General features: G+C 39.3%; 47 protein-coding genes, 15 tRNA genes and 1 rRNA gene (2 of these 63 cut by a window edge). 10 read left to right on the top strand and 53 right to left on the bottom strand.

All coding sequences use genetic code 11. The features are described from left to right. The 14 genes from bsdcttw_RS02575 to rho form a co-directional block, all read right to left on the bottom strand. Window positions 1–780: the 5' portion of an SPFH domain-containing protein gene (locus tag bsdcttw_RS02575; RefSeq protein ID WP_185257868.1), read on the bottom strand. The gene continues 144 nt to the left of window position 1, outside the view; 780 of the gene's 924 nt are visible here — the first part of the coding sequence; its start codon is at window positions 778–780; the stop codon falls past the left edge of the window. After that, window positions 781–1221: an NfeD family protein gene (locus tag bsdcttw_RS02570; protein WP_185257867.1), complete on the bottom strand. Its 441-nt coding sequence runs from the start codon at window positions 1219–1221 to the stop codon at window positions 781–783. A 100-nt stretch (window positions 1222–1321) separates the two neighbouring features. Further along, window positions 1322–2122 (bottom strand): TrmH family RNA methyltransferase, encoded by an 801-nt coding sequence (locus tag bsdcttw_RS02565; protein WP_185257866.1) that lies wholly within the window; start codon window positions 2120–2122, stop codon window positions 1322–1324. 53 nt (window positions 2123–2175) lie between these two features. Beyond that, the gene (locus bsdcttw_RS02560) at window positions 2176–2985 is read right to left on the bottom strand and encodes a gluzincin family metallopeptidase (protein ID WP_225903772.1); all 810 of its coding nucleotides are present in this window, start codon (window positions 2983–2985) and stop codon (window positions 2176–2178) included. Window positions 2986–3068: 83 nt separating this feature from the next. Continuing rightward, a complete protein-coding gene (locus bsdcttw_RS24965) occupies window positions 3069–4067 on the bottom strand; it encodes a response regulator transcription factor (protein ID WP_225903771.1) in 999 nt (332 codons plus the stop codon). Window positions 4068–4151: 84 nt separating this feature from the next. Beyond that, window positions 4152–5744, bottom strand: coding sequence for a methionine--tRNA ligase (metG, locus tag bsdcttw_RS02550; protein ID WP_185257865.1), 1593 nt, complete (start codon window positions 5742–5744; stop codon window positions 4152–4154). A gap of 487 nt (window positions 5745–6231) precedes the next feature. Then, window positions 6232–7539: a DUF6273 domain-containing protein gene (locus bsdcttw_RS02545; RefSeq protein WP_207726481.1), complete on the bottom strand. Its 1308-nt coding sequence runs from the start codon at window positions 7537–7539 to the stop codon at window positions 6232–6234. 360 nt (window positions 7540–7899) lie between these two features. Next, window positions 7900–8274 (bottom strand): hypothetical protein, encoded by a 375-nt coding sequence (locus bsdcttw_RS02540; protein WP_185257863.1) that lies wholly within the window; start codon window positions 8272–8274, stop codon window positions 7900–7902. A 2-nt stretch (window positions 8275–8276) separates the two neighbouring features. Continuing rightward, a complete protein-coding gene (locus bsdcttw_RS02535; protein ID WP_185257862.1) occupies window positions 8277–8705 on the bottom strand; it encodes a MarR family winged helix-turn-helix transcriptional regulator in 429 nt (142 codons plus the stop codon). Window positions 8706–8944: 239 nt separating this feature from the next. Further along, the gene (gene prfA, locus bsdcttw_RS02530) at window positions 8945–10018 is read right to left on the bottom strand and encodes a peptide chain release factor 1 (RefSeq protein ID WP_185259667.1); all 1074 of its coding nucleotides are present in this window, start codon (window positions 10016–10018) and stop codon (window positions 8945–8947) included. Window positions 10019–10067: 49 nt separating this feature from the next. Then, window positions 10068–10922 (bottom strand): peptide chain release factor N(5)-glutamine methyltransferase, encoded by an 855-nt coding sequence (gene prmC / locus bsdcttw_RS02525; protein WP_225903770.1) that lies wholly within the window; start codon window positions 10920–10922, stop codon window positions 10068–10070. A 6-nt stretch (window positions 10923–10928) separates the two neighbouring features. Further along, entirely contained in the window at window positions 10929–12263 is a 1335-nt protein-coding gene (locus tag bsdcttw_RS02520; protein ID WP_185257861.1) for a DUF1385 domain-containing protein, read from the bottom strand. 195 nt (window positions 12264–12458) lie between these two features. Next, window positions 12459–12668 carry a 50S ribosomal protein L31 gene (rpmE, locus tag bsdcttw_RS02515; protein WP_185257860.1) on the bottom strand — a complete coding sequence of 70 codons (210 nt, stop codon included), beginning with the start codon at window positions 12666–12668 and terminating at the stop codon, window positions 12459–12461. Window positions 12669–12783: 115 nt separating this feature from the next. Next, window positions 12784–14379 (bottom strand): transcription termination factor Rho, encoded by a 1596-nt coding sequence (rho, locus tag bsdcttw_RS02510; protein ID WP_185257859.1) that lies wholly within the window; start codon window positions 14377–14379, stop codon window positions 12784–12786. A 280-nt stretch (window positions 14380–14659) separates the two neighbouring features. Here rho and bsdcttw_RS02505 point away from each other — a divergent pair, with 280 nt between their 5' ends. From bsdcttw_RS02505 to bsdcttw_RS02495, 3 genes are all read left to right on the top strand, one after another. After that, window positions 14660–15817 carry an NAD(P)-dependent malic enzyme gene (locus bsdcttw_RS02505; protein WP_185257858.1) on the top strand — a complete coding sequence of 386 codons (1158 nt, stop codon included), beginning with the start codon at window positions 14660–14662 and terminating at the stop codon, window positions 15815–15817. 35 nt (window positions 15818–15852) lie between these two features. Further along, window positions 15853–16872 (top strand): TIGR01212 family radical SAM protein, encoded by a 1020-nt coding sequence (locus bsdcttw_RS02500; protein WP_185259665.1) that lies wholly within the window; start codon window positions 15853–15855, stop codon window positions 16870–16872. Window positions 16873–16974: 102 nt separating this feature from the next. Then, window positions 16975–17496 carry a DUF4364 family protein gene (locus bsdcttw_RS02495; protein ID WP_185257857.1) on the top strand — a complete coding sequence of 174 codons (522 nt, stop codon included), beginning with the start codon at window positions 16975–16977 and terminating at the stop codon, window positions 17494–17496. A gap of 126 nt (window positions 17497–17622) precedes the next feature. Here the strand turns inward: bsdcttw_RS02495 and yihA are convergent, their stop codons facing one another. The 7 genes from yihA to bsdcttw_RS02460 form a co-directional block, all read right to left on the bottom strand. Beyond that, a complete protein-coding gene (gene yihA, locus bsdcttw_RS02490; protein WP_185257856.1) occupies window positions 17623–18255 on the bottom strand; it encodes a ribosome biogenesis GTP-binding protein YihA/YsxC in 633 nt (210 codons plus the stop codon). 25 nt (window positions 18256–18280) lie between these two features. After that, complete coding sequence (lon, locus tag bsdcttw_RS02485) at window positions 18281–20593, bottom strand: endopeptidase La (RefSeq protein WP_185257855.1); 2313 nt, start codon at window positions 20591–20593, stop codon at window positions 18281–18283. A gap of 83 nt (window positions 20594–20676) precedes the next feature. Beyond that, window positions 20677–21972, bottom strand: a complete 1296-nt coding sequence (gene clpX / locus bsdcttw_RS02480; RefSeq protein ID WP_185257854.1) for an ATP-dependent Clp protease ATP-binding subunit ClpX — start codon at window positions 21970–21972, stop codon at window positions 20677–20679. 31 nt (window positions 21973–22003) lie between these two features. Continuing rightward, the gene (gene clpP / locus bsdcttw_RS02475; RefSeq protein ID WP_185257853.1) at window positions 22004–22585 is read right to left on the bottom strand and encodes an ATP-dependent Clp endopeptidase proteolytic subunit ClpP; all 582 of its coding nucleotides are present in this window, start codon (window positions 22583–22585) and stop codon (window positions 22004–22006) included. Window positions 22586–22617: 32 nt separating this feature from the next. Further along, window positions 22618–23907 carry a trigger factor gene (tig, locus tag bsdcttw_RS02470; RefSeq protein WP_185257852.1) on the bottom strand — a complete coding sequence of 430 codons (1290 nt, stop codon included), beginning with the start codon at window positions 23905–23907 and terminating at the stop codon, window positions 22618–22620. A gap of 178 nt (window positions 23908–24085) precedes the next feature. After that, window positions 24086–25432, bottom strand: a complete 1347-nt coding sequence (gene glmM, locus bsdcttw_RS02465) for a phosphoglucosamine mutase (protein WP_185257851.1) — start codon at window positions 25430–25432, stop codon at window positions 24086–24088. A 391-nt stretch (window positions 25433–25823) separates the two neighbouring features. Next, window positions 25824–26048, bottom strand: coding sequence for an alpha/beta-type small acid-soluble spore protein (locus bsdcttw_RS02460; RefSeq protein WP_185257850.1), 225 nt, complete (start codon window positions 26046–26048; stop codon window positions 25824–25826). Window positions 26049–26424: 376 nt separating this feature from the next. Between bsdcttw_RS02460 and bsdcttw_RS02455 the strand changes: the two genes are divergently transcribed. Next, window positions 26425–27735 carry an alanine/glycine:cation symporter family protein gene (locus tag bsdcttw_RS02455; protein ID WP_185257849.1) on the top strand — a complete coding sequence of 437 codons (1311 nt, stop codon included), beginning with the start codon at window positions 26425–26427 and terminating at the stop codon, window positions 27733–27735. Here the strand turns inward: bsdcttw_RS02455 and bsdcttw_RS02450 are convergent. Continuing rightward, on the bottom strand, window positions 27719–28261 hold the full coding sequence (locus tag bsdcttw_RS02450) for a DJ-1 family glyoxalase III (protein ID WP_185257848.1): 543 nt from the start codon (window positions 28259–28261) through the stop codon (window positions 27719–27721). The two genes, bsdcttw_RS02455 and bsdcttw_RS02450, sit on opposite strands and share 17 nt — an antisense overlap. Before the next feature lie 275 nt (window positions 28262–28536). Here bsdcttw_RS02450 and bsdcttw_RS02445 point away from each other — a divergent pair, with 275 nt between their 5' ends. Both bsdcttw_RS02445 and bsdcttw_RS02440 read left to right on the top strand, forming a co-directional pair. Continuing rightward, on the top strand, window positions 28537–29589 hold the full coding sequence (locus tag bsdcttw_RS02445) for a D-alanine--D-alanine ligase family protein (protein WP_185257847.1): 1053 nt from the start codon (window positions 28537–28539) through the stop codon (window positions 29587–29589). 185 nt (window positions 29590–29774) lie between these two features. Further along, complete coding sequence (locus bsdcttw_RS02440) at window positions 29775–30617, top strand: CPBP family intramembrane glutamic endopeptidase (RefSeq protein WP_185257846.1); 843 nt, start codon at window positions 29775–29777, stop codon at window positions 30615–30617. A gap of 104 nt (window positions 30618–30721) precedes the next feature. On the opposite strand, the gene bsdcttw_RS02435 is transcribed toward bsdcttw_RS02440, so the two are convergent. From bsdcttw_RS02435 to bsdcttw_RS02415, 5 genes are all read right to left on the bottom strand, one after another. Continuing rightward, the gene (locus bsdcttw_RS02435; protein WP_185257845.1) at window positions 30722–31702 is read right to left on the bottom strand and encodes an ABC transporter permease; all 981 of its coding nucleotides are present in this window, start codon (window positions 31700–31702) and stop codon (window positions 30722–30724) included. A 1-nt stretch (window position 31703) separates the two neighbouring features. After that, entirely contained in the window at window positions 31704–32810 is a 1107-nt protein-coding gene (locus bsdcttw_RS02430) for an ABC transporter permease (protein ID WP_185257844.1), read from the bottom strand. Further along, the gene (locus bsdcttw_RS02425) at window positions 32788–34341 is read right to left on the bottom strand and encodes an ABC transporter ATP-binding protein (RefSeq protein WP_185257843.1); all 1554 of its coding nucleotides are present in this window, start codon (window positions 34339–34341) and stop codon (window positions 32788–32790) included. Before bsdcttw_RS02425 ends, bsdcttw_RS02430 begins: the two co-directional genes overlap by 23 nt. A gap of 101 nt (window positions 34342–34442) precedes the next feature. Beyond that, entirely contained in the window at window positions 34443–35663 is a 1221-nt protein-coding gene (locus bsdcttw_RS02420) for a BMP family ABC transporter substrate-binding protein (protein WP_185257842.1), read from the bottom strand. Window positions 35664–35917: 254 nt separating this feature from the next. Next, window positions 35918–37216 (bottom strand): PLP-dependent aminotransferase family protein, encoded by a 1299-nt coding sequence (locus bsdcttw_RS02415; protein WP_185257841.1) that lies wholly within the window; start codon window positions 37214–37216, stop codon window positions 35918–35920. 371 nt (window positions 37217–37587) lie between these two features. On the opposite strand from bsdcttw_RS02415, the gene bsdcttw_RS02410 reads away from it, so the two are divergent. Together bsdcttw_RS02410 and bsdcttw_RS02405 are read left to right on the top strand one after the other, a co-directional pair. Further along, window positions 37588–38931: a glycosyltransferase family 2 protein gene (locus tag bsdcttw_RS02410; RefSeq protein WP_185257840.1), complete on the top strand. Its 1344-nt coding sequence runs from the start codon at window positions 37588–37590 to the stop codon at window positions 38929–38931. A gap of 120 nt (window positions 38932–39051) precedes the next feature. Then, entirely contained in the window at window positions 39052–40227 is a 1176-nt protein-coding gene (locus bsdcttw_RS02405) for an ISL3 family transposase (RefSeq protein WP_185255255.1), read from the top strand. A gap of 230 nt (window positions 40228–40457) precedes the next feature. Here the strand turns inward: bsdcttw_RS02405 and bsdcttw_RS02400 are convergent. From bsdcttw_RS02400 to bsdcttw_RS02325, 16 genes are all read right to left on the bottom strand, one after another. Next, window positions 40458–40537, bottom strand: a tRNA-Leu gene (locus tag bsdcttw_RS02400). A gap of 17 nt (window positions 40538–40554) precedes the next feature. Next, window positions 40555–40627, bottom strand: a tRNA-Lys gene (locus bsdcttw_RS02395). 54 nt (window positions 40628–40681) lie between these two features. Next, a tRNA-Gln gene (locus tag bsdcttw_RS02390) sits at window positions 40682–40753 on the bottom strand. Between the two features lie 16 nt (window positions 40754–40769). Further along, a tRNA-His gene (locus bsdcttw_RS02385) sits at window positions 40770–40843 on the bottom strand. 90 nt (window positions 40844–40933) lie between these two features. Continuing rightward, window positions 40934–41007, bottom strand: a tRNA-Arg gene (locus tag bsdcttw_RS02380). A 25-nt stretch (window positions 41008–41032) separates the two neighbouring features. Continuing rightward, a tRNA-Gly gene (locus bsdcttw_RS02375) sits at window positions 41033–41103 on the bottom strand. 32 nt (window positions 41104–41135) lie between these two features. Then, window positions 41136–41210 (bottom strand) — tRNA-Pro (locus bsdcttw_RS02370). A gap of 254 nt (window positions 41211–41464) precedes the next feature. Continuing rightward, window positions 41465–41947 carry a metallophosphoesterase gene (locus tag bsdcttw_RS02365; protein WP_185257839.1) on the bottom strand — a complete coding sequence of 161 codons (483 nt, stop codon included), beginning with the start codon at window positions 41945–41947 and terminating at the stop codon, window positions 41465–41467. Between the two features lie 41 nt (window positions 41948–41988). Beyond that, complete coding sequence (locus tag bsdcttw_RS02360; protein ID WP_185257838.1) at window positions 41989–42582, bottom strand: XTP/dITP diphosphatase; 594 nt, start codon at window positions 42580–42582, stop codon at window positions 41989–41991. A gap of 186 nt (window positions 42583–42768) precedes the next feature. Next, complete coding sequence (locus tag bsdcttw_RS02355; RefSeq protein ID WP_185257837.1) at window positions 42769–43980, bottom strand: N-acetylmuramoyl-L-alanine amidase family protein; 1212 nt, start codon at window positions 43978–43980, stop codon at window positions 42769–42771. A gap of 161 nt (window positions 43981–44141) precedes the next feature. Then, on the bottom strand, window positions 44142–45839 hold the full coding sequence (locus bsdcttw_RS02350; protein ID WP_207726480.1) for an ABC transporter ATP-binding protein: 1698 nt from the start codon (window positions 45837–45839) through the stop codon (window positions 44142–44144). Window positions 45840–45896: 57 nt separating this feature from the next. After that, window positions 45897–46580 (bottom strand): MerR family transcriptional regulator, encoded by a 684-nt coding sequence (locus tag bsdcttw_RS02345; protein WP_185257835.1) that lies wholly within the window; start codon window positions 46578–46580, stop codon window positions 45897–45899. Window positions 46581–46892: 312 nt separating this feature from the next. Continuing rightward, the gene (locus bsdcttw_RS02340; RefSeq protein WP_185257834.1) at window positions 46893–48062 is read right to left on the bottom strand and encodes a THUMP domain-containing class I SAM-dependent RNA methyltransferase; all 1170 of its coding nucleotides are present in this window, start codon (window positions 48060–48062) and stop codon (window positions 46893–46895) included. A 115-nt stretch (window positions 48063–48177) separates the two neighbouring features. Continuing rightward, window positions 48178–48480, bottom strand: a complete 303-nt coding sequence (locus bsdcttw_RS02335; RefSeq protein ID WP_185257833.1) for a rhodanese-like domain-containing protein — start codon at window positions 48478–48480, stop codon at window positions 48178–48180. A gap of 191 nt (window positions 48481–48671) precedes the next feature. After that, window positions 48672–48845: a hypothetical protein gene (locus bsdcttw_RS02330; RefSeq protein WP_185257832.1), complete on the bottom strand. Its 174-nt coding sequence runs from the start codon at window positions 48843–48845 to the stop codon at window positions 48672–48674. A gap of 690 nt (window positions 48846–49535) precedes the next feature. Continuing rightward, the gene (locus bsdcttw_RS02325) at window positions 49536–50096 is read right to left on the bottom strand and encodes a tyrosine-type recombinase/integrase (RefSeq protein ID WP_185257831.1); all 561 of its coding nucleotides are present in this window, start codon (window positions 50094–50096) and stop codon (window positions 49536–49538) included. 316 nt (window positions 50097–50412) lie between these two features. On the opposite strand from bsdcttw_RS02325, the gene bsdcttw_RS02320 reads away from it, so the two are divergent. After that, a complete protein-coding gene (locus bsdcttw_RS02320; protein WP_185257830.1) occupies window positions 50413–52419 on the top strand; it encodes a methyl-accepting chemotaxis protein in 2007 nt (668 codons plus the stop codon). Between the two features lie 21 nt (window positions 52420–52440). Then, a complete protein-coding gene (locus bsdcttw_RS02315; RefSeq protein ID WP_185257829.1) occupies window positions 52441–53364 on the top strand; it encodes a sensor domain-containing diguanylate cyclase in 924 nt (307 codons plus the stop codon). A gap of 73 nt (window positions 53365–53437) precedes the next feature. On the opposite strand, the gene bsdcttw_RS02310 is transcribed toward bsdcttw_RS02315, so the two are convergent. The 10 genes from bsdcttw_RS02310 to bsdcttw_RS02265 all read right to left on the bottom strand — a co-directional run. Further along, window positions 53438–53938 carry a DUF1700 domain-containing protein gene (locus tag bsdcttw_RS02310; RefSeq protein ID WP_185257828.1) on the bottom strand — a complete coding sequence of 167 codons (501 nt, stop codon included), beginning with the start codon at window positions 53936–53938 and terminating at the stop codon, window positions 53438–53440. Between the two features lie 217 nt (window positions 53939–54155). Beyond that, window positions 54156–54229: transfer RNA gene (locus bsdcttw_RS02305), tRNA-Arg, on the bottom strand. Window positions 54230–54246: 17 nt separating this feature from the next. Next, a tRNA-Leu gene (locus bsdcttw_RS02300) sits at window positions 54247–54332 on the bottom strand. Window positions 54333–54366: 34 nt separating this feature from the next. Then, window positions 54367–54439, bottom strand: a tRNA-Val gene (locus bsdcttw_RS02295). A gap of 51 nt (window positions 54440–54490) precedes the next feature. Next, a tRNA-Asp gene (locus tag bsdcttw_RS02290) sits at window positions 54491–54564 on the bottom strand. A 64-nt stretch (window positions 54565–54628) separates the two neighbouring features. Then, window positions 54629–54702: transfer RNA gene (locus bsdcttw_RS02285), tRNA-Ile, on the bottom strand. A gap of 3 nt (window positions 54703–54705) precedes the next feature. Beyond that, window positions 54706–54778: transfer RNA gene (locus tag bsdcttw_RS02280), tRNA-Thr, on the bottom strand. Window positions 54779–54811: 33 nt separating this feature from the next. After that, window positions 54812–54883: transfer RNA gene (locus tag bsdcttw_RS02275), tRNA-Glu, on the bottom strand. Between the two features lie 85 nt (window positions 54884–54968). Further along, window positions 54969–55040 (bottom strand) — tRNA-Asn (locus tag bsdcttw_RS02270). Between the two features lie 89 nt (window positions 55041–55129). After that, window positions 55130–57671: ribosomal RNA gene (locus tag bsdcttw_RS02265) — 23S ribosomal RNA — on the bottom strand (it continues 373 nt past the right edge of the window).

Raw genomic sequence — 57671 nt, 5'->3', positions numbered from 1 at the left:
TGTACTGGGGTTGGCTTCGTTTAGGAAACGAATACTGTCGGCATTTGCTCTTTGTACCGCAAGTGTTGCTTCTGCCTGACCTTCTGCTTCCCTTATGGTTGCTTCCTTCACGGCTTCCGCACGAAGGATGGCTGCTGCCTTTGCTGCTTCCGCTTCCAGGATAGTGGACTGCTTCTTTCCTTCTGCTACAAGAATCTGTGAAGTCTTCTCACCTTCTGCACGGAGTATTGCTTCTCTTCGTTCACGTTCTGCTTTCATCTGCTTTTCCATGGCATCCTGAATAGCAGCAGGAGGAATGATATTCTTTAACTCTACGCGGTTTACCTTGATTCCCCAAGGATCGGTTGCCACGTCAAGGGATACTCTCATCTTGGTATTAATTATCTCTCTGGAGGTTAAGGTTTGGTCAAGCTCCAGATCACCAATAATATTACGAAGAGTAGTCGCCGTCAGGTTCTCTATAGCAAGTATGGGTCTTTCCACTCCATAGGCAAATAACTTCGGGTCTGTTATCTGAAAGAATACGACGGTATCAATCTTCATGGTTACGTTATCCTTTGTAATAACAGGCTGAGGCGCAAAGTCTACTACCTGCTCTTTTAAAAGGACTCTTTTTGCAACTTTGTCAACAAAAGGCACCATAAAATGTATACCTACATTCCAAGTTGCCTGATATCCGCCAAGCCTTTCCACTACATAGGAATGTGCTTGGGGAACAATACGTACACAGGATGCTAAAACAATTAATATAACTACTAATAAACCAATAATTACAGGCATTTAAATTCCCTCACTTTCTTCTTCTACGATTAATTTTACACCGGAAATATTTCTAATTATTACTTTCTTTCCCTCTTTGATAATCTCAGAATCTTCGTAAGCTCTGGCTGTCCATTCCAGTCCGTTGACCAATACGACTCCGGTACCGTTGAAATTATCAATTGTTTCAAGAACTTTTCCAGTGCTGCCTTCCAGGCTTTCATAGTTTGTCTTTAGTCTCTTACCATTAAAATATTTTATTGCTACAGGTCTTGTAAAGTAGAGCAGTACAAAGGAAACAATAAGAAAAGCCACAATCTGTAACATTAGATTATCTGTAAACAGAGAGAGTATAAAGGCTATAAATGCTCCTCCTGCAAACCATATAGATGCCAGCCCTAATGTAAATATTTCTATCAATAATAGAATTATGATTGCAGCCAGCCAGTAAATGGAATCCACGGAACAATTCCCCCTTCCGTAAGTTTAGTATCTTTATTTTACTTCATATTTCCTGAAATAACAACCTTCTGCTTACAGATTTTAGAATTCTAAGTCTTTTCTAATCTGTCTCTAACTTATGGCGTTTTTGGCGGTATATTTCATACATCAGCAGTGCAGCAGCAACTCCGGCATTTAAGGATTCTACTTTTCCTTCCATGGGAATTATGATATTGTAGGACGAAAGTTCTGCTGCTGCTTCACTTAAGCCTCTTGCTTCATTGCCGATAAGAATAGCTGATTTCTCCGGATAGGAAAAAGAGTCATATTCCACAGCTGCTTTTAAATGGGCAGCGTAGACAGAAATTCCTGCCGCTTTTATTTCTTGTATGGCCTTATAAAAATCCGGTACATATACAAAGGGCATCCTGTAAATCCCCCCCATCGTGGACCGAATTACCTTGGGATTATAGATATCCACCGAGGACTGGCTGAGAATTATACCATTCACACCGGCTCCTTCCGCAGTCCTAATTATAGTTCCAAGGTTTCCTGGGTCACGAAGATCCTCTAAAAGCAGGAGAGTAACAGAAGGTTTATGAATGAAATCCGAAAGTTCATACTCTTTTCGCCTCACCACTGCCAATACGCCTTGAGGAGTTAAGGTATCACTGGCTGCCTTCATTACCTGTTCTGTTACCACTTCATGGGGTACCCCAGTAAAATAATTCTGGTTTTCTTCAAGCTTTTCTTTATAAAGAGCTTCCGTTACATAAGCCTTGATAAGATGTCCTCCATCCCTTGCCTCTTCAAACATCTTAATGCCTTCCACTACAAAAGCATTTTGCTCCTGGCGCTCTTTTGCCTTCGTCTGAAGTTGTATTAAATTTTTAATTTGGGGGTTCGATGTACTGCTAATCATAAGTTTATTTCTCCTCTATTGCTTCTAACTGTTCTGCCTTTTTGGGCTGCCTTTTACTGGTAATAATTCATTAAATACTGCACCCAGTCCTGATATATCTCCTTTTCAGATTTGCCAAGGGCTTTTTCCCAATCTTCCGTTTTTATAAGCTTCTTAACTCTGTCCCAGCCATATTCCTGCTTCAAATATTCAATATAAGTAGAAGAAAATGTATATCCTCCTACATTTGAGAATTTCACGGGATTTCCAGTTCTTGTAGCCTTTAAATCAGGAATTTTCATTTGCTTTAGATATGCTTTATAAAAGGGTTCTCCATTAGCAAGATACAATGCCATTCCTTCCGTAAGCCACAGGCGTATATCAGGGTTAATGGTACTAATGTAGGCATGAACCATTTCATGAAGTACAGCTTGTTTGTTCTCCTCATAAGTATGTACTTTTCCCGGATTGGCTGGAGAGGTTAATATCACCTTTGTTCTGATATTATCTCCGATATACCAGTCCAAATGCAGGAATAGCGCTAAATATCCATACTTTTTGCATTGCATCGTTTTCTGGTTATCATAAACATAGATATTTATCTTCTGACCCGGCTTTATGTCCAAGGTCTTAATAAGTTCCGGCGCTTTCGCTTCTGTCAATAAAAAGACATCCTTTGCAGCATCTTTCTGTCTTTCATAATACACCTTGACGTAACTGCCATTGTAGCATCTCATATGTGGTTCTTTTAACTGTAAGGCTGGTATAAAATTGATGAATAAAAGCAAGCAGAGAAAGATAAAAAAGATTCCTGCCACTAGTATAATTCTTCGAATAACCTGTCTTTTGGAGTTTTTCTTTTGAGGTTCTGATATTTTGCTCATTTATGGTATTTCCTTTCCGATTTGTTAGATTCACAGTATCAGAAAGGTATTTTCCTGCAAAGTAACCAGGGTCACTTATTATCCTAAGTACCTATATGACCGGAGTCATATTTATTAAAATATCGGTTCAGCATAAGGGCCAGGGCTGTTCTATCCTTGATTCCGGTCTTTTCGTATATGGCACTGACATAATTTTTTACAGTTCCGCCGGACAGAAAGAGCTGCTTTGCAATATGTGCATTGGTATACCCCAAAGCCAAGAGCCTGCATATCTCTATCTCTCTATCCGTCATGGATTGGAGGGAGCTCTCTTCTGCTTCTTCCCTCTTATTTAATTCCGCCTTAAAGGGAAGTGCTGTTCTCCCTTCTCTCTCGTTTTTTTTTGTCTCTGCCGTAATTATTGCCTCTAATTTGACTCCTTCCTCCGTTTTCATTTCTGGAAGGTTAATATCTGCGGTATTTCCCTTAACAGCTTGTGGTAAATCAGCTTTTGCTTCTCCGGACGAGGGGTATATATTGCCGATATATTTTCTGCAATGACTGACTAATATTTGTATTATTACCGCACAGCAAAAGTATTCCATTAGCCTGGGTAAAGCGCCATATAACATAATCGCTTTAAGTCCTGTAAATGGCTCTATTAAAGGCTGCATAAGCCAAAAGCCGGTTATCAGATGTGATAACAAAATAGCTGCCACGGTAGAACCATAGCAAAAATACAGTACATTTTTCTCCAGATATAATGCAGCAACAATGGTAGGTAAGATAAATAATAAAACCACCTGAAAAGTTAGAAAGATATAATAGATTCCCGTTACTGCTGCCAGGGAGGCTATCAAGATATATTTTACCCAGGCTTTTTCTATATGCAGAACCTCCACCATGAGGACAGGCAGCAATAAGGGAACAAGGGTAGCGGCTATTGCTCCGATTACGATACTCTCTGAAATATCAAAAATCTTCAGCCAGCACAGCATTGCTATAACCAGTTCAAAATACAGAATGATTCTAGCTGCCCGTGATACCTTTTCGTTTGTTTCATATTCATTCTGTCTGATAAGAACTTCATAATCGGACTTCATCTTCCACCTCAAAAATCAGTCTTTCTAACTTAAGAATCTATCCTATTCTAACGTATCTTTTACCAGGCTGCAAGTTCTTTTGGCTCAAGAATTATCTATCCGCGTAAATAGAATTTCACTCTCGGGAAGCTGGAAGCCCGGCAAGACATATTGTATCTCCCAGGTACTCTTAAGCTTCAGCCATTCAAGTATCTTTTCAGAAGAAAAAGGAAGGAAGGGAGCAAGGAGAACTCCAAGGTTTGCTATAAGCTGGACGCAGTTATACAAGGTATCCTCACACTCTGAATTATTCTCTGTTCTCGTAAGCCAAGGAGCCTTACTATCAAAGTATTTATTAGAGAACCTCACAAGTTCAAAGATTTTTTCCAACGCCTCCTTTAGTTCTCCTCCTTCTATAAGATTTCCAGCAATGATAAAAGACTCTTTCATCTTCTCTTCTATCACTTTATCCAGATTTCCTTTCGTTACCCTTCCTCCATAATATTTGTGTAGAAATACCAAGGTCCTATTTACAAAATTCCCATAGGCACCTGCCAATTCACTGTTACAGCTCTTGGCAAATTCATAAAGAGAAAAGTCCGTGTCTCTCTTCTCCGGCCCATTCGCAATCATAAAATAACGTATTGCATCCGGGTTGTATTTGCCGATGATATCCTTCACCCAAATAGCGTGATTCTTACTGGTGGAAATCTTTCTGCCATCCAAGGTCAGGTACTCGTTGGATATAATCTCATCGGGCAAATGATAATCATCTCCCTGCGCAATAAGCAATGACGGGAGAATTATGGTGTGAAAAGGTATATTATCCTTCGCATGAATATAATAATGCCTTGCTCCCTTGCCCCATATTGCTTTAAAGTCTTCTCCTCTTACTCTTGCAGCTTCTTTACTCATGGAAAGGTATCCAAGAACATTTTCCGCCCAAATATATATCTTTTTGCTTTCATAACCAGGATAAGGAACTCCTATTCCCCAATCCAAGTCCCTGGTTAAGGCCCTGTCCCGCAGACCTTCTGACAGATAGCGCTTTGTCAGCTGAACTGCATTCTTTCTCCAGTTAGGATGAGAATGAACCAGCTGCTCCAACTGTTCCTTTAATCCCGTAACCCTAAGGTAAAGGTGCTTGCTTTCCCGAAACTCCGGTGTATTGCCGCACAGCATGCACTTTGGCTCCAACAGATGCTCTGTGTCCAAGACTGAACCGCAGCTGTCACACTGGTCTCCTCTGGCTTCTTTTTTACACACCGGACATATTCCCTCAACATAACGATCCGGTAAAAATTGACCACAATGGCTGCAAAAGCTCTGGGGAGAGGATTTCTCATAAACATACTCTGAAGTGTAGAGCTTCTCATGAAATTCTCTAACAAAATCCCGGTGCAGTTTTTCTGATGTCTTTCCATATAAATCATAAGAAAATCCAAGCCATTCAAAACACCGGCAGAATTCCTCATGGTAGCTGTCACTGATTTCACCCGGTGTCTTATCCTCCTGCCTGGCTCTTATGGTAACCGGTGTTCCATGACAGTCACTGCCGGATACATAATACACATCATTTCCGATTGCTCTGTGATATCTTGCTATGACATCTCCCGGTAATAATCCTGCTATATGTCCTATATGAAGGGAGCCGTTGGCATAAGGCCAGGCACCTCCTACTAAAATCTTCTGTTTCATTACAAAACCTCACTTTCTTAATTTGATTTGGTAACCATCTTTTCTCAAAAGGAAAGCTAATCCTATCTGCCAAAACAGCTGTTAAAAGATTTTCATCTAAATCTTTTCCCTGTTCATGTAGCTTAGCTTAATATGATATTCTCAAACAAAAAAGCTCTCACCCCCGAAAATTATATTTTCGAGGACGAGAGCGAAAAGCTTCGTGTTACCACCTCAAATTCGCTCATGCCTCACAGCAGGAGCCTTGTCAGCTGCGGAATAAAGACAAACTAATCGACAGCCCGGCACTATAACGGGTGCTCCCGTCGCAGCCTTGTGCCTGATAAATCAAGCCTTCGGTACGCAGTTCCAAGACCATTTTCAAAAACAGCTTTCATATCCCCTCTCACCATTCAGGACTCTCTGTGACTTCCACTGCTTTTTACTTTTCTTTTCATTACCTTTATTTTGTGAATTTTGAACATTATAAATCAACTGGAGTTCCTTGTCAATTAGGTAGTAGACTTATATATGGATAAATATTTTCTCCGGTTTTTTGTCTGGGTTTTATCTGAACCATTGATAAGTCAACCCGAATAGCCGGTCTGATGGCGTCATAACGTCTTCCAATGAAATAATTCTCCGTAATAGCACCCGTTGTAAAAACATAATCTGCATACTTTTGATGAAATCCCGGGGAGCGAAGCCACCAGCAAGTATTACCGTTATCTTTATTGATATAACCACCATTCTTACGGGCGTAGGCTGTGCACTGCAGCATTCTAGCTTTAGAGGTTTCCATATTGGCAGGAAATCCATAAGCAGGATTCATAACATCCTGCACACTTGGCAGAAATACTTTATCTATCGTATTCCCACCACCTTTGGTACCCCATTCTATGTTGTCAGGAGTATCAATATTACTGTCAAGAATAGCTTTTCTTTCCTGATTGGTAAATGCCATGTCAAGAAAAGAAGTATTCAGCCAATTTCTCAGTGTAGAAGTCTCCCAAGTAAAATCCTCAAAGGTTTCATGAATGTTCTTGCAGATTAACCCGTACTCCGCTAATAATAGAACAGAGTTATCCTCCACTTCAAGAACCCTCCAAAGAATCGGCTCTTTGCCGTTGCTGATTCTATTGTCCTGCTCAAATCTCCCAAAGTTAACGCGGCTTCCCTGCCAGTCATCCTCTTCTTTAAAATTATCTGCCTGAACCGGATTCTGAATGGGAATATCTCCTTTATCAAAGTCAGAAACCGTAACAATGACTTCTTTCACGGTAATGCTACCGGATACATTCGCGGTAACAGTGATTGTAGCCCTGCCTTTGGAGACACCACTTATGATACCGTCAACACCATCATTCACTACTGTGGCAACATCTGTATTGTCAGATATATAAGATACTCCGCTTAGAACACCTTTATCCAGCTTAGTTTTCAGCTTCTTGGTGGTTCCTTCCATTACTTCTAATTCAGATGAACTAACAGTTACCGTTCCAGCTAATACTGTAATCTGTGTATGAAAAGACATCTCTTTACCCGCTAAAGAAAAAGAGGTGATAATATTAGTTTCACCTTCCCGATTGGCTACTACATACCCTTTTCTTACTTCTGCTATAGAATCATCTTCTGATCTGTAAGAAATATTCTCCGGTATCTCTTCTCCTGCATCAATATTAATGCTGTCTGTATTCCCGGAGTATATTGTGAGTTTATCGGTGACATTAACCATTGCAGTGTCTCTTAACGCCATCATCTGATTATTCACTGAAGTGTCCGTGTCCATTTTACCATTCACTTTGGAATCACTCATATTTATGACCTCCTCCTTATTCTGCGCGCGGTTATCCTCATTCTTATTGATGTTGTATTTTAAGATAAATCCCACACAGAGAATTACCGCTATACTTGCAATACTTGCTCCCTTTACTAATTTTACATTCATTGAAATACGTTATAAAGACCTTTCTTTCTTTTTCTGATAAAGCACAAAAGCCATTATTATCTTTATATATCATTTCCATAAATGCATTTCTTAACCTTTTAAACTATTAGTCATATTACCAGTCTAGCAGCTAAGTCTGCCGACTAACCTTTTACTGTTCATTTATGTATAGATTTTAAGGTATATACCTAGATATCCTTGTATAAAATAAGACTCATTCAATACCAATTAAATTATAAGAAATAGTACTAAAAATAAAATACTTACGCATGAAAAACCTATCGTTTTCCAATACCTATAATAGCAACCTTCTAGTATGGCATAAATTGCAAATATAGTAAGTGTAAAAACCGCTTCTTTAAAGTGAAATGTATGGGTAACATAAGAGTACAACCCTGACAATAAAAAGAGGACTCCAAAACTGAACATGCAAAGCACTTTTGCTTTAAATTGGCTATCCTTTCTATCAGGGGGTAATTCCTGATGCTGTCTGGCTGCTAGCTCCATCCCATTTTTTCTGATCAGGAAAATACCATTACTAATTACTTCAAAGGCACCAAAGGCTACGAAAAACGCTCTAAATATTTCATATTTCCATGACATAATCAATTCTCCTTCATAAGATTTTCTGTTACTTTATTTAAAAGCAACATAAGTGTTTCCATTTCTTTTTCAGTAAACCCTTGAAGGGCTGCTTTATTGCATTTATTAGCTTCTTCCTCAATAATATCCGTAATCTTTCGACCTCTATCCGTGATACTGATTCTATATGCCCTTCGATCGTTCTCTAAATGCGCTTTTTGAACCATTTCTTTCTTGACCAATCGCTCTATAACCAATCCAACCGTAACAATATCTGAATGCAATCTGTTAGCAATTTCTACTTGCGTAAGGTTATTAACCACTGATAAAAGTTTTAGCAGTGACCATTGCGCTGTTGTTATATCATATTTTTTAATTGCAGTATCAAGCCTTCTTTTAATGAGTTTTGCATTAATATTAAGTACATAACCAAATGAATCCTGAATCTCCATATATCCTCCTAAATACTAAGTACACTTATTATAAGTGTACTTAGTATACAATTTAAAAAAACATATGTCAATCAAAATCTACTCGTTTTCTTCAAGTCTATAATAGCCTTATTCCTAATAAATAAAATTTCATCTTCAACGAAAAAAGACCTATATCAGTTATTTAGTCTGATATAGGCCTTTCTAGGTATTTTCATTCATGTTTGCCAACTTTGCGGCTAGGTTAGCCAACCAAGCTTTTACTGTTCATTCATGTTTGCCAACTTTGCTGCCTGATCGGCGGCAATTAGGCTGTCGATTACTTCTTCTAAATCTCCGTCCATGATATTATCAAGCTGGTGGAGAGTAAGCTTAATGCGGTGGTCTGTGACACGGCCCTGGGGGAAGTTGTAGGTACGAATCTTTTCAGAACGGTCACCTGTTCCAACCTGGCTTCTTCTGGCTTCAGCTTCAGCATTATGAGCCTTTTCCAGTTCCATCTCATAGAGCTTGCTTCGCAGTACTTTTAAAGCTTTATCCCTGTTCTTCAACTGGGATTTTTCATCCTGACAGGAGATTACGATACCTGTTGGAATATGAGTAAGACGTACTGCCGAGTCAGTGGTGTTAACGCACTGTCCGCCGTTTCCGGAGGAACGGAATACATCGAATTTACAGTCATTTAAATCAAGATATACATCTACTTCTTCTGCTTCCGGCATAATAGCTACTGTTGAAGTTGAGGTATGGATTCTTCCGCCGGATTCTGTTACAGGGATACGCTGTACACGATGTACACCACTCTCGTATTTCATCTTGGAATAAACGCCTTTGCCGTTAATCATGAATACAACTTCCTTAAATCCGCCAAGTCCGTTTTCATTGACATTCATCATGTCTATTTTCCAGTTCTGAGTTTCTGAGTATTTGGAATACATACGGAATAATTCTGCCGCAAATAAAGCTGCTTCATCTCCGCCGGCACCACCTCTGATTTCAACAATTACGTTCTTTTCATCGTTAGGATCTTTGGGAAGAAGAAGTATCTTTAATTCTTTCTCTATTACTTCAACTTTTTCTTTACATTCACTTAATTCTTCCTTGGCAAGCTCCCTTAACTCTTCATCGCTTTCTTCTTCAAGCATTGCAAGGCTATCTTCGATAGCTGCCTTTGTTTCTTTGTATTCTGTATATTTTTCTACGATAGGAGCTAAGTCGTTCTGCTCCTTCATAAGCTTACGAAAACGAGCCTGGTCGTTTACTACATTTGGGTCATTTAATTCATCTGTTAATTCCTGATAGCGTATAAGTAAATCCTCTAATTTATCAAACATTCTGGTTTCTTCCTTTCTTATATCTCTTTTTTGTTCTATGCCAGAGACGCTAAGTAAAGGGTTCCCCTTTCTTTTCATTCCATCTTCCTGTAACTACTCTGTCAAGTCCTGCTAAATCCTTAATTATACAGATATTGCTCATTCCTGCTTCTGTCAGCAATTCCATCACTGCCTTTCCCTGGTCATACCCGATTTCAAAAAAGACATACCCTCCCGGGTTTAAGTGGTCTTTTAGTCCTTTGCATATTTCCCGGTAAAAGTATAAGCCGTCTTCTTTTCCGTCAAGAGCAATGGTTGGTTCATACTCCTTTACCTCTTCCATTAAGGTAGGGATAATATTTGTTGGTATATAAGGTGGATTCGATACTATTATATCATATGTTTTATCTATCTGTGAATAGATATCACTTTTAATAAATTCTGCTGTTACTCCCAGCTTTTTTGCATTTTCACGGGATACTAAAAGAGCTGTTTCAGATATATCCGCACCTAATCCAGACCTTGCGCCTCCAAGCTTTAAGAGAGAGAGCAGTATACAACCGGAACCGCTGCATATATCCAGAATCTCTTTGTCCTTACTTACCTTTAATGCCTCCATTACAAGAATTTCCGTATCCTGCCTCGGTATGAGAACTCCTTCTTTCACTTGAAAGTTAAGTCCCATAAATTCTTGTTCACCAGTAATATATTGAAGTGGTATATGTTTGCTTCTCTTTCCGATTAAGTCCATATAGGCATCTAAATCATCCTGAAAAATTTCCTTTAGAGGATTAGCCAAATAGGCTGCCCGGTTTAATTCAAAGCAAAAAGCCAGCAAAAGCCAGGCATCATATTCCCCATTGTCTATGTTATTATCTTTAAGTACTTTTTTTCCTTTTTGTAAAGCATCCTGTAAGGTTATCATTTTTATCTATTCTTTCTCTGCTGCTTCATCCGTTATTGCAACAAAATCATCCACTGCTCTTAATATCTCATCATCTTCTTCAAATATATCCATAGCCTTTAAAGGCTCTCTTCTTGTAGATGCTGCTGCCAACTCTCTGGCTGCTTTATTTGAAGCGTTATTCTGCTTCGTATCCTCTGTATGGCCATTAATATTCGCAGCTCTATCATTCCTCTTATTGCTTTGTTTTCCAGAAGATTGATTGGTCTTATTGCCTGCGGTTTTTTTATTTTGATTCTGTTGACTGCTATTCTTTTTATTACCGGTTTGTTTATTTTCACTTGCTCTATTTGAGTTCTGCTTATTGGTCTGCTTTTCTTTTCCACCAGTAGAGCTGACATTTTTACTGTCAACCTGGGTGTTCACTTCTTCTGCTTCTGTTTCTTTACCAAGGAAAGTTCTCCAGTCAAATACTGCCTCAACGGATTTGATAGCTACTTCAATCATGTCATCATCCGGTTCTCTGGTAGTCATGCCCTGAAGCCACATACCGGGTTTACTTAAGATTCTGACAATTGCAGAATCATTTTTTCCGGCGAAACGAATAAATTCGTAAGCTACACCAGCAATTACAGGTACTAACAGAATTCTGCTTGCATATCGAATCCAGGTATTATCCGTTCTGATAAACATAAAGAAAATAATACTGACAAACATAACAAGAAATAAAAAGCTGGTTCCGCATCTTTTGTGCTGTCTTGATTGTTTTCTTACGTTCTCTATTGTAAGGTCGAAACCGTTCTCAACACAATTAATCGTTTTATGTTCTGCTCCATGGTACATAAAGACTCTCTTAATGTCTTTTAACTGGGATATGGCAAATACATAAAGTACAAACAGGACAATTCTGATAATTCCTTCAATAAATGCTACCAGACTATCCGATGCAATTGATTTTCCAAGCAATCCAGCTGCAAAAGCCGGCAGTACAATAAAGATTCCCACTGCTAATACAACGGCTATAATCATTGTAATAGCTGCCAGAATTCCTTCTGTCTTATCTTTAAAGACTTTTGAAAAAGCTTTGTCTACCTTTGTTTCCTTTGCCGCTTCCTCTTCTTCAAAAAAACTGGCGGAAAAATTCAAAGTTTTAATTCCTATACCCATGGATTCTGCAAAAGCAAGAATACCTCTTAGAATTGGAAGTCTCCATATTTTGTACTTGTCTGAAACACTTTTAAAGGTATCTTCCTTTATTACAATTTCGTTATCAGGCTTTCTTACTGCAACAGCATAATGCTCTTTGTTCTTCATCATTACACCTTCAATAACTGCCTGTCCTCCGACTCCTGATGGCTTCATATGCCTTTCCTTTCCTTGATAATCCATGTTATAGTGGTTTATCTTAAATAGTGAATTTAAAAATAGGTTGAGATAATTAAACCTCAACCTGTTTTTAATACATAGTAAGTATTGTCATTCTGATCCATGCATACTGCAAGTATACTTGCAATATTTTTCAAATAAAAGCTTGTTAAATGCAATGCATTCTTCAAACTATTGTTCCTGCTTAAGACCGTATCTACGATTGAACTTATCGATAGCACCGCGAGCTGCAGCAGCTTTCTGCTGTCCAGTGTAGAAAGAATGGCACTTAGAACAGATTTCTACGTGGATATCGTTCTTTGTTGAACCTGTAACAAATTCATTGCCACAGTTGCAAACTACCTTTGCCTGATAATACTTCGGATGGATTCCCTCTTTCATGTTTTCACCTCTTTACGAACGAATATAATTTTTTTGAAAGTTGACTTACGTCAAACTAATATCATCATTAAAACAGCTTTTTAATTATAGCATAGGTTTTTTACCTTTGCAAGTCCTAATTAATTAATTTCGTCTTTTTTACTGTTTCGATAAATTCTGTGTTGGTTTTTGTTTTTAAAAACATATCTATGATCTTCTCTACCGCATCATCAGACTTCATACTGTTAAAAGCTTTCCTTATTAAATAAGTGGCTTCCATCTCCGGCTGTGTTAAAAGCAGGTCATCTCTTCTGGTGCTGGATTTCGGTAAATCAATGGCAGGGAATATCCTCTTTTCAGAAAGGTTTCTATCAAGAACAAGTTCCATGTTACCGGTACCTTTAAATTCTTCAAATACTACATCATCCATACGGCTTCCGGTATCCACCAGCGCAGTTGCTAAGATAGTAAGACTTCCGCCTTCTCTCATGTTTCTGGCTGCACCGAAGAATCTCTTCGGCATATGAAGTGCCGCCGGATCGAGACCGCCTGATAAAGTACGTCCGCTTGCCTGTACGGTCAGGTTATAAGCTCTGGCAAGTCTTGTTATGCTGTCCAATAAGATTACCACATCCTGTTTATGCTCTACTAATCTCTTAGCGCGTTCGATAACCATCTCTGATACTCTCTTATGGTTTTCCGGTAATTCATCAAAAGTGGAATAAATAACTTCAACATTCTTACCTTCGATTGACTCCTTAATATCGGTAACTTCTTCCGGACGTTCATCTATTAATAAAATAATCAATTGAATATTAGGGTGATTTACTGTAATCGCCTTGGCAATCTGCTTTAACAATGTTGTCTTACCGGTCTTAGGCTGTGATACTATCATACCTCTTTGACCCTTGCCGATGGGAGAAATTAAATCTACCATTCTCATTGATACATTCGTTCCTGGTGTTTCAAGATGAATTCTCTCATTGGGGAATATAGGGGTAAGATCCTCAAATTTCTTACGTTTCTGAGCTTCTGCAGGATGAAAACCGTTTACACTCTTAACATATAACAGTGCGCTGAATTTCTCTCCCTGGCTCTTAATTCTGGTATTTCCTACGACAATATCTCCGGTCTTTAATGAAAAACGCCTAATCTGAGCCGGTGATACATATACATCATTTTCTCCCGGCAAATAGTTATCGCAACGTATAAAGCCGTAACCATCCGGCATAACTTCCAGAATGCCTTCCTTCGTCTCTCCACTATCAAGAGCTTCCGCTTCCTGAGGATTGCTTCTGCGTTCTGCCGTCTCCTGGACGTTTCCATTGTTCTGCCAGTAGGAGTTCTTCTTATTATCCTCTGCCTGGCCTTGGCCCTGACTCTGAGAAGGTCTTCTATAACTGTTATCCTGATTAAAGGAACTTCTTGTTTCGCTATCCTTATCCGTTCTGATATTTCTTTTAATCTGGGTAGAGGTGGTCCTTTCCTCCTGGACTTTTTCAGGAAAATCTTTCTTTATCTTCTCTTCCTGCTCTGCCGGCTTATTCAGTTCAACTTCTCTTTCAGTCTCACCCTTCCCAGCAATGTCCGTGTTCACCTCTTCTGTCTCCATACCTGCACCCAATATATCAATAAGCTCCTGCTTACGAAGGGTCGATACGCTCTTAATGCCTCTGCTTTTCGCTAATGTTCTCAGTTCTGCCAAGGACATTTCACTAATTAGTACTTCCATGAATTCTTGCTCCTTTACAAGTATAAAATTAATAATTTTGTGGGAAGGTTTTCGATTTGATCTAGAAGTTCTTATGAATATCGCTAAAATATACTGCTACCCTTAATTATACAACAAATTCCTCAAAAAATAAAGTAGGTATTTATAATAAATTGGTCCTGTCTACGCACTTGATTTACCCTTCTTTCAGTGATATGATATTTTTATCCAGTTAATTCGTGAAACTATCTACATTAAAAACCGGAGACAAAATCGTTTTTACACGAAAGGGGTTATTATAATGACAAACAACGAAAAAGCATTACTATTGCATGAGCAGTGGCAGGGAAAAATCTCAACGGACGCCAAATGTTCCGTAAAGACCAGAGAAGATCTTGCACTTGCATATACGCCAGGGGTCGCAGAGCCCTGTAATGTAATTGCCAAAGACCCAGATGCCGCATATAAATATACACTAAAGGCTAATACCATAGCAGTGGTCTCTGATGGCAGCGCGGTATTAGGACTTGGTAATATCGGCCCCTATGCTGCTATGCCGGTAATGGAAGGTAAAGCTGTTTTATTTAAGGAATTCGGAGGAGTAAATGCTTTCCCTATCTGCCTGGACACCCAGGATACCGAAGAAATAATTGAGACAGTAGTCCGTATTGCGCCAGCCTTCGGCGGAATTAACCTGGAGGATATTTCAGCTCCAAGGTGCTTTGAGATTGAAGAGCGTTTAAAAGAACGTCTTTCCATTCCTGTATTTCATGATGACCAGCATGGTACCGCCATTGTGGTATTGGCAGGTGTTATCAATGCCCTTAAAATAACCGCCAAAACAAAAGAAGATTCCAGAGTAGTCATTAACGGAGCCGGTTCTGCAGGAATAGCTATTGCGAAGCTTCTTTTAAATTATGGCTTTAAACATATTATGCTCTGTGACAGAGTTGGTATTCTATCTGAAAATACTTCCGGTTTGAATTGGATGCAGCAAAAGCTTATGTCGGTTACCAATCTAGAGAAAAAAGAAGGTTCCTTAAGCGACGCTCTAAAAGGCGCCGATATTTTTATCGGTGTATCTGCTCCCGGAATTGTTACGAAGGAAATGGTAGCCTCTATGAATAAAGATTCCATCCTCTTTGCTATGGCAAACCCCGTACCGGAGATTATGCCGGACCTGGCAAGAGCCGCCGGAGCAAAGGTTGTGGGAACCGGCAGATCTGACTTTCCAAATCAGGTTAATAATGTTGTTGCTTTCCCCGGAATTTTTAAAGGTGCACTGGAGAGTCGTGCAAGTCAGATAACGGAAGAAATGAAATTAGCGGCAGCTAAGGCTATAGCCGGGCTGGTTTCAGAGGAAGAGCTAAGCGAAGAGAATATCCTTCCTCAACCTTTTGATCCAAGAGTCTGTGAAGCTGTCAGCAATGCAGTTAAATCTAATGTTGTAACTAAGTAGTTTAGGAAGGAGCAGCCTGTTTGTCAGAGAAAAGAATGTGGGGTGAGAAACCTTACTATTCCCTGGATTATTACTTAAAAGAGACCTATGGCAGAAAGCTCTATAAGATTTCCTTAGATGCCGGCCTCACCTGCCCTAACAGGGACGGCACCCTTGGGACGAATGGCTGTATCTTCTGCAGTGAAGGCGGCAGCGGTGATTTTAGCGCTTCTTCTAACCTTAGCATTACAGACCAGATAGAGGAAGCAAAAGAAAGGGTATATCTGAAGCTGCCTGCAAGTCAACGGCCAGCTAAGCTTAAACTCAATACTCATAAAATTGACGGCCAAAGACCTGACGACCAAGGACCAGTAAATCACCCTGCTAATCCAAATAAGGAAACCCATACAGGACAAGGGTCCTTTATAGCATATTTTCAGGCATTTACCAATACCTATGGCGACATCAGCTATTTAAGAAAGATATATCGCGAAGCTTTATATCATGAAGATATTGCTATTTTATCCATTGCAACAAGACCTGACTGTCTGGGGGATGAGGTATTGGAGCTCTTAGCGGAATGCGCCTGTATTAAACCCCTATGGGTGGAATTAGGCTTACAGACCTGCCATGAAGAAACAGCGGAGCTTATTCATCGAGGTTATACACTTCCTGTCTTTGAAAAGGCCGTTAAGGATCTGAATGCTATCGGTGCCAAAATTATAGTCCATATGATATTAGGTCTGCCGGGTGAAAATAATGAGATGATACTCTCCTCTATGGATTATCTTAAAAGTCAGCCGGTACATGGAATTAAGCTGCAACTGCTTCATGTACTAAAAAATACCGCTCTTTCTCTGATGCCTTACCGTGCAATGGAACTGGAAGAGTACATCGATCTTCTGCTGGCTTGTGTGGAACGGCTGCCTCAGGATATGGTAATCCACCGGCTTACCGGTGACGGTCCGAAGAAACTTCTGTTAGCCCCCTTGTGGAGCGGTAATAAAAAGCTGGTTTTAAATACGATTACCAAGGAAATGAAAGCCAGAGACACCTGGCAGGGAAAAGCATTATAATTTCGAAAGAATGGAACCTGGTAAGATAATTTCACATTATTCTTACTCTAATTTGTGCCTGCAGTCAGCAATCTGCAGGTTTCAGAAAGGGCATGGTTATTTATGCAGACAGATGCGTTAACTTTATATAAACTGATTATACTGTTTCTATTGGATAAAGTGGACTTCCCACTGACTAATGCACAGATATCAAATTTTATACTGGATAAAGAATACACTAATTATTTCAGCCTGCAGCAATGCATATCCGAATTAACAGAAGAAGAATTCATTGAGGTTGAAACGGTCGGGCACAGTTCCCTGTATCAGATAACTCCCTCCGGTGAAGAAACCCTCTCCTTTTTTCAGCATATGATATCCCAACCCATTCAGGAAGAGATTCTTTACTTTTTGAAAGAAAATAAATACAGTTTAAGAGATGAGACCTCCACACTGTCCGAATATCATAAGGCCGGCAAGGAGGAATATACCGTTTCTCTTAGAGTTATGGAAAAGAAAAATCCCATAATCGATATTAATCTCTCTGTTCCTACCGAAGAAGATGCCGCTAAAATCTGCAATAACTGGCGGGCTCAAAGTCAGGAAATATACTCCTATGTTTTAAATCAGCTTTTAAACGGATAAAAAATGAAGAAGCTCTGTCACCATCTTAACATTATAGGAAATACAAAAGTATTACATATAATGTTAAGATGTGATGGAGCTTCTTCTTTAATCGATATTTTGCGCTGTTATATTATAACTTGGTTATTAATCCAATGGTTTACCGGTTACTGGCTTCGCTGCTTCATCCGTTTCAAAACCCAATGCTTCTTCTATACAATCCCAGATTTCTTCTCTTCCCTGTTTTGTCAGAGCCGAAAAAGGGAGTATCTTGGTTTCTTTCTTAGCTCCAAGTCCCGTTCTTAACAGCTTTATTTGTTTATCCTTTTGACTGCGATTAATCTTATCCAGCTTTGTTGCTATAATCACAGGCTCATAACCTTGATGGACTATCCAATCATACATCAGTTTATCGTTGGCGGAAGGTTCATGACGGATATCCAATAAAAGAAAAATTATCTTGAGCTGTTTCGTAGTTCTTAGATATTTCTCAATCATTTTTCCCCATTTAGCCTTCAACTCTTCTGATACCTTTGCATACCCATAACCCGGTAAATCCACGTAATACAGCATTTCATTGATATTATAGAAGTTTATTGTCTGCGTCTTTCCAGGCTGGGCGCTGGTTCTGGCATAAGCTTTACGATTCATCAGTCCGTTAATCAAAGATGACTTTCCCACATTGGATTTGCCTGCAAAAGCAATTTCAGGTTTATCATTCTCCGGAAGGGTACTGGTTATTCCGCAAACTGTCTCCAGATTTACACTCTTTATCTGCATGAAGTATCTCCTTTCAGTGTCTTACTTATGCAAAAGCAAATTTTAGTACTTCAGCCATGGAATCTACATATTCTAAATCTATACCTTCCAAAATTTCTGCTGATATTTCCTCTATATCTTTTTTATTCTTAAGAGGAACTAGCACCTGTTTCATATGGGCGGCTTTGGCTGCCAGGATTTTCTCTTTGAGCCCTCCGATTGGAAGTACTCTGCCCCTTAATGTAATCTCCCCGGTCATGGCAGTATCGGCTCTTACCGCTTTCTTTGTAATAGCTGATAACATCGCTGTTGCCATGGTAATTCCGGCTGAGGGTCCATCTTTTGGAACCGCTCCTTCCGGAATATGAATGTGAATATCATTTTTGTCAAAATAATCTTCGGTTATTCCATATTCACTGCTGACAGAGCGGATATAACTAATTCCAGCCCGGGCAGACTCTTTCATAACATCTCCCAATTGACCGGTGAGTTCAAATTTTCCTTTTCCGGGCATTACGTTGACTTCTATCTGAAGGGTATCACCACCAACACTGGTCCAGGCAAGGCCTCTTACGATTCCCACTTCATCCTTTTCATTGGCTAACTGGAAGGAATACCTTTCCTTTCCAAGAAATTTTTCCAGATTCTTTTCATTTACCCTGACCTTTGGAGCCTGGTTACTGACAATCTCTTTGGCAGCTTTTCTGCAGATAGCACCAAGTCTACGCTCCAGATTCCTGACGCCTGCTTCCTTAGTATAGCTGGCAATTACCTTTGCAAGGGCTTTATCTGATATTGCTAACTGTTTGGTAGTTAGACCATTTCGAAGAATTTGCTTTGGCAGAAGATGTTTTTTGGCAATGTGGAATTTTTCATTTTCCGTATAACTGCTGACTTCAATAATCTCCATTCTATCTAGTAAGGGTTTGGGTATACCCTGAAGAGAATTAGCAGTAGCAATAAATAAGACCTCCGATAAATCCACTGGCAGTTCTATATAATGGTCTACGAATTTCTTATTCTGTTCGGAGTCCAGTACCTCTAATAACGCAGCGGAAGTATCACCTTTATAGTCACTGCTGACCTTATCAATCTCATCCAGAAGCATAAGTGGATTCTTAACTCCGGCATTCTTTAAGCCGTTAATTATTCTACCAGGCATAGCTCCTACATAAGTTCTTCTGTGTCCTCTTATTTCTGCTTCGTCCCTGACTCCTCCAAGGCTGATTCTGACATACTCTTTGTTTAAAGCTTTGGCTACTGAATGGGCAATTGAAGTCTTACCGGTTCCCGGCGGTCCTACAAGACAAAGTATCGGACTTTCGCCCTTTTTTGTCAGTACTCTTACTGCAAGGAATTCCAGTATTCTTTCCTTTACCTTATCCAAGCCATAGTGCTCTTTCTCCAGAATATGCTCTGCATGTTTCATATCCTGTTTATCCTCACTGACCTTATCCCAAGGCAACGCAAGCAAAGTTTCGATATATCCTCTGAGAACTGCTCCTTCAGAAGAATTTCCGGCAACATTCTTAAAACGTTCAACTTCTTTGATGATTTTTTCTTTTATTTCCTTTGATGCTTCCAGTTTCTCGGCTGCTATGAGGTAATTATCCGCATCAGCACCGCTTCCGCCTTCCCCAAGCTCTTCACGAATTAGTTTTAACTGTTCTCTCAGAATGTATTCCTTCTGGTTTTTATCTACTTTTTCTTTTACTTTAAGCTGCAAGTCCTTCCGGATACGTATAATCTCAATTTCCTCTGTCAGAATTACCATCATTCTTTCATATCTGCTGACAGTATCTTCTGCCTCTAACAGACTCTGCTTATCTTCAAGACTAATGGGGAGATTTATAGCGATCTGATCCAATAAAACAGTTACTTCTGTAAGCTTATTTAAGGTCTTGGCAACCTCTTTTCCAATCTTGGGATTTTCATTTAAGTATACTTCCAGGACATCCTTTAATCCTCTAAGCATAGCTTTCTTTTCTGTCTCTTCCAGTTTTTCATTATTCTTTTCAAAAAGAGCTACTTCTCCCAAAAGAAATGGTTTTTCTTCAACGATGGAATCTAGTTTTGCTCTATCCGTACCGGTTACCAGTACTCGGATTACATTTCCCGGGAGCTTGATTATCTGTTTTACTAATGCTATGGTGCCAACTGAAAATAGATCATCCTGCCCCGGCACTTCCGTATCCGGATCTTTTTGCGTCAGCAAAAGTACCAATTGGTCATTTTCCATGGCATTCTCAATAGCCTCTATGGACATCTGGCGGTTCACATCAAAATGCAGCTGCATTCCCGGAAGTACAGCCATCCCCCGCAGAGCTACTATCGGCACTTTTTTGCTGTATTCACTCATTGTTACCTCCTTGCTTTCGTAAGATAAAAACTGCCTTAAAACCTCTGCGAGGTATTTTAAGGCAGTCCCTATAACAATCGAATCTATGCAATCTCATTGCTGTTCTTTTTGGATATTCGTTTTGATATTGCTTTTCTAGGTTGATTATCCTCCGTATTAATTAACATCGGCTGATTATTACCTTCTGCAGCTTCTTTTGTTATGATGCACTTTACTATTTGAGTATCTGTTGGGACTTTATACATGGAATCCATCATTACAGCTTCCATAATAGCACGCAGACCTCTGGCACCGGTTTTTCTCTCAAGAGAACGTTTTGCTATGGCACGGATGGCTGCTTCTTCGAATTCAAGTTCTACTCCATCCAGCTCGAACAGCTTTTTATATTGTTTAATAATTGCATTTTTAGGTTCTGTCAGAATACGAACCAGGGTTTCCTCATCCAGTGCATCTAAAGCCACACATACAGGAACACGTCCTACAAACTCAGGTATTAAACCGAATTTCACAAAATCCTGAGGCATTGCCTGGCGGAATAGTTCACCGACATTTTCCTTCGTCTTCTCAGAAATTGTGGCGTTAAAACCAATGGATTTCTGCCCGATTCTTGCTTCAATGATTTTTTCCAGACCATCAAAGGCACCACCACAGATAAATAGAATATTAGTAGTATCTATCTGTATAAATTCCTGATGGGGATGCTTTCTTCCACCCTGAGGCGGAACAGAAGCAACTGTTCCTTCCAATATTTTAAGTAAGGCCTGCTGAACACCTTCACCTGAAACATCTCTGGTAATAGAGGTATTTTCAGACTTTCTGGTGATTTTATCAATTTCATCTATATAGATAATACCATGTTCTGCTCTTTCGATATCAAATTCTGCTGCCTGAATCAGCTTCAGCAGAATATTCTCGACATCCTCACCAACATAACCAGCTTCTGTTAATGCCGTAGCATCTGCAATTGCAAAGGGTACATTTAAAAGCTTCGCAAGAGTTTGTGCAAGAAATGTTTTACCGGAACCGGTAGGTCCTACCATAAGAATATTGCTTTTTTGCAGCTCAACATCCAGGTCTCTTCCTGCCAGTACTCTCTTATAATGATTATAGACGGATACTGCAAGTACCTTTTTTGCTTCTTCCTGTCCAATTACATATTGGTCAAGGAAATTTTTAATCTCCAAAGGCTTTAATAAATTGATATCCGTATCATGTACTTTATCATCAAACTCTTCTTCTACGATTTCGGAGCAGATTTCAATACACTCGTCACATATATATACATTTCCAGGTCCTGCGATAAGTTTTCGCACCTGGTCCTGAGGTTTATTGCAAAAGGAACATCTTAACTGTTTTCTGTCATCGGTTCTGTTTGCCACTCTTTTTACCAACTCCCTTCATGCCTGATTCTTATCTGCTTACAATTACGTTATCAATCAAGCCGTAAGCTTTTGCCTCTTCCGCTGTCATGTAGTAATCTCTTTCCGTATCAATTTCAATAACTTCCAGAGGCTTTCCTGTGTTGGCTGCCAGGATTTCATTGAGTTTTTTCTTCGTCTTTAAGATATTCTCTGCTACGATTTTGATATCGGTAGCCTGGCCCTTGGCTCCGCCGGAGGGCTGATGAATCATAACTTCTGCATTAGGCATTGCAAATCTCTTGCCTTTTGCACCGCCAGCTAAAAGGAATGCTCCCATACTGGCTGCCATACCGATACAATAAGTAGATACATCACACTTAATATAATTCATAGTATCATATATCGCCATACCGGCAGTTACAGAACCACCAGGGCTGTTGATGTATAAATGAATGTCCTTTCCGGGATCTTCGGACTCAAGGAAAAGTAACTGGGCAACAATAACGCTTGCTGATACATCACTTACTTCCTCTCCCAAAAAGATAATTCTTTCTTTTAATAATCTGGAATAAATGTCGTAGGATCTTTCACCGCGGCTTGTCTGTTCAATGACATAAGGTACTAAACTCATAGTTCGCTCCTATCTGCGTGCTTTAGCACACTTTATTTTGCTGCTACGGCTGTCTCTCCAATCAGATCAACTGCTTTTTGAACAGCCATATCCATAATAATTTGTTCTTTTTCTTTTTCTCCGATTAATGCCTTTAACTTATCAGCTTCCATCTTATAATTCTCTGCCATGGTAGCTACTTCTTTTTCATAATCTTCATCGGCTATGGTAATACCTTCAGCCTTTACAACAGCTTCTAATACCAATCTTACCTGAATAGTCTTTAATGCCTGAGGACGCATCTGCTCTAATAACTGCTCTGCGTTGGTTCCTGTAAACTGGAAATACTGCTCGATAGTAAGTCCCTGGGATTGTACTCTCTGTGAAAAATCTTCTGCCATCTGTCTAACCTGTGTCTCGATCATAGCTTCAGGGATTTCCATTGTAGCATTCTCAACTACTTTATCAATAGCTGCATCTTCTGTTGCTCTCTTGGTATCTTTTTCTTTCTTTTCTTTTAATTTTGCCTCGATATCAGATTTGTATTCAGCTAAAGTATCGAATTCGGATACATCCTGTGCAAAATCGTCATCTGCTGCAGGTAATTCCTTTGCTTTGATTTCTTTTACGGTAACCTTAAATAAAGCAGGCTTTCCTGCAAGTTCTTTTGCATGATATTCTTCGGGGAAGGTTACATTAACTTCAACTTCTTCTCCGATGTTCTTACCGATTAACTGCTCCTCAAAAGTATCAATGAAGGAATGAGAACCGATAGTCAGGGAATAATCCTCTGCCTTACCGCCTTCAAAAGGAACGCCATCTACAAATCCTTCAAAATTAATTACTGTATCATCCTTATCCTGCACAGCTCTGTCTGTTACAGTGATAATTCTTGCATTCTGCTCTCTTACTTTATCAAGTTCTGCTGTAATATCCTCTTCGGTTACTTCAGCGGAAGGAACCTCTACTGCAATTCCTTTGTACTCGCCAAGTGTAACTTCAGGTTTTACTGCTACTTCTGCAGTAAAGATGAATGCCTTGCCTTTTTCAATCTGTGTTACTTCAATTTCAGGTCTTGAAACCAAAGTTAATCCGCACTCATCTGCTGCTTTTTCGTAAGCTTCAGGAATAATCAGATTAGCTGCGTCCTCATAGAAAACGTTTGCTCCATACATCTTCTCTATAAAAGCACGAGGTGCTTTACCTTTACGGAAGCCCTGGATGTTGAATTTTCCTTTATTTTTGGCATAAGCTTTCTCGATAGCTGCATCAAACTGTTCTGCTGCAGTCTCTACAGTAAGCTTAACCATATTCTTCTCTAACTTCTCTACCTGTAAACTCATTTAAAATTTCCTCCTTAAAATATGTGAAACTATAAACGCTATAACACGCAATTGTATAACTTCCCATTTTGACGTTTTGACATTAGTATATTATATCATAACCATTCTGTAAATACCATATTTTTTTAATTGTGCAAAATCGGCTTCAAATCGGTCATGAGATGGGTCCGAACGTATATTATTTTGCCGTGTGCCCTTTCTGTTTCAGTTTCTCAAGAACCAGATTAACATATTTCTCACAAATATCCAGTGTAGATGCTTCAACCATTACACGAAGCACTGGTTCTGTTCCGCTTTCTCTGACAAGGATACGGCCGTTGCTACCAAGTTCTCCGGTAACTTCTTCAATAATTTTTACTACATCAGTATCTTCTCTGGCTGTTTTTTTATCCTTTACCCGAACATTTTTTAGAACCTGGGGATATATCTGCACTTCTTTGATAAGTTCGGAAAGTTTCAGCTTTGTTTCCAGAATAACTTCCATTATTTTAAGGGAAGTCAGGATTCCATCTCCCGTAGTGGCGTGCTTGCTAAAGATAATATGTCCGGACTGTTCACCTCCGATGGAATGACCGTTTTCCATCATATTCTCATAAACATATTTATCTCCGACAGCTGTTTTCTCATATGCAATGCCTTTTTCCTCCAAGGCCTTATATAATCCCAGATTACTCATGATGGTGGTTACAACGGTGTTGTTATTTAGTTCATTCCTTTTCTTCATATAGACTGAGCAAATATAAAGAATCAAGTCACCATCTATAATATTACCTTTATCATCTACGGCTAAACATCTGTCCGCATCACCGTCATATGCAAAACCTACATCCAGATTATTCTCCAGCACGAACTTCTGTAGTGCTTCCATATGGGTGGAACCACAGCCTTCATTAATATTCGTTCCGTTTGGCTCGTTATTTATTACATAAGTTTTTGCTCCTAAAGCATCAAATACCACTTTCGCAAGACTGGAAGCTGAACCATTGGCACAATCCAGACCAACCTTCATATTTTTGAAAGAATTAGGCACCAGGGAAATAAGATAGCCGATGTAGCGGTTTCTTCCTATTACATAGTCCGTCGTTCTGCCGATATTCTCTTTTGTAGCGTAGGGAAGCTCTTCTCCTTTACCGTCTATGTAGTTCTCTATTAGTTCTTCCACTTCATTCTCTAACTTGTAACCGCTGCCATTAATCACTTTTATACCATTATCGTAATAAGGATTATGACTGGCCGAAATCATAATTCCACAGTCAAAGTCTTCGCTTCTTACCGCATAGGATATGCTGGGTGTACTGGTTACATGCAGCAAATATACATCTGCGCCGCTGGCTGTCAGACCTGCTACCAAAGAATATTCAAACATATAACTGGAACGCCTGGTATCTTTTCCGATTACAACTCTAGCCCTGTGCTCTTTGCTAAAATAATGTCCAAGAAATCTTCCTACCTTATATGCGTGTTCCACTGTTAAATCAACATTTGCTTCTCCTCTGAATCCGTCTGTACCAAAATATTTGCCCATAAATATACCTGTAACTGGCTATCCATCTGCCGGTTATCCTTTCTTTCTATTATTCTTTCTATGTACTTTTATTGGTAAGCCCGCAATCTATTAAGAATGCTGACTGGTATAAGCGTGGTTTATTGCAGTTCAAAAACGATTGTAACATAAGCAACTTATGAGTGCAACCCATTAAAGCCTTTATTCCAATATATGTGAATGCATTTGTCCCGGTTCTTTGCAGGAAAAAACGTATAGAAATAAAAAAACATCATCTTATATTTATGACTGGCCGCTTACAGAAAGGGGTTGGTCATATATATTAGATGATGTTTTATACGCCAGTCATATGGCAGCTATAAGGCATCTGTCTTATAGTTTAAGCTGACGTTACGTCTTTTATTTCAAAAAATTAAAAAGAACTGGACTGACCAGACATGGATTCTTCCTGTCTCTTGATCATACGTCTAACCATTTCTCCGCCTACAGAACCGTTCTGAGCGCTTGTTAAATCTCCGTTGTAACCTTGTTTTAAAGGTACTCCAATTTCAGAAGCAACCTCCATTTTAAATCTGTCAAGTGCTTCTCTAGCCTGAGGAACTTCTGTTCTGTTTGATCCGCTATTGTTACTTGCCATAAATTTCACCTCCGAAGAATTGTTTAATATTCAGGAATCTTTGTTCCTGTTTTGCCGACAACCGACTCTATTGAATCAGTTATCGTAATATTATTGTTATCAATATTTCAAAAATTATTATGGTAAGTTATGGTATGGAGATTTTTTTTGATTCTTTTTTTTCATCTTGTTTTTGTTTGACCGTTCAGTCTGCCCTAGAATATTTGACTTAGTTTAACTTCTTGGTATAACAGTTGTTTTCTGATTAGTTTAATTGTTTGCTTTAACAACTTAATTTCCGCTTCGTTTACTGCTTCGTTTAACTGCTTGATTTAGTCATACTTAATGTCCAAATATGCGCATATACTATAGAAATCACAACGAATGGTAGCTTCTCATGGAACATATTTTATTATTGATTAAAAGTCTGAACCGCCTGCTATGGAACGGTCCAATGCTGTATCTCCTGATTGCAACCCATCTTTTTTTGACCTTTCGCCTGAAATTTATTCAAAAAAAGATCTTTAAAGGAATACGCCTGTCAACGAAGTCCTCGGAGGATACCAAGGGGCAGACCAGCAGTTTCGCCGCTCTTACAACCACCCTTGCTGCTACCTTAGGTATTGGAAATATCGTTGGTGTTTCCACCGCTGTTGCCATGGGAGGTCCTGGTGCAATCCTTTGGCTTTGGATTACCGGTATTCTTGGTATGGCAACAACCTACGGTGAATGTTATCTTGGTATCCGTTACCGCACCCTTGCAAAGGATGGCACCTACTCCGGCGGTCCCATGTACGTTCTGGAACATGGGCTTAAATCGAAGCCAATGGCAGTTGTATATGCCCTTTTAACCCTCTGTGCCTCATATGGTGTAGGATGCTCAACACAGTCCAACTCCATCACCAATGTTACCTCTTCCCTTTGGGGTTTCTCCCCTTATGTCATAGGAATTATTGCTGCCGTCCTCACCGGTCTTGTGATTCTCGGCGGTATTGAATCCATCGGAAACCTATGCAAAAAGCTGGTTCCGGCCATGGGATTCTTTTACATAGCGGCTTGTATGGTTCTGGTAGTGATGAATTATGAGTATATTCTTCCTGCTATATCCCTGATATGCCGTTCCGCTTTTCTGCCCAGTGCTATGGTCGGGGGATTTGTCGGAAGTACCATAAAAACAGCTGCCAGGTATGGAGTCGCCAGGGGACTCTTTACCAATGAAGCCGGCATTGGTACTGCTGCCATAGCTGCTGCCAGCGCAAAAACGGATAATCCTCATACCCAGGCCCTTGTATCCATGAGCGCTACCTTTTGGGATACTGTAGTTATGTGCGGAATTACCGGAATAGTAATTGTTTCAAATATCCTTAAGAACCCTGCTTCTGTAAAAGATATTCCTGCCTCCGACCTAACCACCGCCGCTTTCATGCAGCTTCCTTACGGACAATATATTCTGGGATTTGCCATCGTTGCATTTGCCATGGCTACTCTCATAGGCTGGTCCTATTTCGGTGAAAGAGCCGTCGTTTACCTTTTCGGTAGAGATGGTATTGCAACCTATAAATTATTCTATATTCTTATGATATTCGGCGGTGCTGTTTTATCCCTGGATTTCGTCTGGGAACTTTCCGACCTGATCAATGCCCTGATGATACTGCCAAACGTCCTAACCCTTTGGATACTGCGAAAGGAAATTAAAGGTACTGAATAGTCTTTCCTATCTTCTCTGCTGTTTCGTAATTTGCAAGAAAACGAATAATTTCAAGCGAGAAATCTATAGCAGTTCCCATTCCTTTTCCGGTAATAATATTTCCATCTGTAACCGCTCGCGCAGCCGTAGCTTTTGCTCCCAGCAGTTTATCCTCGTAGCCCGGAAAGCAGGTTACTTCCTTCCCTTTTAGTAATCCATTCTCCCCCAGAATACTGGGTGCTGCACATATGGCTGCCAGAGCCTTGTCCTCCCTTTTGAACTTCTTCAGAAGCTCAATAAGTTCATTATGAGCTGCCAGATTCTTAGTTCCCGGCATACCGCCCGGAAGCACTAACAGTTCTGCATCTGCGTAATCGTAGTCTTCAAACAACCCGTCGGCTTCCACTTTAATACCGTGGGAGCCGGCTACCATTAATTCTCCGGTTATTGAAACTGTGGTAATCTTAATCTCTGCACGGCGTAATAAATCAACCACTGTCAGTCCTTCAATTTCTTCAAATCCGTCTGCTAAAAATAAATAAACCATAAAATATCCTCTCTTTCCTTTCAAATTCTATTATCTATACGTTAATTTTATTATCTCTATTAACAATCTTCTACTGAGTCTTATTATACCAGAAATTAGCCGAAAGAAAACATTTCTTTATAGCACTAAATGAAAACTACAAAGCATTATATGGCTATTACTGCGAATTTTTTCTGAATATAATATGGAAGAAAGTTCAAAGTTCAAGTTGAGCAGAACAAAAGTAAGATAGAAAAGTGAAATAAAATGTGCATTAGAAAGGGCGGATTATTCGTATGAAAATTGTAATATTAGCAGGTGGGCTCAGCCCTGAAAGAGATGTATCCTTATCCTCCGGCAGTTTAATTGCCAACGCTTTAATGGCTTCAGGCCATGCCGTGGTATTAGCAGATGTTTATGAAGGTGTAAAAACAGATGAGAATAACCTCTCCGGTCTATTCATAACAAAAGAAGATAATCATCTATTTAGTTACCAAATACCTGATACCGTACCGGATCTGGAAGCACTTGTTGCTAAGAATAACGGCAGAAAAGAATTAATCGGAGAAAATATATTATCTTTATGTAAAATGGCAGATGTGGTATTTATAGCTCTTCACGGATCTATGGGAGAAAACGGACAATTACAGGCAGTACTTGACTGTAATGGTATCTCTTATACCGGTACTGGTTATACCGGCTGTTTACTTGCTATGGATAAAGATATTACCAAAAGATTATTGTGTCATGCAGGTATTCCCACTGCTCCTTGGATAATAGAAGAAGCCGAGGAGATTACTCCTGAAAAGATTACAGATACCATAGGATTTCCCTGTGTCATCAAACCGGTAGGTAACGGTTCCAGCATCGGTGTATCTTTAGTTTATGACCCGGAGGTACTGACTGCCTCCCTAAATCTCGCTGCCGATAAGCTCTCATCCTTTGGCTCAAAAAGAATAATTGCGGAAAAGTTAATTAAGGGAAGAGAATTCTCCGTCGGCATTCTGGAGGACAGGGCGCTCCCGGTCATTGAAATCATCCCCAAGGAAGGCTTCTATGACTATAAGAACAAATACCAACAGGGACTTACCACCGAATCCTGCCCAGCTGCTCTTTCCGAAGTTCTCACAGAAAAAGTCCAGTCCCTCGCACTTGCGGTGCACAAAACCCTGCATCTTGGAAGCTATTCCAGAATAGACTTTATTCTTAATGAAGAAAATGAATTCTTCTGCCTGGAGGCCAACACTCTCCCCGGTATGACTCCGGTAAGCCTGCTCCCGCAGGAAGCCAAAGCTGCCGGAATCACTTATGAAGCACTTTGCGAGAAAATAGCACTATTGGCTTATTAACTACTTTTGTACACTTTTCTAACCTAATAATAATGAAGAAGATAATAGGGTCCCAGAAAAATATACTCCTACTTTCGTATTCTTTCGCAAGTCGAAACATCAGAAATCATGTTGACAGCTCCTTAATACTAGTGTATTATATTAATAGTGCACTAGTATTATATTCTAATGGAGAAAAAAAGTATATGAATATTTACACTAAAAAGATAGTTTTATTTATATGTCTGGTAACCCTGTTTAGCTTACCAATTTATATCGCTGTAATAGGCTTTAAAGCAGAACATTCATTTTTAGCAATCTTTCTGATGTGGACACCTGCTTTATCAGCGATTATTACAAAGCTTCTATTTGATAAAAACCTATCAGGAATGGGATGGGCAGCAGGTAAACTGCTATACCTGCCGTTAAGTTTATTTATTCCGATTCTTTCATGTATCGTTTTGTATGCTTTTGTTTGGTGGACCGGCTTAGGAGGCCTTGATCCTGCAATCCTTTTGAATGGGGAAAGTATACCATCATTTTCACTCAATATGCTTGTTTCCCTGCTTATATCGTTTTTTCTGGCTGCTGGTGAGGAAATCGGCTGGAGAGGTTTTCTGGTCCCTGAATTACTTAAAAAGTTCTCTTATGTAAAAGCTTCTTTACTGATAGCAATCATTTGGAATCTTTACCATTACCCGCTTATTCTATTTAGTGATTATAACAATGGAATTTCCAAACTGTTATCTCTGGTATTTTTTACAATCATGGTTACCTCCATATGCTTTTTAACTACCTATATACGGAGCAAATCCGGCAGTTTGTGGACAGGAGTTATTTTTCATGCCAGTCACAACTTTTTTGTTCAGGTAATATTCGATCCGCTCACCATAGATTATGGTCGAACCAAGCTTTATACCACCGAATTCGGCATAGGTCTTGCTTTAATCTATTCTCTCGCTGCTCTATATTGTATCACAAATAAACGTAAACTTAACCTTCAGCATTATAGTTTAAAGACCTGTAACGAGCCCAAAATGACAGACTAGAGTTATCGCAAAAAGAACAGGATTCGAATCCACTATAGGTTTCGAACCCTGTTCTTTATTACGGTTATATAGCTACTGTGCTTACCAAAGCTTATTCTTTAACTTTATCTTTCTTCCCTGAAATACGCCTCTCCAAGGCTTGCCGGCGGCTGATTTTCATGTTTGTTGCGTTTACTGGACAGAATTAACACAATGATGGTAACCACATAAGGAATCATTTTGCAAAGTTCTTGAGTTGCTCTTGTTAAACCGGGCAAATAAATATAGAGAATATAGAGTCCTCCAAAGAGGAAGGAACCCCATATGGCATTCACCGGCTTCCAAAGAGCCAGGATAACCAGCGCAATAGCAAGCCATCCTCTGTCACCAAAGCCATTGTTATTCCAAGTTCCGCCAAGGTATTCCATTACAAAGTATAATCCGCCAAGGCCAGCTATCGCGGCACCGCTAATGGTTGCAGTATATTTGTATCTGGATACGTTAATGCCGGCTGCATCTGCTGCTCCGGGGTCTTCTCCGATTGCCCGAAGATTAAGTCCCTTTCTGGTTTTCATTAAGAAAAATGCCAGAAATACAGCAATAGCAATGGAAAGGTAGGTTAAAAAGCCATAGGAGAACAACAGGTCTCCGACTACAGGAATCTTAGATAACCCCGGTATTCTGGCACGATAAGCAGAAGCTGTGGTCTTAACGGATATCTGGCCTACTCCTCCGGCTAATTTTGATATGGAACCGCCGAAGAAATTACCAAAGCCCACACCAAAGGTTGTAAGGGCAAGGCCGACAACATTCTGGTTGGCACGAAGAGTTATGGTCAAAACACTATAAATCAGTCCGCCAAAGGCAGATGCCAGCAAGGATACCAATAGTGATATGATAAGCCCGATGAATGCGTTGGGCTGATTGGTAGATTTCTCATAAAAGAAAGCCGCCATCAAGCCGGCGATACCGCCCATATACATAATTCCAGGTATACCAAGATTTAAGTTACCGGACTTTTCTGTTACAATCTCACCGGAAGCACCGAAGAGAATACTGATTCCCTGACTGATTGCATTTTGAAGAAATGTTAATAACAATGTCATACTACTGTGCCTCCTTTTTCAATTTACGGAATTCCAGTTTATAGTTTATAAAGAACTCACATCCTATCAGGAAGAATAACAGAATACCGGTTATAATATCCGATGCATTCTGATTCAACCCATATTGGGAAGCTATCTGCACAGAGCCCTGCTGCATAAATACCAGGAAGGCAGATACAAAAAGCATGGCAATGGGATTAAACTTAGACATCCAGGCAACAATGATTGCTGTAAAGCCTCTTCCGCCTGCCGTACTGGTGGATATGGTATGGCTGGCACCGCTTACAATAATACTTCCTGCCAAACCGCAGATTCCACCGGAAATCAACATTGTACGGATAATAACTTTTTTAACATTAATACCTGCATACATAGCTGTGTTCTGACTTTCTCCGACTACTGCAATTTCATATCCCTGCTTACTATGTCTCATATAGAGATACACTGCCACTGTCATAATAAGTACGATAATAACATTTAAACCATACTGCAGACCGAAAACATTGCCAAACCAGCCCTGTCTGGTAGCACCGTTGATAATACCAACAGTATTGGAGCCGGTAGGGTTCTCCCAGAAAACAATGCAGAAGGTTACGATCTGCATCGCTACATAATTCAGCATCAGTGTAAATAACGTTTCGTTGGTGTTGTAATATGCTTTGAATACAGCAGGAAGGAGTCCCCACAGCATTCCGGCAATACTGCTCACTGCAAATATAACCAAAAGCAAAAGCCAGTTAGGCATAACATCTCCAAAATAGATCATCATAGCTGCCGTTGCCGCACCGCCCATTAAAATCTGTCCTTCTGCACCGATATTCCAGAATCTCATCTTAAAGGCCGGTGTAAGTCCTACTGCTATGATTAGAAGGGTCATGGTCTCACGTACGGTAACCCATAACCGGCGTTTTCTGCCTATTGCTCCATCTATAATTCCAAGATATACCTGAATGGGATTGTCATTGGTTATTGCTACAATAACAAGGGCGCATACAATCAGGGACAGGATGATAGCAATTCCTCTGATTGTCCAGGCTTTTTTCTTGGAAATGCCATCCCTTTTGGTCATCTGTATAAATACATCTCTATTTGCTGCTTCTCTGCTCATGTTTATGTACCCCCTTTCTATCCGATGTCATCATAAGTCCGAGTTCTTCCTTGGTTGCTTTTCTTGCATCCACAACACCGGATACTCTTCCGCCATTCAGTACAAGTATTTTGTCACACAAATCCAGCAATACATCCAAGTCCTCGCCTACACAGATTACGGCAACTCCTTTTTCCTTCTGTTCATTAAGCAGATTATAAATGGTATAGGAGGAATTAATATCAAGTCCTCTTACGGGATAAGCTACCATAAGGACCGTAGGATTGGATGCAATTTCACGGCCGACTAATACCTTTTGCACATTTCCGCCTGAAAGGTGTCTTACAGGGGTATCCACTCCGGGAGTTACAACATCAAGCTTCTCCACAATACTGCTTGCAAGATTCTTCGGTTTTTTGCGGTCTACAAAGAAATGCTTTCCATCTTTGTAACTTCTGAGCATCATATTATCCGTTAGATCCATGGAACCTACTAATCCCATTCCTAACCTGTCCTCCGGAACAAAGGACAGATGGATCTTTAGATCCCTGATATCTGCAGCCTTCATATCAGAGATCTTATTGGTACTGCCATCCGGTGCATAGTATAAGATCTCCCCGCTCTCGATGTTCTGAAGTCCTGCTATTGCTTCCAAAAGTTCCTTTTGTCCGCTTCCGGCAATGCCGGCAATGCCTAAAATCTCACCACTGTACGCCTGAAAAGAAGCTTCCTTTAAGACTTTAAGTCCTTCTCTGTTTCTACAGGTTATGCCTCTCATCTCAATCCGTTTTTCTGTGTTAGAAGGTTCTGTACGATCAATATCTAACTTAACCTTTTCTCCTACCATCATCTCTGTTAAAGAAGATGCGGTTGCTTCTGAAGTATTTACTGTATCGATATATTTACCTTTTCTTAGAACAGTAACACGGTCAGAAAGCTCCAATACTTCATTTAACTTATGGGTAATGATAATAATAGATTTTCCAGCTTTTCTCATATTACGAAGCACATCAAAGAGCTTCTTTGTTTCCTGGGGAGTTAACACAGCCGTAGGTTCATCCAATATCAGGATATCAGCTCCACGATAGAGTACTTTTACAATCTCAACAGTCTGCTTCTGGGATACAGACATATCATAGATTTTTTGTGACGGATTCAGATCAAAGCCATACTGGGAGGTAAGCTTATTAATCTCTTCATGCACCTGATGCATCTTTAAGGTTTTACTGCCCTGTAAGCCTAATATAATATTTTCCGCAGCTGTCAGGATATCAATCAGTTTAAAATGCTGATGAATCATACCGATTCCTAATGCAAAGGAATCTTTTGGAGAACGTATGGTTACTTCTTTTCCGTTAATAAATATCTGGCCTTCATCGGGAAAATAAATCCCGGAAAGCATATTCATAAGCGTGGTTTTTCCGCTGCCGTTTTCTCCTAAGATAGACAATATTTCACCCTTTTTAACGGAGAGATTCACACTGTCATTTGCAATTACTTCGCCAAACCGTTTGGTAACATTTTTTAATTCAATGGCGTTTACCTGTTCCACAAAAAAACCTCCTACACAATAAATTTGCGGAACTGCAAAAAAAGCAGTCCCGCTAAATAGGGCTGTATGCTAAGCCCTGTACTATTTACCAAATAAATAAATTATTTTGTCAATTCGGTAATTCCATCAATTCTTAAATCAAAAGCAGGTGCGGAGATAACTTCTGACTCATGAAAATATCCATCGGAAACATATGCGGAATACTTAGAGAAATCAGCGCTGTCTTTGATTAAGTCCTCGATCTTGGAACCTTTCACAGTGAACTTACTGGTATCAAATACCTTAAGGGAACCATCTTTTAAGGATGCTTCTACCTTAGCAACTTCATCAGCAGTTCCGGGAGCAACTACCTTGTCATTCAAAGGAGAGATACCAACTGCTCCGTCTGCATAGCCCTGACTCCAATCAGTTGTAATTGCTGTTCCGTCAATTATTGACTTCACTGCATAAGTATAATAAGGTGCCCAGTTAATAGTGGCAGAGGTTAATGCGGTATTAGGAGCAACAGAAGTCATATCAACATTGTAACCAACGCAAGGAACTTTTGCTTCTTCACAGGCAGTCGGAGCACCGGTGGTATCAGCATGCTGGCTGATTAATACACAGTTATCAGCAATCAGCTGTTTTGCAACTTCATTTTCAGTTGCCATATCACCCCAGCTGTTGGTATATTTTACTTCCATTGTAACGGAAGGAACAACACTCTTAGCGCCAAGGTAAAAAGCGGTATAACCGGATACTACTTCTGCATAAGGATAAGCGCCGACATAGCCCATCTTAGCCTGGTCTTCTGTAATGGTTCCGTTTTTAATCATGTCCTGTAACTTAAGGCCTGCTACCACACCGGATACATAACGGGATTCATAAACTGCTGTAAAGTAGTTATGCATATTTGCAAGTTTTGAGGACTTAGCCTGATAACCGGTAGCATGACAGAACTGAACATTCGGGTAATCAGCTGCTGCCTGCATTAAGTATGTCTCGTGTCCAAAGCTGTTGGCAAATATGATGTTGCAGCCCTGATCTGCCAGATCCACTGCAGCGTCATAACAAGCTTCATCTTCACCGATATTCGTTTTCTCTATAACCTGGTCCTTTGATAAACCAAGATTTTCTATCATAGCCTTAATACCAGCCATATGAGCTGCTGTATAGCCTTCATTCTCATCACCAATGTAGATAATACCTACTTTGATTTTAGACTTATCAATACCCTTTGCTGTCTCTGATGAAGATCCGGAGCTTTTGTCAGCTTTACCGCATCCAGTCATCATTCCGACTACCATTGCCATTACCAGCAATAATGTAACCACTTTTTTCATAAAAAAATCCTCCTGAGAAATTTGTAGTGTCCATAGGCTTGATTTCAACGCTTGTCCTATAGAACAATATTTAGGGAACTTGTCCGTTGCATGATTTTTATTCACACAACAAAATTTATAACATGATGCCAGAAGCATATGTATCAGAAGAAAGGTAAATCCTGTATTCCCATAAAGAAGAGAGTTGAATGTATTAGAAATACATACAACTCCCTCCTTTGGGATATTGTTGAACCATAATCTGAAGGAGTATTCTATGCTCTTTCCTCGAGCATAGCCAGGTATTTATCGGCACTAACAAGCTTAACACATAGTGTAAACAGCTCCATGGCAGTCTTTAGATCCTTATCCGGAGGAAAAGAAGGTGCAATACGTATATTACTGTCATGGGGGTCCTTTCCATATGGATAAGTCGCCCCTGCAGAAGTTAACTTTACTCCTGCCTTTTGAGCCCTCTCTACTACTGCTTTCGCACAACCATCTATTGTGTCAAAGGAAATGAAATATCCACCCTTGGGTTTATACCATGTACCTATCTCAAGCCCGTTAAGCTCTGTTTCCAAAATGTTCAGCACTGCTTCGAATTTTGGTCTTAAAATATCCGCGTGTTTCTTCATATGGCTGATAATACCATTAATATCTTTATAGTATCTGACATGGCGCAATTGGTTTACTTTATCATGGCCAATGGTCTGAATTCCTAATTGTTTCTTAATATCTACCAGATTGTTGGGTGAGGTTGCTATGGCAGCAACACCGGAACCTGGGAAGCTTATCTTTGAAGTAGAGGAAAATTTATATACTATATCCGGATTACCGGCTTTTTTGCATTCCTCTAAGATTTCTAAGATATTGTCCTGCTCATCCTCGTATAAATGATGCATGCTATAGGCGTTATCCCAGTAAATGCGAAAATCCTTCGCAGCAGGCTTTAGCCTGGCAAATCGCTTCACCACACTGTCAGAATAAGTAATCCCCTGTGGATTAGAGTACTTTGGCACACACCAGATACCCTTTACTGCCTCATCCTCAGACACATACTTCTCCACCAGATCCATATCCGGACCTTCAGCCGTCATGGGTATATTAATCATCTCTATTCCAAAGTATTCCGTAATTGCAAAATGCCTGTCATAACCAGGCACGGGACATAAGAACTTCACTTTTTCCAGCTTGCACCAGGGGGTGCTGCCCATAACACCATGAGTCATGGATCTGGAAATAGCATCATACATAATATTTAAACTGGAGTTACCATATATAATCAGATTCTCAGCCGGAACCTCTATCATATCACCAATAAGTTTTTTTGCCTCAGGAAGACCATCAAGAATTCCGTAATTACGGCAATCCATCCCGTCATCACAGGTAAGGTCGGAGGAACTATTTAAAATATCCATCAAATCCATGGAAATATCTAACTGCTCTATGCAAGGCTTGCCTCTTGACATATCAAGACTTAAATTAAGTCCTCTCATTGCTTTATACTGTTTCTTTAAATTGTCTCTTAACTCCAGTAATTCTTCTCTGGACATCTCTTTGTAAGGTTTCAAGAGAGTTACCTCCTTTGCACTGTCATTTGTGTCAGTCTATCACAAAATATCTTCTCATGCAATGGAAAACACGCTGTTTTTACTGCTTTTCGCAAAATATTTTTAATTTTTATTCATGCTTATGCTTATTTATAAGAGGCATTTATGGCACTTATATTGACAGCTTATTTGTACTGTAAATATGTTCCTAATGAAGATTTTTCTTACTGTTATTTCTTGTTAAAAATCTTTCTTCCTGTACTACTTTAAACTCCAATGGAATACCGATAGAAATGTATAGAAAGAAATGTTATAATGAAATCATCCTGGAAATTAACAGATATTTCTATTATCTCAGCTATTTAAATATTTTATGAGAAAGGGTAATTATTATGGGGGAACCGCTGGTCAGTATTATTGTACCATTATATAACGGAGAACAAACAATTGAACGCTGTCTAACCAGTATCCGCAATCAGACCTACAAGAATATAGAAGTGCTCGTTGTAAATGATGGGAGCAAAGATCACAGTATGAAGGTTCTTAAGAAATTCCGAGACAGTGATCCACGCTTTCATATACTCAATAAGGGGAATTCAGGTGTAAGTGACAGCCGCAATCTTGGAATAAAGAATGCCCGGGGTAAATATCTGCAATTTGTAGATAGTGATGACTGGATTACCAAGGATGCTACACAGACATTTGTTAGTACTGCTGAAACCTATAATTGTGATATGGTCATAACAGACTATCACCGGGTGGTAAACCACAAAATATATATTAAGGGCCATATACCGGAAGAAGGTCTTGTAAGCCGAAGACAATTTGCAGAATTTATGATGAAAGCACCAGCCAATTTTTATTATGGGGTTATGTGGAATAAATTTTTCCGGACTGACATCATTAAGTCTCATAAGCTAAAATGCAACAGGGATTTAAACTGGTGCGAAGATTTCCTCTTTAATCTTGAATACCTGCAATATGTTAAAGATGTCTATGTGATTAAAACTCCGGTTTATTACTATGTTAAAACCAAAGGCAGCCTTGTAGCGACCCAGGTCAATCTTCGCCAGACGATACGCACAAAAGGTATACTCTTTGATTATTATAAAGATTTGTACAAGAGCATGGATATATATGATGAAAATAAACTTCGCATTCAAATGTTTTATATTGCCGTTGCCAGAGATACCGGGAAACGCAAGAAGACCCCTCCTTCACCGGAAACTACCGAGAAGACAAAAAAGTTTTCATCAAAGAAATCTATATTACATGAGGATGAGGCCGAAAGCTTATTAGCAGTGACAAAAGCCGAGAAAAGAAGGCAGGAGAAAAAAGCTGAGAAGAAAACTTCAGAAATAAAAGCGGAAAAAAAGCTGTTAGAGAAAAAAGCGGAGAAAAAGATCTCAGAGAAAAGGATGGAGAAGAAGCTTTCAGAGGAAAGTACTGAAAAGGAGCTTTCAGAGAAAAAGGCCGAAATAAAATCCTCAGAGAAAGAGACTGGAAAGAAATCCTCAGAGAAAAAGGCTGAAAAGAAAACTTTAGAGAAAAAGGCTGAAAAGAAATCCTCAGAGAAAAAGACCGAAAAGAAATTGCCAGAGAAAAAGACTGAAAAGAAATCGTTAGAAAAAAAGGCTGAAAAGAAATTCTCAGAAAAAAAGGTAGAAAAGAAATTCTCAGAGAAAAAATCAGATAAAAGACAGGAAAAAAACATCCTTGAAAGTCCGGTTCTATAATAAATGTTGGGGTGTGTAAATAAAACACATTCCAACTTTTATTTTTATGTTTTATAATAAAAGAAACCTCCCTCGAAAATGCCGTCTACCAAACAACCACTTTCAAAGGAGGATCTCTCAATGCATTCTAATTGTACCAGAAAACTTTTAGGATTAGAAGATATTTTAATTAAAAATGTAATTCAAGCTGACTCTTTTGTCCGTATTTATATCGAAACAAAGCCATCGACACAGATCTGTCCTCATTGTGGCAAACAGACAAAACGCATTCATGATTACCGCTCTCAGACAATTAAGGACCTCCCATTTCAGCTTAAGCACACTTATTTGGTGTTGAGAAAGAGACGTTATTCCTGTAGTTGCGGGAAAAGGTTCCTCGAGAAATATACTTTTCTCGCTCCTTACAAAAGGCGTACCCTTAGATTGTCTTATAAAATCATCGACCTACTCAGGAATCTACGCAGCATGAAGTCCGTTGCTGTTGATACGAATGTTTCCGTTAGTACCGTTTCCCGGTTATTGGATACCATCAACTACTCCTCCCCTTCTGTTCCTGAGTGCATCTCAATTGATGAGTTTAAAGGTAATACGGATGCTGGAAAGTTCCAGTGTATTCTGGTAGATGCAAAGAAACATCGTATTCTTGATATTCTACCTGACAGAACTCAGAAGCATTTATCCGCCTATTTCCGTACATGGAACCGCACCCAAAGGTATCGAGTGAAGTTCTTTATCTGTGATATGTGGGAACCGTATGTAGACTTGGCGAAAGCCTATTTTCCTAATGCAACTATTATAATTGACAAATATCACTTCATTCGATATGTTACTTGGGCGATTGAAAATGTAAGAAAACGCCTTCAAAAGAAGATGCCTTCGAATTTGCGCAGGTACTACAAGAGAAGCCGGAAGCTGATACTTACAAGATATAATAAACTAAAAGAGGAGAACAAGAAGGCTTGCGATCTGATGCTACTTTATAATGATGATCTGAGGACTGCCCACCGACTTAAGGAATGGTTTTATGAAATCTGCCAGAGCGAGAAGTATAAGTATCAACGGGAAGGATTCTGGGAATGGGTGAAGACAGCTGAAAAATCAGGTATTCCCGAATTTGAAGCCTGTGCGAAGACTTATCGGAATTGGTCACAAGGTATTTTGAATGCCTTTAAGTACAAATATACCAACGGACCTACAGAAGGGTATAATAACAAGATAAAAGTATTAAAAAGGGTATCTTTTGGCATGAAGAATTTCGAGAGGTTCCGTACAAGGATTATACATAGTTCTATCTAAATAAAAAGAAGACGGCAGGAGGTTTATTTCTCATGCCCTAAAACATGGATTATAGACCAGTACATTAAAATAGCTCTAAACTCAGTGATGGAGTGGGATTCAAATGAATCCCACCCCCATCATTGACAAAGAGCCGAAAGTCCAACTGATGAAACTTAATAATACATAAATGTTGAGACTAAAATAGCCAAAAACAATTATGTTTTTGGCTATTTTAATATTTCTTTTAATGCGGATGACAGGACTTGAACCTGCACGGTATCCCACTAGATCCTAAGTCTAGCGCGTCTGCCAATTCCGCCACATCCGCTTAATTTTTATTACCAATGAGACATCCGGGATTCGAACCCGGGACACCTTGATTAAAAGTCAAGTGCTCTACCGACTGAGCTAATATCCCAACTGTTTTTTATCACCTGCGGCAGGTGCCCTCATTTCAGCTAAGAATGGCTGACTGGGCTGGCTGGATTTGAACCAGCGACTGCAGGAGTCAAAGTCCTGTGCCTTACCGCTTGGCGACAGCCCAATGGTACTATTACCAAGGTGGATAAAGGGATTCGAACCCTTGGCCTCCAGAGCCACAATCTGGCGCGCTAACCAACTGCGCTATACCCACCACAAACAATAACACCTTATCTTGTCCATATTGTAAACACAACATCGCTGTCTTGTTACACTGTTGTGCATATACCTAGACAAGATAAAATGTGCCAGAAGGGATTCGAACCCCCGACACATGGCTTAGAAGGCCATTGCTCTATCCAACTGAGCTACTAGCACACAAACGATGTACAAATGTACACCAAGCGGGTGATGGGAATCGAACCCACGTATCTAGCTTGGAAGGCTAGTGTTCTACCATTGAACTACACCCGCATATGAAATTTTATCTTTTGTCACTTTTAAAATCGGGGTGACAGGATTTGAACCTGCGACCTCTTGATCCCAAATCAAGCACTCTAGCCAAGCTGAGCCACACCCCGTTTTGGCCTTATTTTATGCGGCTCTCGTGACGCAAGAATTATTATATAATAGAGCCTTTCAATTGTCAACAACTTTTTAAACTTTTTCAAATTTTTCTACAATGCCTTGTCTTGGCAGATTTTGGGCCTTATTGTATCTTATTTTAATTCATTCTCACAGTTATGCCATTCAACAAAATACTCTTGTTTAGACTGAGAATTATGCCTTATTAAAACATATGTGAAAATTATTCTTTCCTTATTATCAACAAATTCTACGAGAGATAATTGAGGGTAAAATGTGCGATACCCTTATCATCGATTTCCATTATGATATAGGAAGGTTTACCATTCTCCTGCCTTGGCTGACTTATACTACCCGGATTTACCGCCCATACTCCGGAGCTAAGGTCTATCACCGGTTTATGGGTATGCCCATATAATACAATATCCGCCCCCAGTTGGGAAGCTGCCTCCTTTATCCTGCCCGTACCAAAGTTGACACCATAACGGTGCCCATGAGTCATAAAAATCGTATACTTTCCAAGTACAATGGTTTTATCCCTTGGTACATCTGCGAAAAAATCATTGTTTCCGGCAATAAATTCAACAGGACAATCTGCCAATGCTTCGATATAATCCTCGCCGCTTTCAAAGTCCCCCAAATGAAGCATCAGGTCAATAGGACTTACTTTTTGAATTACTTTCTCAAGATTAGTAACCCTTCCGTGAGAATCGCTTACAATCAGTATCTTCATAAAGTTATTTTGTTTTTCCACATTGCCTTTCTAATGTATTTTTACAACAATTCTTTTAATTTCTCTTTCATACTGTTAAGTGCCTTGCCTCGATGACTTACCACATTTTTGTCCTCCGGTGATAATTCCGCTGAAGTACAGCCAAACTCCGGCAGCCAGAATATAGGATCATAACCAAATCCATTTTCACCGGCAATGTCTTCACCAATAAAGCCTTCAAAAATGCCTTTCGTAGTAAAGATCCTTCCGTCCGGAAAAGCACAAGCAATTACACATACGAATCTTGCACTTCTCTTTTCTAAAGGAAGTCCCTTTACCTGATCCAGTATATACTTATTTTTTATATCATAGGAAGTATTCTCACCCATAAATCTGGCGGAATATACCCCCGGTGCTTTATCCATAGCATCAACTTCAAGTCCAGAATCGTCTGCCAGGGCAATTTCTCCTGTCATTTCCATTATCGTTCTGGCTTTTATAATTGCATTTTCTTCAAAAGTCGTACCGTCTTCCACGATATCAATGTCTATTCCTGCCTCTTTCATGGATAGTACCTGGTAATCCAAATCTGCTAATATCATTCTGATTTCTTTCATTTTACCTTCATTGCCCGTAGCAAATATTATTCTGTTCATTTTTCTCCTTTCGTGAATATTCAATCAAAGATTGAATATTCCTGAATCTGTAGTTGAAAAACAGTCTTTTTGTTTTTCAACTTAATCTCCGTATGCATTTCGTAAGTTCTACTTACGAAACTGCCTAAATAGAGTGTGGAAATTGTTTCTTAATTTCCACATAACACCTTTCGTAAATATATTCTGTCAGTTTGTAGTTTTTACTTTATTGATTTCTCCGAGGGCCTTTTTAATTACCTGTACAACAGCTTCCGCAATTTCTTTCTCTTTCTCCTTGGATTTTAAGAAACCAAGCTCTTCTGCATTTGAGACAAAACCAGTCTCGATTAATGCTACAGGCACCTGAGATTTGTGTATTATCAGTATCTCATCTCCGGTTACCAGGCCTCTGTTTACATATCCGGTTATTCCCTTCAACTGATCCAAGGCAATACGAGCAAGTTTTTCAGAAGTGAATTCCCCCTGCTGCCCTTCACTTTTATATAATACCTCAACACCTCTTGGTATAGAGGATTCACTGGAATTACAATGTATACTTAAAAACAAATCAGCCTTTACATCATTAGCGAGATTCACTCTTGGATTTAAGAATACGGTATCATCCCCTGTTCTGGTATAATATACCTTAATATTCTCACGGTCAAGTAACTCTTTTAATTCCAGAAGTATTTTTAGATTAATGCTTTTTTCATAGGAAGAGTTATCAGCTGTTTTAGCACCCGGATCTTTTCCGCCATGCCCTGCATCAAGAACCACTATGTTATCATAAACACTAGCCGGTTCCTTTAAGGCAATATAGATATTTCCATCTTCCTGCTGCAAAACCGGTGCGTAGACATGATCCAGAGTAAAGCAGATATCTGCTTCATATTCCTTGTCTGAAACTTTCTTATAAGTAATCGTTAAGTTATTTACCGGATCCGTTTTCAGTGACTCCGGAACTGCTCCATAGACGGAAACCTCTCCGTTTGCAGATAAACTCTCGGGTATTAGATATTCACCATCTGCTGCTTCCTTTAACCCCGGAATCCCCTGATAGGACATATCCTGGTTTATTCTTACAATTCCTTTCTCCGTAAGACTCTCATCCTTTAATCCTTTTATGGACAGCGTAATCTTTCTGTTCATATAATCCTCAGTTAGGCTATCAGATGCAGTATTTCCCGTATTTTCAATTACAATATATTTTTCTCCCAAACTCTCTTTTAATTCATTGGCAGTGGATAAGTAGCCCTTACTCTTATTATTATGTTCGTAATTTGTTGTCCAGGCTTCCTCCGATGCAGAAGCTTTTCCTCTCCCCTCCAAGCTATCTGTTATAACCATTGAAAGCATCAGCACAGACAACATCAGAACAAACGTAAAAACCGCTAAATTCTTAAGCGCTTTCTCTCCCATAGTATAATCCCCCTGTTAGGAAGATTATACTATGCATCCTATTATTCTACAATATACAAAATAATCCTACATATTTCCTGTATTCCTTTGTCCTTATAGATACCGGGTTTTATGTAATTTAACTCTTCTGGATAATTAGTACCAGATTCAAATAACTTCGTTTAAGCTGATTTTGCTACCTGAAACAGGGAGTAAAAATAACCTTTTTTCTCCATTAGCTGGTCGAAGTCTCCAATTTCTGTAATCTGTCCATTATTTAAAGCAATAATCTTATCATATAGTCTAAGGTTACCTTCATCCATTCTGTGTGATATAACAATACGTGTCAGGTCTTTTAATCTTGAGATTTCCTCTTCTACCAGCCAGGCAGTTTTCAGATCCAAAGCTGATGTAGCCTCATCCATAATTAGAATAGGGGTTTTGCGAAGCAGGCTTCTGGCAATGGATATACGCTGTTTTTCACCGCCGGATAAGAAGCTGCCATTTTCACCGCATTTGTAATCTTCGCCTTTTTCCATTATTAATTTCTCAAGCCCAGACTTCTCTATAACTTCAGCTACGGCTGTCGGTTCAAAGAATTTATACATCGTTATATTATCCTTTATTGTACCGTCAAAGATAAATACATTCTGCTGAATTACAGAGAAGAGATTATAAAGGGAGCTATTCGCAAGGCATTTAAGGTTCTTTCCATCAATACAGATCTCTCCTTCGTAATCATTATGATATCCCAGCAGTAAATTAACCAATGTGGATTTACCGCTTCCGCTGGCGCCAACTATTACGCAGCTTTCTCCTTTATCAATGGTCAGATTAATAGAATTTAAAACCTTCTGTTCCTTTTCATAACTAAAGGTCACATTCTGAAAAGAGATAGAATTCTCGAAGCTTTCTTTTTCATCGGCAGCTCCTTCACCCTCAATTGTATCTGTTGCATTTTCAATCTTGTCAATCAAACTCTTTGCTGCTTTCCTTTCAGTAAAGAGCGGTCCCAGGGTCCCCACCGGACCAAGCACGTAATTTAACAGCTGTATAAAGGCAATTACCGTACCCGCAGTTATAATATGTTTAATTGCAAGATAAGCTCCCAGGCCAAAAGTTGTAAATTCCACAACCATGGAAGAGGAGGACGATAATATATTAATAAAATCGGACGTTCTGCGCTTATTATTCTTAGCAGTCTCTACTTCTATATTCTGTTCTTTATAAAGGCCTAAGATTTCTTTTTCTGCCCGAAAGCTTTTTACAACGGAAAAACCCGTCAGTATGTCTTTCACCATGGAAACAAATCCTTCATTTCTAGCAGACGCAATGCGAACTTTTTCTTCCATAGATTTACCGAATACCAATGAAACCAGGATTGGAAGCATACTGATTACAAGAACACAAAGCATCAATAACCAGTTCAGGTATGCCATGGCTGCAAGCCCGCCAAGAAAACTTAGAATCTGTGTTGTTATTTTTAGATTTGCTTCTACATAATTTGTTTCAATAGAAGCCATATCGTTAGTAAAAATTGATATGTATTTTCCTGTTACCTGTCTGTCAAAAGAGTTAATGCTTTTTCCCAGAAGCTTTGAGAACGCATAATTCTTAAACCTTACCATAGCATGTTTCATATAGTTATTATAATAATGACGTTTCAGAAGCAATACCAAAACAGCCACTGCTATATAAAGAATACTGCAGATGATTATCTTCTCTAAGTCTTTTAGGGAATCACCTGTTGTCACATCCATCAAAAGTTTTAATATAAAAGCGGTAGCAATATTAAGAGCGGTAGCAAATACACAGGTCAATATGGTAAGAATGAAATTCAGCCTGTTTTTTACATAAAATTGTTTCTTATAAGAACCCACTGCTTCTTCCTCCACTGTCCTTGTTCAGGAACAGTCCTTTCTTCATTTAATAAGCTACTACATTCTGCAGTCAAACATTAAAGTATGAAAAGTAAATGCTGAAATAAAGGCATCATGAAATATATACTTTATCAGTAAAGTGTTTTCTGTCCCCTGGATGTATACATGAATTGAATCATCTACCTGGAAACATTCCTTTATTTTATATAATTCTCCGTTTATTAATTTCATGTCCTCATTGAAGGCATCCAAAAATCCAGCAGTAAGGTATTTTCTGGAACTTTCCGGAAATAACTCAGTAAATTCATCATATTGCTTATCAAGCAGCAGTTCAGTTGCTCTGACAGCTATGTCTAATTGCCGGCTTTCCATTTCCGGAATATCCTGTTCCTGAAAGATATCCTGCTTTTCCGTCAAGAGTGTAACCGCCCGCTCCAGATTACGAAGCTGCCTTTCTTTATTATCCAGCTCTGTTCTGATTACCACAATTTTAGAACGAATTGCTACAGAAATATCCTGGTCACTTAGAAAGAGTTCCTTAATATCCTTAATAGAAAGGTTAAGAGAGCGCATAATCAATATTTTACGAAGCTTCTCCACTTCTTCGGGAGCATATTTTCTAGGTAGAGTTTCTCTTTCCCGGTGGCTATTTATCAGCCCTTCCTTTTCGTAAAACCGAAGAGTTCTTGAAGTAATCTGATATCTCTTACAGACCTCTGAGATGCTTATTAAGTCTTCCATTGCATTTTCCTTTCCTGATATTTAGATAGTTTTATCAGAATAATAGTATTATTTCTAACAATTATAAAGCTAGCTTATTAATGAATTCATCTAGAAATATTATACGTCTTTACCTAAGGTCAACGTCAATACCTACTTTTTTTATTATAAAAGAAGCTGTTATCAAACTAATTATTTATTAGCATGACAACAGCCTCAGTATAAGATATTAATTTAGGTATTTCTTTTCTATATATATTTACTTCACTACTTTATATTTTACTTCACTGCTTCAAACTTTAGTTCACTGCTTCATTTACTTTACTGTTTCATTTACTTTACTTCTTGATTTGCAGCCGTAGAATCCTTTTTGGGAGGGCGGGGACCCATGAATTGATAGAAATAGGTCTTAAGCATTCCATTGTATATTTTACGGTTTTTATCTTCTTTTCTTCCTATATACTTTACTGCATCCTCATAACTGGTTATTAAAAACATAGACCAGGCATCCAGTTTTGAATATACTCTTCCAATCTCCTTATAAAGTCCAGGAAGGGTCTCCTGATCCTCTAGCCTTTCACCGTAAGGTGGGTTTGTAATAATGAAGCCATACTTTTTACTATGACTTAATTCACTCAAAGGCTTTTGCTGAAAATGGATATAGCCATCGACGTCTGCCAATATAGCATTTTGTCTTGCAGCCTTAATAATATCCCCGTCGATATCAAATCCTTGTATCGTCATCTGGACATCCTTTTTCCTCACATCATTTGCCTCTTCAATGGCTTTATACCACACCTGTTTCGGTGCCAGCGCCCAATTTTCAGCCAGGAAGGAACGGTTCATTCCAGGCGCTATATTAGCTCCTATCATGGCAGCTTCAATTGGTATCGTACCACTGCCGCAAAAAGGATCTATTAATATTCTGTCTTCCTTCCAGGGAGTCAGCATAATAAGAGCTGCCGCAAGAGTTTCTGTAATTGGAGCCTTACTTGCTAATTTACGGTATCCTCTCTTATGAAGAGACTCTCCTGAGGTATCAATTCCAATGGTTATTTCATCTTTCATAAAGGTTACGCGGATTGGAAACTGCTCTCCGTCTTCCGGGAACCATTCTATCTTATAAACCTGCTTAAGCCTTTCAACAATCGCCTTTTTCATAATAGACTGAATGTCAGAAGGGCTGAATACTTTACTCTTAATAGAGGTAGCTTTTGCCACCCAAAACTTTCCGTCCCTCGGTATATAATTTTCCCAGGGAAGTGCTTTTGTCTTTTCAAACAATTCATCAAAACTTTCTGCTTTGAATTTGCCTACTTTAAGGAGTATACGTTCTGTCGTGCGTAAGAATATATTGGCTCTGGCAAAAGCCGTCTCATCTCCTGCAAAGATAACTTTACCATCTTCCACTTGTTTAATCTCATAACCCAAATCTAAAACTTCTTTTTTCAGGACACTTTCTAATCCAAAGTGGCATGGTGCTATAAATTCATACTGGCTCATCTTACTGTACTCTCTTATCCTTTCATCTATGGCAAATTAAACTGTCCATTGATTATAACATATGGATTTTACCAATGCAATAAAGAACCGGGATTAACTGCCATGAACTATATTTCTAATATTCCAGAGGCCCTCTGTAAGCATTAAGCCCACCATAGATGTTCTTAACCATGAACCCCTCATTACTTAAATCTCTGGCAAGTAAAAGGCTTAAATTACCTCTTTCACAATATAGAATTAAAAGTTTGTTTCTTGGTATATTTCTCTGACCATCTTCAAAGTTACTATAAGGTATATTAATAGCTGAAGGAATATGGCCCTGTCTAAAGTCAGCATATTCTCTGATATCTATTATTTGTGTATCTGCTCTTCTTATGTAAAATATAATATCTTTTGCACGGATTGTTTCAAAAGTCATATTATCACCTGCACTTTGATATTATAATATTCTTAGAAAATGCAATTGTGCAATAAGTATTGAACTGTGTTTTCTTATCTTATTTACTTAAGACAGAGCAATTTATAGATATATACACAAAAAAATAAGCCCTTATCAGGCTTATTTTTTTGCGCTCAATCTTTGGTTAACCTTCCAAGCTATAAAAATTATTATTTAGATGAATTACGAGCGGAATTAGAAGTTGTATTCTTCGCATTATTCTTAGAAGAATTGGAAGAATTGGAATTCTTGGATGAGTTAGATGTTGTGTTGCTTGTTGTGTTTTTGCTGGTAGTATTCTTTTCAGAGTTTGATGAATAATCATTATAATTGTTGCTTGTCATTTTAAAAGTCCTCCTAAAAATCATTGTTTATTGTGATTACAGAGTTATTATGGTCCTATTTAAAATGAAATATGCATTACCAATTAATTTTTTTATACAAATTCTTAGTCTTATTTTTCTATTATATTAGTCATTTTGAGGCATTAAAAATGCTATAAAAATTCTTACAAATTATTTTTATAGCATCTTGCATAAATGATATTTATGTATTATAATATAGATGTGTTAGGGGTCGAATGATTTCTAACGCACTATATAACCCCTTATTAATTATTTATACTCCCCTCATCGAAACAACCGCCTTGGCTCCCCCTTGGCGGTTGTTTCATTATACCAATATATTCACTTATAATGTACTTCACAAGCCCCCCTAATATCTCCTATGTTCTTTATTTGAATTCCCATTTACCTACTTTTATTATTCTAAGATTCTTGTCTGCTCCACCATCAAATTATTCCTAATACTCTCAGAAAATAAATATTCACTTTACTTGATTAAATTATAACTGAGTTAATGATGTTATTTTAAACCTGTTATGTTATTATTTTCTAATTTAAATCCAAAAATGTCTAGTTTATGTAACAATATCCTTATTTTGATACCTATTCACTATATAATGGATAACATAAAAAGTCAATATACAAAATGTATATATATGTAATACCGTTGTAAAATTTCAACTCAGTCAATTAAAATTGCACCAATGTATACAGATCATCTTTCTGGTCTTGATTTATTCCAATATAACGTAATGTTATCTGTTGGTTACTGTGATTGAAGGTATCCATAATGAGTCCTATATTATATTTTGATAATTTATATGTCCAATATCCCCAAGTCTTACGCAAACTATGTGTCCCAAAATTCTCAATTCCCATCAAATCAGCTGCCTCTTTTAAAAAACGATAACTTTGAACTCTGCCAATATGGCCACCTTTTTTACTTGGAAATAGATAATCGTCTGTTTTCATATTATGTTGTTTTATATAACCAGACAATTCTTTCTTAAGAGAATCATTTATCTTTATTTTTTTCTCTTTCGATGTTTTCTTTTCTTTTACAACCAAATATTCTCGGTATGTTCCATTCTGTAAAATTAAAGAATTAATTTTAATAGGAAGAATGTCACTTATTCGAAGTCCGGTATTCAGCCCGAATTTAAATAACAGAGCATACTTATCATCTTTTGCCTTTAAATAATTATACATCTTTGTAATTTTTACCTTACTCCGTATCGGTTCTACTGTCATTTTATTTATATCCTTTCTTTTATATCAATGTACTTTTTTCGACATTTTATTATAAAAGATACTTTGCAATATTGCAACTCTCAAAACAATATCAAAAATATGGCTCTCTAAACCCTGATATATTAAAGGTGTATAAAATTCAATATGTATCATTTTAAGGATAATGTTACATGAAAAACGGTATATATTTCGATATTTATACAATTTCTAAATAAATATTACTTACTAAAGATTCACCCTCCTTATAGGCACGTTGGAATTTTACATCTGGGTTCTAAGGCTCAATGAGCTTAAAATATAAAGTGGAGGTATACAAATGAAAAACATAAGAAGTATAAAAACCAAACTAATATTATTTTTTGGTTTACTGGTAGTTGCTATTTGTGGGGGGCTTGGAATTCTTTCCTATATCAGTGCTTCTTCCGCTATGTCAGATAATATCACAGAGTCACTAAAGCAGCTGGCTGACAAATCATCTGACTTGATCCAGGAAAGAGTGAATTCCAGATTAACTTCTCTGGAAGTTATGGCTGAAACTGATACTATCCAATCTACCACTCTTCCTATGGAAGATAAGCTTTCCTTATTGAAAAAAGAAGTTGACAGAGCAGGATATCTTAGAATGTCTATTGGCGATACCCAAGGAAATCTTTATACTACTGCCGGAACTACTGCAAATATTGCAGACAGAGATTACTTTAAAGCAGCATTAAAGGGTCAGACCTATGTATCAAATCCTATAATAAGTAAAACAGATAATATTTTAGTCGTAACTTATGCGGTACCCATTAAATCAGGCGACTCAGTCATTGGAATTCTGACAGCGACAAGGGATGGTAATGAATTGAGCACTCTGACAAATGATATTCATTACGGTACCAGTGGTTCAGCATTTATGATAGATTCTTCCGGTGTAATGGTTGCCCATACCGATAAAGAATTAGTTAATAAAATGTATAATATAATGGATGAATTAAAAAAAGACCCATCCCTTAAACAGTTGGCGGTTTTGGAAAAAAAGATGATGAATGGAGATTCTGGATCCGGTGAATACACCTATGATGGAATCAGAAAGTTTATGGCGTTTACACCAGTTAAAGGTACTAATTGGTCACTGGCAATCACCGCTCCCAAGAAGGAAGTTTTAAAAAGTATTCGTGATATAAAATTAATTATAATAGTTATAAGCGTTGTATTTGTTGCCATAAGTATTATTATCACCTATATTATTTCAAATGGAATTTCAAAACCTATCAAATCAGCTTCGGACTATCTGCATAAGGTTTCTTCCGGAGATTTTACCGGAAGAATACCAGAGAAATTGATGAAGTCAAAAGATGAAACAGGACTTCTCGCTTCTTCCATTGATATTATGCAGACTTCTATAAAAGGTATTGTAAAAGAAGTATCCGAGAAATCCCATGCTGTTGCCCAGATTTTAAATAATATTAACTCTAATATGGAAAGTCTGAACAGTAATATTGAAGGGATATCCTCCACTACAGAAGAACTCTCTGCCAGTATTGAGGAAACAGCAGCTTCTTCAGAAGAGATGAGCTCATCTGTCTCAGAAATTGAAAAAGCTTCCGAATCTATTGCACAAAAAGCACAGGATAGTACCACCACAATATCCAATATGTTAACTACAGCACAAGATATTCAACAAAGCTCAAAAATCTCAAGAAATAATGCAATCGAGATTTATGACAGAACAAAACTTAATCTGCGAAATGCCATCGAAAAATCGAAAGCTGTTGAACAGATTAATATCCTATCCGGTTCAATTCTTGAAATCACCTCACAGACCAATCTATTAGCTTTAAATGCAGCAATCGAGGCTGCTCGTGCAGGAGAGGCTGGTAAAGGATTTGCCGTGGTTGCAGAAGAAATTCGTAAATTAGCGGAGGACTCCAAGAATACAGTTGCAAAAATCCAAGAAGTAACCTTAACAATACTGGAATCCGTCACAAATCTTTCCTCAAGTTCAAATGAAATATTGAACTTTTTAGACGATCAAGTAATGGATGATTATGCAAAGCTAGAAGAAATCGGAGATCAATATAGCTCACGTTCTCTTGAAATGAATGACATCGTTACAGAATTCAGTGCAACTTCAGAAGAACTTCTAGCTTCCCTGCAGGATATGACAAAAGCCATTAACGAAGTAGCAGGTGCCTCCGGCGAAGAAGCATTAGGTGCTTCTACAATAGCTGAGGAAGCTGCCAGCGTTGTACTGCGTTCAAACGAAGTCATAAAGTTAACGGAAGAGGCCAAAGATAAGTCCCACCTGCTTTTGGATGCTGTAGCTGTTTTTAGGATATAAGTTTATGGGGGATAAACATAAATGAAGTGTAATGTAAAGTTTGTAAAAGGCAAGGCACCACAATCGAATGATGATTTTTCTACCTTTTGGGAATGGTATTTCCCCTCAAATCTAGCTTATATCACGAAAAACTTCATATTGAACTCTGGATTTAACAGTAACCTTATTCAGGATTATTTTAATAAATGGATAACCAATATCCATCCTGATGACCGAGACACTGTATTAAGTAATCTCATATGGTATTTCAGGGAGAAAGCACCTTATTATAAATGCGAATACAGAGTAAAGAAAAACGAAAAAGAATACATCTGGATACTGAGCCAGGGAAAAGCCGTATGGAATAGTAATGGCCGCGTCATAAAAATGAGCGGCACCCATACTGACATTACAAGCAGAAAGGAAATGCAGCAGAATCTAAAATATTTATCTGAACACGATCCCGAGACTGGTCTCCCCCTAACTACGCTTTTTCTAAAAAGGTTAAAAAAAGAAGTTAAAAATATATATTCATATTTTACTGTCTTGTATATGAGTATCGATGTTCAGACCATGGATACAAGTAATATGTGCGGTGAAAATAAACATTCACTCTTAATGAAAGTTATTATGAATATGAAGCATCATCTCACTTCAAAGGATATGTTATGCCGAATCAGTGAAAATGAATATACCTTATTACTAAGTGGAATACATTTGGAAACTGCTATAGAAAGAAAGGTTGCAGATATTCTTAAATACACTAATACACCTTTTCTAATAAATAATGAGATCTATTCTATTACTATTAATATCGGTGTATTGGCCTGCACTGAAAACAGAAGAAATGTCAAAAGATTACTTGACAATGCCAGACTTGCAATGCAGCAAGCTAAGGTTATTGGTCCAAACAATTATTGCTATTACAATAGTATAATATATACTAATTATACTATTATCCTATAATTCGAAAGTTAGTTCATCCAAAAAAAGAAAGTGTCTCTCCTCCCAGAATGACACTTTCTTTTTTCTATCTTATTTACCGATTTCGATTATTCGTTATAGCCCTATAAATGAAATATATAGCCAGCAAAGGTATTCCAATATAAAAGAATAGTCTTATTAGAAGTCCGCCAATAATCAGAACCACAGACAGAACTAAGATAGCTATCGCTACTAGTAATACTTTATGATACCATTTTAATCCATTAACCCCATATGCCTGGTAGTTGCCCTTATCTTCATCATATTCAGCTTCTTCTGATCCTTCTGACCATTCCTTTGTATCACCGTCCTGATAGGCTGTATAATTTAATTTACTATGGTATAGAGGACCATGGGATAACTGATAGGTCTCAATTATGGTTTTCGCAATTAATCTTGGATCACCTAATAGCTCCAATACCTGCTCCTCTGAATTCGATAATGCCTGTTCTCTTATATAACTTTCATAATAATTTATATTGTTTTCTATCTCATTCTCCGGCAACTCACCTGCCAGAGCAGCTCTAAGTTCTGCTATAAATTCCGTCTTACTCATGTATCCTCCTTATATAAACCGTATGTTCCCGGTTAAAAGCTGGTTATCTTTAGTTTTCCACTATTAATAATAATTAGTCTCATTTTATCATATAGGACTTTCGTCGTAAATAGCACCAGATTAACATTTGATTAAAATGCTCCCCTTTATGCACAGCTTTTATTAATTAATACAAAAAAAACTGTAATCTCTTATAAAAGAAATCACAGTCCTTATACGTGCGTTAGAGGATTCGAACCCCCGACCTTCTGGTCCGTAGCCAGACGCTCTATCCAGCTGAGCTAAACGCACAAATTTAAATTGCTAAATGCCGGCGACCGGAATCGAACCGGTACGGGCGATTAGGCCCGCAGGATTTTAAGTCCTGTGCGTCTGCCAGTTCCGCCACGCCGGCATTCAATAACTGGTTATCGAAAACCAATTATTTATGGGACCTATAGGGCTCGAACCTATGACCCTCTGCTTGTAAGGCAGATGCTCTCCCAGCTGAGCTAAGATCCCATGAAAACTTGTGCTGTAAATTATTTATTTGGTTCTTTATTTCTAAAGAAACGACCCAGAAGGGACTCGAACCCTCGACCTCCGCCGTGACAGGGCGGCGCTCTAACCAACTGAGCCACTAGGCCATATATATTAACTATGTAACATCTTTTGTTTGATTAATGCCTGTTATCCAGACAGGAACCACAATGGACCTTCAGGGACTTGAACCCCGGACCGACCGGTTATGAGCCGGTTGCTCTAACCAACTGAGCTAAAGGTCCAAAAGCCGACGATCGGACTCGAACCGATAACCTGCTGATTACAAGTCAGCTGCTCTGCCAATTGAGCCACGTCGGCAAATAACATTCTCACGTTCATGATAACAAAAAATGACTCCAAGGGGATTTGAACCCCTGTTACCGCCGTGAAAGGGCGGTGTCTTAACCGCTTGACCATGGAGCCATAACATTGATTATAACATAATTCTTGTTATTTGTCAATCATTATTTTATTTTTTTCGTATTTAGCAGTTTTTCGCTAAATACAACTCCCCGAGTAGGGCTCGAACCTACAACCCCACGGTTAACAGCCGTGTGCTCTACCATTGAGCTATCGAGGAAAACTACACTTGATAGTTATAACAAATAAGAAATTATGAAAGTTTATGAACATTTTTAACCATAAGTGATATCATATGATTCACTTATTTAGGTCAAGCCCTCGACCTATTAGTATTAGTCAGCTGCATGCATTACTGCACTTCCACCTCTAACCTATCCACCTGGTAGTCTTCCAGGGGTCTTACTAGCTTACGCTATGGGATATCTCATCTTGAGGGGGGCTTCACGCTTAGATGCCTTCAGCGTTTATCCCTTCCCGACTTGGCTACTCGGCCGTGCACTTGGCAGTGCAACCGATACACCAGAGGTCAGTCCAACCCGGTCCTCTCGTACTAAGGTCAGCTCCTCTCAAATATCCTACGCCCGCGCCGGATAGGGACCGAACTGTCTCACGACGTTCTGAACCCAGCTCGCGTACCGCTTTAATGGGCGAACAGCCCAACCCTTGGGACCTAATACAGCCCCAGGATGCGATGAGCCGACATCGAGGTGCCAAACCACTCCGTCGATGTGAACTCTTGGGAGTGATAAGCCTGTTATCCCCAGGGTAGCTTTTATCCGTTGAGCGATGGCAATCCCACTTTATACCACCGGATCACTAAGTCCTACTTTCGTACCTGCTCCACCCGTCGGTGTCGCAGTCAAGCCCTCTTATGCCTTTGCACTCTTCGGATGGTTTCCGTCCATCCTGAGAGGACCTTTGAGCGCCTCCGATACCCTTTCGGAGGCGACCGCCCCAGTCAAACTCCCCACCTGACATTGTCCACCAGCCAGTTCATGGCTGCATGTTAGAAACCCAATACTGCAAGGGTGGTATCCCAACATCGGCTCCACGGCAACCGGAGTTACCGCTTCATAGCCTCCCACCTATCCTGTGCATGCAATACCGAATCCCAGTATCAAGCTAGAGTAAAGCTCCATGGGGTCTTTCCGTCCTGGCGCAGGTAACCAGCATCTTCACTGGTACTTCAATTTCACCGGGTGCATTGTCGAGACAGTGCCCAAATCATTACGCCTTTCGTGCGGGTCGGAACTTACCCGACAAGGAATTTCGCTACCTTAGGACCGTTATAGTTACGGCCGCCGTTTACTGGGGCTTAAGTTCAACGCTTCGGATTGCTCCTAACATCTCCCCTTAACCTTCCAGCACCGGGCAGGCGTCAGCCCATATACTTCACCTTACGGTTTTGCATAGACCTGTGTTTTTGCTAAACAGTTGCTTGGGCCAATTCTCTGCGGCCTGTATTTCTACAGGCACCCCTTCTCCCGAAGTTACGGGGTTATTTTGCCGAGTTCCTTAACAATGCTTCTCCCGTCGGCCTTAGGATTCTCTCCTCATCCACCTGTGTCGGTTTACGGTACGGGCTTATAAAAAGCAATAGCGGCTTTTCTTGGCAGTGCCTTCATCAGCTTCCCTACTTTAAATTTCGGTCCACATCACGTCTTCCCATTGCATGACGGATTTTCCTGCCACACTGGTACCTCGCTTGTACCGGGTCTTCCTCTCCCGGCTCTGACTTCGTCTCTGCGTCCCCACAGTTCTGTTTTTATAAGGTACAGGAATTTCAACCTGTTGTCCATCGACTACGTCTTTCGACCTCGCCTTAGGTCCCGACTTACCCAGAGCAGATCAGCTTTACTCTGGAAACCTTGGATATTCGGCCTGAAAGATTCTCACTTTCATCTCGCTACTCATTCCGGCATTCTCTCTTCTTATCCCTCCACGGCTCCTTACGGTACCGCTTCATCAGTCTTAAGAATGCTCCTCTACCACTGCAGTTCAACTGCAATCCACAGCTTCGGTGTCGTGTTTTAGCCCCGGACATTTTCGGCGCAGGACCTCTCGACTAGTGAGCTATTACGCACTCTTTTAATGTGTGGCTGCTTCTAAGCCAACATCCTAGTTGTTTTCGAAATCCCACATCCTTTTCCACTTAACACGCACTTTGGGACCTTAGCTGGTGGTCTGGGCTTTTTCCCTTTTGACTACCCAACTTATCTCGTGTAGTCTGACTCCTAATCATCATCTGTATGGCATTCGGAGTTTGATAATCTTCGGTAAGCTTTGACGCCCCCTAGGATATTCAGTGCTCTACCTCCATCAGACTAAATTAAGGCTAGCCCTAAAGCTATTTCGAGGAGAACCAGCTATCTCCGGGTTCGATTGGAATTTCTCCCCTACCCACACCTCATCACCACCCTTTTCAACGGATGTGTGTTCGGTCCTCCACCGCCTTTTACGGCAGCTTCAACCTGGACATGGGTAGATCACCCGGTTTCGGGTCTACATACATTGACTACGTAATCAAAGATTACACGCCCTATTCAGACTTGGTTTCCCTTCGGCTCCGAACCTTTAGTTCTTAACCTCGCCAATGAATGTAACTCGCCGGACCGTTCTACAAAAAGTACGCGGTTCCACTCGTATGGTGGTTCCACAGCTTGTAAACACAGGGTTTCAGGTTCTCTTTCACTCCCCTCCCGGGGTTCTTTTCACCTTTCCTTCACAGTACTATGCACTATCGGTCACTAAGTAGTATTTAGCCTTGGGGGGTGGTCCCCCCGACTTCCCACAAGGTTTCTCGTGTCTCGTGGTACTTCGGATCCCGCTCGCTGACTTCCGGTTTCGC

This window comes from Anaerocolumna chitinilytica (assembly GCF_014218355.1).
Classification (GTDB): Bacteria; Bacillota; Clostridia; order Lachnospirales; family Lachnospiraceae; genus Anaerocolumna; species Anaerocolumna chitinilytica.
Note: the sequence above shows the minus strand (reverse complement) of the source record. Positions and strands in the feature narration are given on the sequence as shown.

Coding starts and splice junctions, on each gene's coding strand:
- tig (WP_185257852.1), bottom strand. CDS start 23,907: ATGAGTTTACAGGTAGAGAAGTTAGAGAAGAATATGGTTAAGCTTACT.
- bsdcttw_RS02330 (WP_185257832.1), bottom strand. CDS start 48,845: ATGACAAGCAACAATTATAATGATTATTCATCAAACTCTGAAAAGAAT.
- bsdcttw_RS02320 (WP_185257830.1), top strand. CDS start 50,413: ATGAAAAACATAAGAAGTATAAAAACCAAACTAATATTATTTTTTGGT.
- bsdcttw_RS24965 (WP_225903771.1), bottom strand. CDS start 4,067: ATGAAGTCCGATTATGAAGTTCTTATCAGACAGAATGAATATGAAACA.
- bsdcttw_RS02505 (WP_185257858.1), top strand. CDS start 14,660: ATGACAAACAACGAAAAAGCATTACTATTGCATGAGCAGTGGCAGGGA.
- rho (WP_185257859.1), bottom strand. CDS start 14,379: ATGGAAGTACTAATTAGTGAAATGTCCTTGGCAGAACTGAGAACATTA.
- lon (WP_185257855.1), bottom strand. CDS start 20,593: ATGAGTGAATACAGCAAAAAAGTGCCGATAGTAGCTCTGCGGGGGATG.
- bsdcttw_RS02435 (WP_185257845.1), bottom strand. CDS start 31,702: ATGACATTGTTATTAACATTTCTTCAAAATGCAATCAGTCAGGGAATC.
- rpmE (WP_185257860.1), bottom strand. CDS start 12,668: ATGAAAGAGGGAATCCATCCGAAGTATTATCAGGCAAAGGTAGTTTGC.
- bsdcttw_RS02460 (WP_185257850.1), bottom strand. CDS start 26,048: ATGGCAAGTAACAATAGCGGATCAAACAGAACAGAAGTTCCTCAGGCT.
- bsdcttw_RS02410 (WP_185257840.1), top strand. CDS start 37,588: ATGGGGGAACCGCTGGTCAGTATTATTGTACCATTATATAACGGAGAA.
- bsdcttw_RS02455 (WP_185257849.1), top strand. CDS start 26,425: ATGGAACATATTTTATTATTGATTAAAAGTCTGAACCGCCTGCTATGG.
- bsdcttw_RS02365 (WP_185257839.1), bottom strand. CDS start 41,947: ATGAAGATACTGATTGTAAGCGATTCTCACGGAAGGGTTACTAATCTT.
- bsdcttw_RS02540 (WP_185257863.1), bottom strand. CDS start 8,274: ATGTCATGGAAATATGAAATATTTAGAGCGTTTTTCGTAGCCTTTGGT.
- bsdcttw_RS02430 (WP_185257844.1), bottom strand. CDS start 32,810: ATGAGCAGAGAAGCAGCAAATAGAGATGTATTTATACAGATGACCAAA.
- bsdcttw_RS02355 (WP_185257837.1), bottom strand. CDS start 43,980: ATGGGAGAGAAAGCGCTTAAGAATTTAGCGGTTTTTACGTTTGTTCTG.
- bsdcttw_RS02440 (WP_185257846.1), top strand. CDS start 29,775: ATGAATATTTACACTAAAAAGATAGTTTTATTTATATGTCTGGTAACC.
- bsdcttw_RS02495 (WP_185257857.1), top strand. CDS start 16,975: ATGCAGACAGATGCGTTAACTTTATATAAACTGATTATACTGTTTCTA.
- bsdcttw_RS02345 (WP_185257835.1), bottom strand. CDS start 46,580: ATGGAAGACTTAATAAGCATCTCAGAGGTCTGTAAGAGATATCAGATT.
- bsdcttw_RS02545 (WP_207726481.1), bottom strand. CDS start 7,539: ATGAGTGATTCCAAAGTGAATGGTAAAATGGACACGGACACTTCAGTG.
- prmC (WP_225903770.1), bottom strand. CDS start 10,922: ATGATAACCTTACAGGATGCTTTACAAAAAGGAAAAAAAGTACTTAAA.
- clpP (WP_185257853.1), bottom strand. CDS start 22,585: ATGAGTTTAGTACCTTATGTCATTGAACAGACAAGCCGCGGTGAAAGA.
- yihA (WP_185257856.1), bottom strand. CDS start 18,255: ATGCAGATAAAGAGTGTAAATCTGGAGACAGTTTGCGGAATAACCAGT.
- bsdcttw_RS02310 (WP_185257828.1), bottom strand. CDS start 53,938: ATGAGTAAGACGGAATTTATAGCAGAACTTAGAGCTGCTCTGGCAGGT.
- bsdcttw_RS02560 (WP_225903772.1), bottom strand. CDS start 2,985: ATGAGCAAAATATCAGAACCTCAAAAGAAAAACTCCAAAAGACAGGTT.
- bsdcttw_RS02450 (WP_185257848.1), bottom strand. CDS start 28,261: ATGGTTTATTTATTTTTAGCAGACGGATTTGAAGAAATTGAAGGACTG.
- bsdcttw_RS02405 (WP_185255255.1), top strand. CDS start 39,052: ATGCATTCTAATTGTACCAGAAAACTTTTAGGATTAGAAGATATTTTA.
- bsdcttw_RS02335 (WP_185257833.1), bottom strand. CDS start 48,480: ATGACTTTTGAAACAATCCGTGCAAAAGATATTATATTTTACATAAGA.
- bsdcttw_RS02535 (WP_185257862.1), bottom strand. CDS start 8,705: ATGGAGATTCAGGATTCATTTGGTTATGTACTTAATATTAATGCAAAA.
- bsdcttw_RS02360 (WP_185257838.1), bottom strand. CDS start 42,582: ATGAACAGAATAATATTTGCTACGGGCAATGAAGGTAAAATGAAAGAA.
- bsdcttw_RS02325 (WP_185257831.1), bottom strand. CDS start 50,096: ATGACAGTAGAACCGATACGGAGTAAGGTAAAAATTACAAAGATGTAT.
- prfA (WP_185259667.1), bottom strand. CDS start 10,018: ATGTTTGATAAATTAGAGGATTTACTTATACGCTATCAGGAATTAACA.
- bsdcttw_RS02315 (WP_185257829.1), top strand. CDS start 52,441: ATGAAGTGTAATGTAAAGTTTGTAAAAGGCAAGGCACCACAATCGAAT.
- bsdcttw_RS02340 (WP_185257834.1), bottom strand. CDS start 48,062: ATGAGCCAGTATGAATTTATAGCACCATGCCACTTTGGATTAGAAAGT.
- bsdcttw_RS02445 (WP_185257847.1), top strand. CDS start 28,537: ATGAAAATTGTAATATTAGCAGGTGGGCTCAGCCCTGAAAGAGATGTA.
- bsdcttw_RS02500 (WP_185259665.1), top strand. CDS start 15,853: ATGTGGGGTGAGAAACCTTACTATTCCCTGGATTATTACTTAAAAGAG.
- bsdcttw_RS02420 (WP_185257842.1), bottom strand. CDS start 35,663: ATGAAAAAAGTGGTTACATTATTGCTGGTAATGGCAATGGTAGTCGGA.
- bsdcttw_RS02565 (WP_185257866.1), bottom strand. CDS start 2,122: ATGATTAGCAGTACATCGAACCCCCAAATTAAAAATTTAATACAACTT.
- bsdcttw_RS02520 (WP_185257861.1), bottom strand. CDS start 12,263: ATGAAGCCATCAGGAGTCGGAGGACAGGCAGTTATTGAAGGTGTAATG.
- glmM (WP_185257851.1), bottom strand. CDS start 25,432: ATGGGCAAATATTTTGGTACAGACGGATTCAGAGGAGAAGCAAATGTT.
- metG (WP_185257865.1), bottom strand. CDS start 5,744: ATGAAACAGAAGATTTTAGTAGGAGGTGCCTGGCCTTATGCCAACGGC.